Annotated in this window: 49 protein-coding genes; 21 read left to right on the forward strand and 28 right to left on the reverse strand. The window is 60.1% G+C overall.

The annotated features are described in order from the left end of the window. Positions 1–548, reverse strand: a 548-nt coding sequence (locus ABD997_RS01125; protein ID WP_345315222.1) for a helix-turn-helix domain-containing protein, incomplete at its 3' end; no start/stop codon positions are given. Positions 549–809: 261 nt separating this feature from the next. Between ABD997_RS01125 and panB the strand changes: the two genes are divergently transcribed. From panB to panD, 3 genes are all read left to right on the forward strand, one after another. Further along, the gene (gene panB, locus ABD997_RS01130; protein WP_345315177.1) at positions 810–1604 is read left to right on the forward strand and encodes a 3-methyl-2-oxobutanoate hydroxymethyltransferase; all 795 of its coding nucleotides are present in this window, start codon (positions 810–812) and stop codon (positions 1602–1604) included. Positions 1605–1641: 37 nt separating this feature from the next. Next, positions 1642–2472 carry a pantoate--beta-alanine ligase gene (gene panC / locus ABD997_RS01135; protein WP_345315223.1) on the forward strand — a complete coding sequence of 277 codons (831 nt, stop codon included), beginning with the start codon at positions 1642–1644 and terminating at the stop codon, positions 2470–2472. 81 nt (positions 2473–2553) lie between these two features. Beyond that, positions 2554–2934 carry an aspartate 1-decarboxylase gene (gene panD / locus ABD997_RS01140; protein ID WP_345315178.1) on the forward strand — a complete coding sequence of 127 codons (381 nt, stop codon included), beginning with the start codon at positions 2554–2556 and terminating at the stop codon, positions 2932–2934. A 70-nt stretch (positions 2935–3004) separates the two neighbouring features. Here panD and ABD997_RS01145 read toward each other — a convergent pair whose 3' ends face one another. The 3 genes from ABD997_RS01145 to ABD997_RS01155 form a co-directional block, all read right to left on the reverse strand. Beyond that, positions 3005–3571: a YceI family protein gene (locus ABD997_RS01145; RefSeq protein ID WP_345315179.1), complete on the reverse strand. Its 567-nt coding sequence runs from the start codon at positions 3569–3571 to the stop codon at positions 3005–3007. A 25-nt stretch (positions 3572–3596) separates the two neighbouring features. Beyond that, positions 3597–4163 (reverse strand): cytochrome b, encoded by a 567-nt coding sequence (locus tag ABD997_RS01150; RefSeq protein WP_345315180.1) that lies wholly within the window; start codon positions 4161–4163, stop codon positions 3597–3599. Between the two features lie 154 nt (positions 4164–4317). Beyond that, on the reverse strand, positions 4318–5127 hold the full coding sequence (locus tag ABD997_RS01155) for a CLCA_X family protein (RefSeq protein ID WP_345315181.1): 810 nt from the start codon (positions 5125–5127) through the stop codon (positions 4318–4320). A 203-nt stretch (positions 5128–5330) separates the two neighbouring features. Here ABD997_RS01155 and aspA point away from each other — a divergent pair, with 203 nt between their 5' ends. Continuing rightward, positions 5331–6791, forward strand: coding sequence for an aspartate ammonia-lyase (gene aspA, locus ABD997_RS01160; protein WP_345315182.1), 1461 nt, complete (start codon positions 5331–5333; stop codon positions 6789–6791). Between the two features lie 121 nt (positions 6792–6912). On the opposite strand, the gene ABD997_RS01165 is transcribed toward aspA, so the two are convergent. After that, positions 6913–9057: a DUF6351 family protein gene (locus ABD997_RS01165; RefSeq protein WP_345315183.1), complete on the reverse strand. Its 2145-nt coding sequence runs from the start codon at positions 9055–9057 to the stop codon at positions 6913–6915. 215 nt (positions 9058–9272) lie between these two features. On the opposite strand from ABD997_RS01165, the gene ABD997_RS01170 reads away from it, so the two are divergent. Next, positions 9273–11210: a RecQ family ATP-dependent DNA helicase gene (locus ABD997_RS01170; protein ID WP_345315184.1), complete on the forward strand. Its 1938-nt coding sequence runs from the start codon at positions 9273–9275 to the stop codon at positions 11208–11210. Here the strand turns inward: ABD997_RS01170 and ABD997_RS01175 are convergent. The 11 genes from ABD997_RS01175 to ABD997_RS01225 form a co-directional block, all read right to left on the reverse strand. Then, entirely contained in the window at positions 11207–12328 is a 1122-nt protein-coding gene (locus tag ABD997_RS01175) for a YibE/F family protein (protein ID WP_345315185.1), read from the reverse strand. The two genes, ABD997_RS01170 and ABD997_RS01175, sit on opposite strands and share 4 nt — an antisense overlap. Positions 12329–12402: 74 nt before the next feature. Next, complete coding sequence (locus tag ABD997_RS01180; RefSeq protein ID WP_345315186.1) at positions 12403–14649, reverse strand: bifunctional metallophosphatase/5'-nucleotidase; 2247 nt, start codon at positions 14647–14649, stop codon at positions 12403–12405. A gap of 589 nt (positions 14650–15238) precedes the next feature. Then, a complete protein-coding gene (locus ABD997_RS01185) occupies positions 15239–17389 on the reverse strand; it encodes an OmcA/MtrC family decaheme c-type cytochrome (protein WP_345315187.1) in 2151 nt (716 codons plus the stop codon). A 732-nt stretch (positions 17390–18121) separates the two neighbouring features. Further along, entirely contained in the window at positions 18122–19042 is a 921-nt protein-coding gene (locus ABD997_RS01190) for a Dyp-type peroxidase (RefSeq protein WP_345315224.1), read from the reverse strand. A 396-nt stretch (positions 19043–19438) separates the two neighbouring features. Then, positions 19439–20467, reverse strand: a complete 1029-nt coding sequence (locus ABD997_RS01195; protein WP_345315188.1) for an ABC transporter ATP-binding protein — start codon at positions 20465–20467, stop codon at positions 19439–19441. A gap of 18 nt (positions 20468–20485) precedes the next feature. Beyond that, on the reverse strand, positions 20486–22117 hold the full coding sequence (locus tag ABD997_RS01200; protein WP_345315189.1) for an ABC transporter permease: 1632 nt from the start codon (positions 22115–22117) through the stop codon (positions 20486–20488). Next, a complete protein-coding gene (locus ABD997_RS01205; protein WP_345315190.1) occupies positions 22114–23112 on the reverse strand; it encodes a Fe(3+) ABC transporter substrate-binding protein in 999 nt (332 codons plus the stop codon). The genes ABD997_RS01200 and ABD997_RS01205 overlap by 4 nt, the downstream gene beginning before the upstream one ends. Before the next feature lie 137 nt (positions 23113–23249). Further along, a complete protein-coding gene (locus ABD997_RS01210) occupies positions 23250–24500 on the reverse strand; it encodes an ammonium transporter (protein WP_345315191.1) in 1251 nt (416 codons plus the stop codon). A gap of 10 nt (positions 24501–24510) precedes the next feature. Continuing rightward, entirely contained in the window at positions 24511–24849 is a 339-nt protein-coding gene (gene glnK / locus ABD997_RS01215) for a P-II family nitrogen regulator (protein WP_345315192.1), read from the reverse strand. Positions 24850–25170: 321 nt separating this feature from the next. Next, the gene (gene nrfA, locus ABD997_RS01220; RefSeq protein WP_425557022.1) at positions 25171–26553 is read right to left on the reverse strand and encodes an ammonia-forming cytochrome c nitrite reductase; all 1383 of its coding nucleotides are present in this window, start codon (positions 26551–26553) and stop codon (positions 25171–25173) included. A gap of 216 nt (positions 26554–26769) precedes the next feature. Continuing rightward, positions 26770–27135, reverse strand: coding sequence for a YacL family protein (locus ABD997_RS01225; protein WP_345315193.1), 366 nt, complete (start codon positions 27133–27135; stop codon positions 26770–26772). Positions 27136–27317: 182 nt separating this feature from the next. Between ABD997_RS01225 and ABD997_RS01230 the strand changes: the two genes are divergently transcribed. From ABD997_RS01230 to lpoB, 4 genes are read left to right on the forward strand one after another with little or no spacing between them, the layout of a single operon-like run. After that, complete coding sequence (locus ABD997_RS01230; RefSeq protein ID WP_345315194.1) at positions 27318–27530, forward strand: SlyX family protein; 213 nt, start codon at positions 27318–27320, stop codon at positions 27528–27530. 21 nt (positions 27531–27551) lie between these two features. Next, entirely contained in the window at positions 27552–28073 is a 522-nt protein-coding gene (def, locus tag ABD997_RS01235; RefSeq protein WP_345315195.1) for a peptide deformylase, read from the forward strand. Continuing rightward, positions 28058–29401 (forward strand): COG3014 family protein, encoded by a 1344-nt coding sequence (locus ABD997_RS01240; RefSeq protein ID WP_345315196.1) that lies wholly within the window; start codon positions 28058–28060, stop codon positions 29399–29401. The genes def and ABD997_RS01240 overlap by 16 nt, the downstream gene beginning before the upstream one ends. A 22-nt stretch (positions 29402–29423) precedes the next feature. Further along, positions 29424–30017: a penicillin-binding protein activator LpoB gene (gene lpoB / locus ABD997_RS01245; RefSeq protein WP_345315197.1), complete on the forward strand. Its 594-nt coding sequence runs from the start codon at positions 29424–29426 to the stop codon at positions 30015–30017. A gap of 127 nt (positions 30018–30144) precedes the next feature. Here the strand turns inward: lpoB and ABD997_RS01250 are convergent, their stop codons facing one another. Next, a complete protein-coding gene (locus ABD997_RS01250) occupies positions 30145–30345 on the reverse strand; it encodes a YheV family putative zinc ribbon protein (RefSeq protein WP_345315198.1) in 201 nt (66 codons plus the stop codon). A gap of 72 nt (positions 30346–30417) precedes the next feature. On the opposite strand from ABD997_RS01250, the gene ABD997_RS01255 reads away from it, so the two are divergent. From ABD997_RS01255 to ABD997_RS01300, 10 genes are all read left to right on the forward strand, one after another. Next, complete coding sequence (locus ABD997_RS01255; RefSeq protein ID WP_345315199.1) at positions 30418–32313, forward strand: ATP-binding cassette domain-containing protein; 1896 nt, start codon at positions 30418–30420, stop codon at positions 32311–32313. Between the two features lie 2 nt (positions 32314–32315). After that, positions 32316–33017 (forward strand): TIGR02444 family protein, encoded by a 702-nt coding sequence (locus ABD997_RS01260; RefSeq protein ID WP_345315200.1) that lies wholly within the window; start codon positions 32316–32318, stop codon positions 33015–33017. A gap of 166 nt (positions 33018–33183) precedes the next feature. After that, entirely contained in the window at positions 33184–34215 is a 1032-nt protein-coding gene (locus tag ABD997_RS01265; protein ID WP_345315201.1) for a TRM11 family SAM-dependent methyltransferase, read from the forward strand. A gap of 84 nt (positions 34216–34299) precedes the next feature. Further along, entirely contained in the window at positions 34300–34902 is a 603-nt protein-coding gene (locus ABD997_RS01270) for a DUF2238 domain-containing protein (RefSeq protein ID WP_345315202.1), read from the forward strand. Positions 34903–34992: 90 nt separating this feature from the next. After that, on the forward strand, positions 34993–35574 hold the full coding sequence (locus tag ABD997_RS01275) for an anthranilate synthase component II (protein ID WP_345315203.1): 582 nt from the start codon (positions 34993–34995) through the stop codon (positions 35572–35574). Positions 35575–35692: 118 nt separating this feature from the next. After that, entirely contained in the window at positions 35693–38113 is a 2421-nt protein-coding gene (locus ABD997_RS01280; protein ID WP_345315204.1) for a S9 family peptidase, read from the forward strand. Positions 38114–38576: 463 nt separating this feature from the next. Continuing rightward, entirely contained in the window at positions 38577–39794 is a 1218-nt protein-coding gene (locus tag ABD997_RS01285; RefSeq protein ID WP_345315205.1) for an aspartate aminotransferase family protein, read from the forward strand. A 14-nt stretch (positions 39795–39808) separates the two neighbouring features. Continuing rightward, positions 39809–40822, forward strand: a complete 1014-nt coding sequence (astA, locus tag ABD997_RS01290) for an arginine N-succinyltransferase (protein WP_345315206.1) — start codon at positions 39809–39811, stop codon at positions 40820–40822. 179 nt (positions 40823–41001) lie between these two features. Next, positions 41002–42462: a succinylglutamate-semialdehyde dehydrogenase gene (gene astD, locus ABD997_RS01295; protein ID WP_345315207.1), complete on the forward strand. Its 1461-nt coding sequence runs from the start codon at positions 41002–41004 to the stop codon at positions 42460–42462. A 37-nt stretch (positions 42463–42499) separates the two neighbouring features. Beyond that, positions 42500–43297, forward strand: coding sequence for a DUF1338 domain-containing protein (locus tag ABD997_RS01300; RefSeq protein ID WP_345315208.1), 798 nt, complete (start codon positions 42500–42502; stop codon positions 43295–43297). Positions 43298–43388: 91 nt separating this feature from the next. On the opposite strand, the gene crp is transcribed toward ABD997_RS01300, so the two are convergent. The 5 genes from crp to ABD997_RS01325 all read right to left on the reverse strand — a co-directional run bounded on the left by crp (position 43389) and on the right by ABD997_RS01325 (position 47490). Next, complete coding sequence (gene crp / locus ABD997_RS01305) at positions 43389–44024, reverse strand: cAMP-activated global transcriptional regulator CRP (protein ID WP_345315209.1); 636 nt, start codon at positions 44022–44024, stop codon at positions 43389–43391. A 173-nt stretch (positions 44025–44197) separates the two neighbouring features. Next, positions 44198–45106: a phosphoribulokinase gene (locus ABD997_RS01310; protein ID WP_345315210.1), complete on the reverse strand. Its 909-nt coding sequence runs from the start codon at positions 45104–45106 to the stop codon at positions 44198–44200. Between the two features lie 52 nt (positions 45107–45158). After that, entirely contained in the window at positions 45159–45410 is a 252-nt protein-coding gene (locus ABD997_RS01315) for a YheU family protein (RefSeq protein ID WP_345315211.1), read from the reverse strand. 122 nt (positions 45411–45532) lie between these two features. Continuing rightward, entirely contained in the window at positions 45533–46492 is a 960-nt protein-coding gene (locus ABD997_RS01320) for a DUF3187 family protein (RefSeq protein WP_345315212.1), read from the reverse strand. A gap of 47 nt (positions 46493–46539) precedes the next feature. Then, positions 46540–47490: a hydrolase gene (locus ABD997_RS01325; protein WP_425557023.1), complete on the reverse strand. Its 951-nt coding sequence runs from the start codon at positions 47488–47490 to the stop codon at positions 46540–46542. A gap of 799 nt (positions 47491–48289) precedes the next feature. Here ABD997_RS01325 and ABD997_RS01330 point away from each other — a divergent pair. Together ABD997_RS01330 and ABD997_RS01335 are read left to right on the forward strand one after the other, a co-directional pair. Then, a complete protein-coding gene (locus tag ABD997_RS01330) occupies positions 48290–49216 on the forward strand; it encodes a M14 family metallopeptidase (protein WP_345315214.1) in 927 nt (308 codons plus the stop codon). A 201-nt stretch (positions 49217–49417) separates the two neighbouring features. Beyond that, the gene (locus ABD997_RS01335; RefSeq protein WP_345315215.1) at positions 49418–50797 is read left to right on the forward strand and encodes a YjiH family protein; all 1380 of its coding nucleotides are present in this window, start codon (positions 49418–49420) and stop codon (positions 50795–50797) included. 73 nt (positions 50798–50870) lie between these two features. Here the strand turns inward: ABD997_RS01335 and ABD997_RS01340 are convergent, their stop codons facing one another. From ABD997_RS01340 to ABD997_RS01365, 6 genes are all read right to left on the reverse strand, one after another. Then, positions 50871–51461, reverse strand: a complete 591-nt coding sequence (locus tag ABD997_RS01340; RefSeq protein WP_345315216.1) for an HD domain-containing protein — start codon at positions 51459–51461, stop codon at positions 50871–50873. Positions 51462–51555: 94 nt separating this feature from the next. Then, positions 51556–52146 carry a hypothetical protein gene (locus tag ABD997_RS01345; RefSeq protein ID WP_345315217.1) on the reverse strand — a complete coding sequence of 197 codons (591 nt, stop codon included), beginning with the start codon at positions 52144–52146 and terminating at the stop codon, positions 51556–51558. Between the two features lie 311 nt (positions 52147–52457). Further along, positions 52458–53387 carry an electron transfer flavoprotein subunit alpha/FixB family protein gene (locus tag ABD997_RS01350; protein ID WP_345315218.1) on the reverse strand — a complete coding sequence of 310 codons (930 nt, stop codon included), beginning with the start codon at positions 53385–53387 and terminating at the stop codon, positions 52458–52460. Positions 53388–53457: 70 nt separating this feature from the next. Continuing rightward, positions 53458–54207 (reverse strand): electron transfer flavoprotein subunit beta/FixA family protein, encoded by a 750-nt coding sequence (locus ABD997_RS01355; protein WP_345315219.1) that lies wholly within the window; start codon positions 54205–54207, stop codon positions 53458–53460. Positions 54208–54418: 211 nt separating this feature from the next. Next, complete coding sequence (locus tag ABD997_RS01360; RefSeq protein WP_345315220.1) at positions 54419–55471, reverse strand: AraC family transcriptional regulator; 1053 nt, start codon at positions 55469–55471, stop codon at positions 54419–54421. 133 nt (positions 55472–55604) lie between these two features. Then, positions 55605–56432 (reverse strand): SDR family oxidoreductase, encoded by an 828-nt coding sequence (locus ABD997_RS01365; protein WP_345315221.1) that lies wholly within the window; start codon positions 56430–56432, stop codon positions 55605–55607. Positions 56433–56718: the final 286 nt, after the last annotated feature.

The following is a 56718-nucleotide window of genomic DNA, read 5'->3' on the forward strand; positions in this document are numbered from 1 at the left end:
TTCATGAAGCCTGCCGCAGTCAGGCCTCTCTGGTCTTCCAACTGTTCAGCATGAGCAACCCGTGAGTGGTCATCGACGCACACATGCACATACTGATGGCCGGCATCTTTGGTCTTGATGCTGCGGTCGCCTGTGACTCGCCAGCCCGGTTCATCGAACTGTGCCACTCGCTTGATATCCAGGTGTACCAAGGAACCCGGCTCATCATGTTCATATCTCAGTACCGGCTCTCGTCGAGACTTCCAGCGTTTGCCGAGCATCCGGACAAGCACCCGAGATACGGTAGCTTCAGAGACGTTAAGCACCTCGGCGATACGCCATTGCGGCCAACCTCCCGCCGCCAGGACCTGGATTGAGAAGCAGGTGCCAAGAGCCAGAGCGTTGGGACTTTGTCGCGGTCGTGATGACCCTATCGCAAAGGCCTCATCGCCTCGGCTTTTGAACGCCCGCAGCAGTCGATATATCCAACTTTCAGACAAGCCGAACTGGCGGGCCAGTCGGCTGACCGGTTCGCCATTGAGATAACGGCGAACAAGTTGCTCTCGAATGNTCCTAGGCTCTAGATCCTAAAAGCCCAAAAGCGGGTGCTCGGTGCTCGGGGAAAACCTAGGTTCTAGGAAGAGCGCTAAGAGCCGGCCCCTCGTACTTTGCTCTGAGGAACTAGGAACGGCTCTTTGCTCTTAGAACCCAGAACCTAGGCTCTTTCCCTTGTTCTTAGGAACCAGGAACCGCTCCCCCCCTACGCCAAGATTGAAATTCACCCGCCGTTTGTTCTATAACGGGCGACCTGAGCAGGAGGCCTGACAAATATGGACACCATTACCACCACCACCCTGATGCGCTATAAGCGCGAGGGGCGTAAGTTCGCGGCCCTGACCGCCTACGACACCAGCTTCGCCGCAGCCTTCGAACGGCAGGGCGTGCCCGTGCTGCTGATTGGCGACAGCCTAGGGATGGTGCTGCAGGGGCACGACGACACCTTGAAGGTGACCGTGGCCGACATCGCCTACCATACCCGCTGCGTCCATAAAGGCGCGCCCAACGCCCTGATCGTCGCTGATATGCCCTTCATGAGCTATGCCACGCCGGAGCAGGCCTATGCCAACGCCGCCGAGCTGATGCGCGCTGGTGCCCGCATGGTGAAGCTGGAGGGGGGCGACTGGCTGCTTGAGACGGTCAAAGGGCTGACCGAACGCAGCGTGCCGGTGTGTGCCCACCTGGGGCTGACGCCCCAGTCGGTCCACGTCTTTGGCGGCTTTAAAGTGCAGGGGCGCAGCGAAGACGCCGCCAGGGCGATCGAGGAGCAGGCCCTGCGTCTGCAGTACGCCGGGGCCGCCATGCTGGTGCTGGAGTGCGTGCCCAGCGAACTCGCCCGGCGCATCAGCGAACGGCTGAGTATCCCAGTGATCGGTATCGGTGCCGGACGCCACACCGATGGCCAGATCCTGGTGATGCACGACCTGCTGGGGATCACCTCCGGCTATATCCCAAAGTTCGCCAAGAACTACCTCTCCGGAACCGGCAATATCCAAGGGGCGGTCGCCGCCTTCGTGGAAGAGGTGGAGCATGGCCGATTCCCCGGCCCAGAACACTGTTTCGAGTAAGGACACCAGCGTGCAGACCTTTTGCGATCCCGTTCTGATGCAGCGTCAGATCCGCCACTGGCACCGCGATGGCCTCACCGTGGCCTTTGTCCCCACCATGGGCAACCTGCACCGGGGCCATATCACCCTGATCGAGGCCGCCCGCCAGCGCGCGGATCGCGTGGTCGCCAGCATCTTCGTCAATCCGCTGCAGTTCGGTGCCGGTGAGGATCTGGATGCCTACCCCCGAACCCTCGAGGAGGATCAGCGCCAGCTGGCCAACGCCGGCTGCGATCTGCTGTTTACCCCCGAGGTCAGCCTGCTCTACCCCAAGGGTTTGGCCGCACAAACCACCGTCGAGGTGCCGGGGATCTCTGACCTGCACTGTGGCGCCAGTCGTCCCGGCCACTTTCGCGGTGTCGCTACCGTGGTGTGCAAGCTGTTCAACCTGGTCCGGCCTGACCTGGCCTGTTTCGGTGAGAAAGATTTCCAACAGCTGGCGGTGATCCGCGCCATGGTGCGGGATCTCAACATGGGGATCGAGGTGGTCGGTGTGCCCACGGTCCGGGAGGCCGACGGCCTCGCCATGAGCTCCCGAAACGGCTACCTGACCGCCGAACAGCGCGTCCAGGCACCGGCTCTGAAGCGGGCACTGGACGCCCTGGCCCACCGTCTCATCACGGAGGGGCTGGCACAACGGGAGGAGCTGGAGCGAAGCGCGATGGCGACCCTGGCCCAGGAGGGCTTTGTGCCGGACTTTATCCGGGTCTGCCAGGCCGACACGCTGGCCCCGGCCCAACCCGGCGATTGTCGACTGGTGATCCTCGCTGCAGCCCAACTCGGGCGGGCAAGGCTAATCGATAATCAGACAGTAGACTTACCCGGGTAATTTGGTAACCTACGGCGCCAAAACAGAAGATTAACATCACGCCAACAGGGCGTGGATGACGACTGAGAACAGGAGTTTTAGATGCAACGGACACTGTTGAGCGGCAAATTGCACCAGGCCCGGGTGACCCATGCCGAACTCGAATACGAGGGCTCCTGCGCCATCGATACCGAGTTGATGGAAGCTGCCGGGATCCTGCCCTTCGAGCAAATCGAGATCTACAACATCGACAACGGTGAGCGCTTCAGCACCTACGCCATCGCCGGTGAGCGTGGCTCGCGGATCATCTCTGTCAACGGCGCTGCCGCCCACAAGGCCAGCCCCGGCCATCGAGTGATCATCTGCGCCTACGTCGGCCTCACCGATGAACAGGCCCGCTGCCACCAGCCCAACCTGGTCTATCTGGATGCCAACAATGACATCAAAGGGGTGGGCGGCGCCATCCCGACCCAGGCCGCCTAAGCCCCCATCGGCCGTTTTACGGCAGCAAAAAGCCCCGCGATGCGGGGCTTTTTTCGTTCCGGAGGAAGGGTTACAGCTTGATCCCTTCGATGTGCAGGTCCAGCTGCACGGTGGCGGACTGTGGCCCCAGATCCATCGGGATACCAAACTCCTTCATCACCAGCTCGGTCTCGCCGGTAAAGCCGACCCGGTAGCCACCCCAGGGGTCTTCCCCTTCACCCACCTTGGAGACCGCGATGGTCACCGGCTTGGTCACCCCACGCAGGGTGAAATCACCGGTCAGCTCCCCTTTGCCCTCGCCCAAATCTCGGTAACCGGTGGAGACGAAGCGGGCCTCCTTGAAATCCTTCACCGCCAGGAAATCCTCACCGCGAATGTGCTTATCACGCTCGGCGTGGTTGGAGTTCACACTGGCAGGATCGATGTTCACCACCACCTCGCTGGGCTGACCCTCCTGATAGACAAAGCGGCCATCGAAGTTGTCAAAACGCCCCACAACCCAGCTGTATCCCAGGTGGTTCACCTTGAAGTTGATGGAGGCATGGGCCCCCTTGGTGTCGATCTGGTAATCGTCCGCGAAGGCGGAAGGGATCATGACAGCGGCGGCGAGGGCGGTAACTTGGGCAATGCGTTTCATGGTCAAACTCTCCTTTGATTGAGGCTCACGAAGTGGAACGGTTCGAGTGCAGCGGCGCTATCATGCGCCGCAACGTCGTGTCTTTGTCGATAAGATGGTGCTTGATGGCAGCCAGCCCGTGCAGACCCGCCAACAGGACCAGGGTCCAGGCCAGGTAGAAGTGGATCTCCCCGGCGATCTCCGCCTGCTCAGGCAAGCCGCTGACCAACGCCGGTACTTCCAGCAGGCCAAACAGACTGATCCCACGCCCATCGGCAGTCGAGATCAGATACCCGGAGATCAACACCCCCAGCATCAGGCCATAGAGAGCCAGATGGCCCAGGCGAGCCCCCAGACGCTCCGCGATGCTGTGGTTCCGGGGTGCCTCCGGTTTCGGATTGACGATGCGCCACAACAGGCGCAGCACCAGTGTCGCCGCCAGCAACAGGCCCACCGCCTTGTGCAGCGCCGGCGCCTGCTGGTACCAGGGGGAGTAGTAGGTCAGCTCCACCATCCAGAGGCCTACACCAAAAAGACCAAAGACGGTGAGCGCCGAAATCCAGTGCAAAGCGATGCTGATCCAACCATAACTCGAGGTGCTGTTGCGCCACATAGCGGAAACTCCTTCATTCCTATTGAGGGCCATAATAGCGCCAAAAAGCAGAAACAAAAGCGCAATAAGCTGAGTGAAATAATCGAAAAAATAGAACTCGAGGGGGAAAGTTTGCGCATTGATTGAGGGAACCGCCGACGCCCGCCACGGTGACTCAAGGGCGCTGACTCAACGCCTGGCCTAAAGGTTCGAAATAGCCCAACAGGGCGGTACGGATCCCCAGCTGGTGTTCGGCATCCGGGTAGCCTCCAGCGCGGGCCAATTCAGTTTGACGCGTACCGCTGACCAGGTAGGCATTTTTGATCCGGCTGTCACCCTGGATCACCGCCTCGAAGGCCCGAGCCATCATCTCCGTCGGCTGGCTGAAATAGCGACGGCCGAACGCTTTATCCAGGGCCACGCTGCGCCGAACATAATCGTGCGGCGCCGCCCCATCCGGGCTCAGCATCACCGTGGCCAGCAACGCTTCCAGACGCCGGTTGAGCGGATGAGGCACAGCAGGGTCCCCGGTAAGGAAACGGCTGCTGGCCATGACGAAATGATCGTTGGACAGAAGGACCTTTGGGTAGAGGTGTGCGGCGATGTAGTGATCGAAGGCGTGCCACCATTCGTGGGCCAGTGCTCCCGCTCCGGCGTTTTTAGCCAACGCCAGGGTACGGGAGCCCGGCGCGTAGTGGGCCTGCACCCCCTTGCGACCCCCGCTACCAAAAGCCAGGGCCAACCGGCCCCGTAACCCCAGCAGCGCCGGCGGCACATTGAGCAGAAATGCCAGGTCCGCCAGGGCGTCAAACACCAGGTTGGCAGCCCGCACCTGCTCCTCCTGGGTCACCCAGGCACCGACGGTGATGCCGCCGAAGCCGAACTGCTGGCGAACCTCCCGGAAGCTGACATCGTCACCGTGGCGGTAATCGGGGCCGCGTCGATAGTAGGGGCGCTGAAGGCCCTTAGTGGCAGGGGTAGTCATGCAGAAGATGATCCCCTGCCAAGGCAACGCTGGCAAGGGGGCGCTTCCAACCCAGGGGGTCGGGGCATGAGGGCGTACTCTTGCCTTTCATCGATACTGCTTTGTGATCCAGGTCACAGTCGAGAAGGCGCGCAACCCTATAATCCTGTCTGATTATTGAGCCGGGTTCACAGGCCCCCAAACCGAGTAAACGAGTACACCCCATGCCAGACGTTGCCCAGCGGACTCAAGAAGCCGTACGCCCCACCGACACCTACCGAATCGAACAGGATCTTCTGGGCAGTCGGGAGGTCAGTAACCAGCACTACTACGGGATCCATACCTTGCGGGCTCTGGACAACTTCCAGATCTCCGGCAGCAGCATCAATGATGTGCCCGAATTCATCCGTGGCATGGTCCAGGTGAAGAAGGCCGCTGCCATGGCTAACCGGGACCTGCTAGCGATCCCCACCGAGGTCGCCAGCCATATCATCGCCGCCTGCGATCGGATCCTGGATCAGGGCGCCTGCATGGACCAGTTCCCGACGGACCTGTTCCAGGGCGGGGCCGGAACCTCGGTTAACATGAACACCAACGAGGTGGTGGCCAACCTGGCACTGGAGCTCAGCGGTCGTGAAAAGGGCCAGTACCAGCACATCCACCCCAATGACCACGTCAACCACAGCCAGTCCACCAACTGTGCCTATCCCACCGGCTTTCGCATCGCCCTGCTGGAAGCCCTGGATACCCTGACGAGCGAGTTCAAGTACCTGGAACAGGCCTTTATGGCCAAGGGCAGCGAGTTCTCCGATGTGCTGAAGATGGGCCGCACCCAGCTTCAGGACGCCGTACCCATGACCCTGGGCCAGGAGTTCACCGCTTTCGGCGAGCTGGTCCGCGAGGAGATCCGTAACCTTAAACGCACCGGCCGTCTGTTGCTGGAGGTGAACCTGGGGGCCACCGCCATCGGCACCGGCCTCAACACCCCGGCGGGCTACAGCGAACTGGCGATCACCCACCTGGGCCGCATCACCGGTCGACCGCTGGTGAAAGCCCACAACATGATTGAAGCCACCTCCGACTGCGGTGCTTTCGTGATGTTGCAGGCGGCGTTGAAGCGCTCGGCGGTGAAGCTCTCCAAGATCTGTAACGACCTGCGTCTGCTCTCCTCCGGCCCCCGCACCGGCCTCAAGGAGATCAACCTGCCGGAGCGTCAGGCTGGCTCCTCCATCATGCCCGCCAAGGTCAACCCGGTGATCCCGGAGGTAGTGAACCAGGTCTGCTTCAAGGTGATCGGCAACGACATGACCGTCACCATGGCCGCCGAAGCGGGCCAGTTGCAGCTGAACGTGATGGAGCCGGTGATCGGCCAGGCCCTGTTTGAATCGATCAAGCTGCTGCGCAACGCCAGTGACGCCCTGCGCAGCAAGTGCGTGGTGGGGATCACCGCCAACGCCGATCGCTGTGCCGAGCACGTATTCAACTCCATCGGCATCATCACCTACCTCAACCCGATCATCGGCCACCATGAGGGGGACATTGTCGGCAAGATCTGCGCCGAGACCGGTCGCAGCGTCAGGGAGGTGGTGCTGGAGCGGGGCCTGCTCACCGAAGAGCAGCTCGAAGCGATTTTCTCGGTTGAGAACCTGATTGCCCCGGCCTACGCCGGCCGCCGCTACAGCTAAACCCCAGGACGCCTGCGCGTCCCTATGTCGAAACCGCCCCGCCCTCTCCGAGGCCGGGGCGTTTTTGACTGAGGTGCAACGCCTCCGCCAGCGGGGGCAAGCTCCCTGCAGCAGGAAGGAGTCAAAAAGCGCCAAGGGTCAGATCGGCTGGCCTGGCCTCATCCCCCTGACGATAGTCGCACACCCCATCTGGGAACACCGACGCCAGCGCCGCCTGCCGGGGCTTCATATCAATATCGCCATAGATCCCTGCCGCAATCGCCTCGTCAACGGGGATCCGCCGGCAGCGGAAAATCGAGCCGGCCCAGGGGCCGCCGGACTGGATCCGGGCGTTGCTGTAGCTGGTGAAACGCCGGGTGCAGGCGCCCTCCTCCCGCCCGTTCCAGCTGCCGTCCCATACGCCCTCCCCCTGGGCCAAGATCTGGCCATCCTCGCCGAAGCAGCGATCATCCAGCGTCCGCGGTCGTTCCTCTCCCCGCTGGTGTGCCGCCAACCAGATGTCCATCGCCTCAAAAGCTTCGTCCAAGGGGGTATAGCGATGGTCGGAAACCCAGATCAGCTGGTTATCGTGGTGTCCCTGCCACTGGTCAATCCGTGCGCGGGCCTCGAACGACGCCGAAAGATGGTGCATATCCAGTTGCTCATCCAGATAATGGCGCAGATCGATCACCGGCAACGGGTTGCGACCCAGAAACACCAGTCCACTGCGGTACGCCCGCTCGATTGCCTGGGGATCGCCCTGGGTGCGCGCCGCAGGCCAGCCGTCGCTAACGTTGTGATTGCCCCAGAGCGTCAGCCAAAGGGGCAATATCTTGCCCAGCGGCGCCCAGATCCGCTCCGCCTCCATCGCCTCCGGGTCAACCCAGCCGCCGATCCTCTGGTTGAGATGCAGAAACTCCCCCACCGACAGCGTCCCGGTTTTCAGTGCCTCCAGGCCATACTGAACCCCCACATTGTCCCAGGTGGTGCGGGCAAAACCGGCCGGGTCCCGGCCGTAGATTTGATGCAGGTCTTCCCAGTGACTCCAGTGCGTCTGCCGCTGTACTGCCTCGGAAAACATCGGCCGAAGATAGCCCTGACGAGGGTTATGGATCAGGGCGGACAAACCGAACCAGCCATTGATGCATTCACTCGACCCCTGCGGCCAGTGGGGCCACCGCCCCCGGATCAACTGATTCAATGGCTCCAGAAACGGCGCACGCTGGTCAAAGCCGGCCACCGCGTTGAGTCCCTCCAGCTCGGCCCGTTGATTGAAGTCCTGCCAGTCCTTGGGGTCCTGCGACCGAAAGGCGTAGTAGGTGTTGAGCAGGTCGCAGTCCAGGCCATATAGGGTTTGGCTAACCATATCCGGATAGGCGTACAGCGCCAGGGCGCCATCCAGTAGCCCGCTGTTGTTCTGCATCATCAGGTACTGGCTCAGGCCCCCACCGGAGCCGCCGATGCCCAGAGTGTAGCGCGGGGCACCATAGAGACTGACAAACTGCTTCTTGACCCGCCGGGCGGTGTCCTCCGCCAGCAGGATGTTGTAGGTGTAGGAGGTCTTGTTGGCGGTGGAGGTGATCACCGCCGCCCCCTCACGCAAAGGGTCCCGGAGCTTGGTGATTACCTTGGTGGCACTCAGCCGACCTTGGCGAAACCCGATGCCGCTGCCGCCATGCAACTGGTAGATCAGTCGCCGATCCCAATGGGGGGCGTACTCCCTAGGCTGATCCGGCGTCGCCAGCATCACGATGTAATAGGGATAACGGTTGATGGTGCCACTCTCCACCCGGTAGATCTCAGGTATCCTGCCGCTCGCCCCGGCGATCATCGCCACATCATCCGGCCAGGGAGCGCCGGGCTCCATCACCGGCAGTGGCCGAATCTCGCCATCTTGGCTCCCGTAGTAGTAGTGCAGACGGGTCGGCAGTAGGCAATCCCGGGAGTAACCGATCACCTCGTCGCTGATCTCACCGTTTTCTTCGCGGTAGACCGCCACCCCTTCCCCGGCCTGGTTATCCACCAGAGGCTGGCCCAGGCCGGAGAACAACGTCATGCAGAAGAAGGGATACTGGGGGGCCCCGGCGTAGAGTGGCGCCTTAGGGCCCACCTCCCCCAGCGGGATCGGGAATGGATAGCTATCCGCCGGCCTGGGGGTCAGTGCCAGGTGGCGCTCGATCGTCAGGATCTGGCCCGTCGGCGGCTCGGCCGGCAGCCGCTGCACCTGGTGTTTACGGTAGGGGTGAGTGTATTGATCGTACTGGCCATAACCCCACAACCCTACCAAAACTAGCCCTGTCAAAATGAATAAATACTTGAATGTTCGCCACATAGCCACACCCTCCAAATGCTGATTATAGCCCCGCTCCGATCAACCACCGGAAGAGTACTCAAGAGGTTCAGTGCACTGCCAACGCCCGGTCAACAGTCTCAAACGCTTTGACAGCGGCCACCGGCGCCGGTCAGACTCGATGCTACCCGAATCAACCGCACCCATCCGGCATGCCAACCCCCAAGACCCTGCTGCAACAACATTTCGGCTTCGATGCTTTTCGCCCCGGACAGGAGGCGGTGATCCGCCACCTGCTCAAGGGCCAAAGTGCCGCCGCCATCTTCCCCACCGGCTCCGGCAAGTCGCTCTGTTACCAGCTGCCAGCCTTGGCCCTGCCCCACCTCACCCTGGTGATCTCACCGCTGCTGGCGCTGATGCAGGATCAACTGGCCTTTCTCAAGGGCAAGGGGATCGCCGCCGCCACCATCGACTCGACCCAGGGCTACGACGAGTCCCAGGCGGTGATGCGGCAGGTTCGGGCGGGAGAGATCCGGGTGCTGATGATCTCGGTGGAGCGGCTGAAGAACGAGCGTTTCCGCCGCTTCCTGGCGCAGGTGCCGCTGTCACTGCTGGTGGTGGACGAGGCCCACTGCATCTCCGAATGGGGGCACAACTTCCGCCCGGATTACCTCAAGCTGCCGCACTACTGCCAGCAGTTTGCCATTCCGCAGGTGCTGCTGCTTACCGCCACGGCCACCCCCAAGGTGATCGCCGACATGGCGGGAAAATTCGGCATCGCGCCGGCACAGATCACCACCACCGGCTTCTACCGTCCCAACCTGGATCTGAGCGTCGCAGCAGTTGCGCCAGAGCAGCGCCTTCCCCAGCTGCTACGCCACCTGGACCGCCGTCGCGGTGAGCCCGGGATCGTCTACGTCACCCAGCAGCAAAGCGCCGAGGTGGTGGCCCAGGCGCTGATGGATGCGGGTCACGCCGCCAGTGCCTACCACGCGGGCATGGAACACCCGAAACGGATGCAGATCCAGATGGAGTTCATGGCCGGACGACTGTCAGTGATCGTCGCCACCATCGCCTTTGGCATGGGGGTGGACAAGGCCGATATCCGCCACGTCATCCACTACGACCTGCCCAAGTCGGTGGAGAACTACTCCCAGGAGGTCGGCCGCGCCGGCCGCGACGGCCAACGCAGCGAGTGCCTGGTGATGGCCAACCAGGCCAACCGCTCGGTGCTGGAGAACTTCGTCTTTGGTGACACTCCGGAGCGCAGCGGCATCGATGCTGTGCTCTTGGAGATCGCCCAGGCCGGGCCGCAGTGGGAACTGATGGGCAACGCCCTCTCCACCCGTGCCAACATCCGTCCCCTGCCCCTGCGCACCCTGCTGGTCTACCTGGAGATGGCCGGGGTGATCACCCCGCAGTACAGCTACTTTGCCGAGATCAAGTTCCGGCCACTCGTAGACAAGGTGCAGCTGCTGGCACGCTTCCAGGGGGAGCGCCGGGCCTTCCTCGACGCCCTGCTGGCCCATAGCCGCCAGGGGCGAAGCTGGTATCAGGCGGATTTCGAAGCCCTGCACCAGGGTTACGGCAGCGACCGCAGCCGCGCCATGGCGGCCCTGGAGTACCTGGCGGATCAAGGGTTGATTGAGCTGCAGAGCAAGCAGATGACCGAGGTGTTTGCCGTGGCCCAGCCCCTGCCGGACCTCGAACCGCTGGGGGCGCAACTGCTGGCCCAGTTCGAACAGAAGGAGGCCAGTGAGGTCGCCCGCATCGAGCAGATGTTGGCCCTGTTGCAGACCCCGGACTGCCTCAGCCAGGCACTGGCTCACTACTTCGGAGATGACCAGGCGCCGGCACACTGCGGACACTGTTCCGCCTGCCGGGGCGAGGCAGCACGCCTTCCTGCCCCCGAGGCTGTGCCGATGCCACCACCGGTAGCGTGTCAGCAGTGGCTGCAACCCCTGGCTGAGGCGCTGGATCAGAACCTGGGACAGCCCCTCACGCCCACTCTGGCGACACGCTTTCTTACCGGCCTGCCCAGCCCCTGGCTGACCAAGCTAAAAGCCCGTCAGATGGCAGGCTACGGGGCATTGGCCAACATCCCTTTCGCCCAGGTCCGGGCCGAGATCACCCCGCTGCTGGAGCCTTAACGCTCCCCACGGTAGATCAGGGTACAGGCCAACAGGGTGAAAGGGATCGCCAACACCAGGCCGATACTGCCCGCCAGGGCGTGGATCAGTGCCAGGGCGATGGCGGGAATATTCATGAACTGATCCGCCGGCATCTGGAAACCCCAGACCATCATCATCAGGGTCAAGCTGCTGCCGGCAAACGCCAACATCAGGGTGTTGGTCATGGTGCCCATCACGTCCCGACCAATATTGACGCATGCCATCAGCCGATCCCGCTCGGATTGCCCGGGGTTGGCCTCCCTCAGCTCGTGGTAAGAGGAGGCCATGGAGATCGCCACGTCCATGATCGCCCCGAGGGCACTGATCATGATGGCGACGAAAAGGAGCCACCGGATCTGCAGCTGGCCATCTCGGTTGAGGTTGATAAGGTCCTCCCCCTTGTCCAGGTAGATCCCGCTCAGCTGCGCCCACTCACCGAAACACTGGGCCGCGATCCCCGCAGCGACCACACCTGCGAGCGTCCCCGCCATGGAGGCGTAGGATTTGCGATTGCAGCCAGCGATGAGGGCAAAGCCCACCAGGATCTTGATCGCCATCAGGCCCACCGTCAGCCACACAGGGTGCCATCCGGCAAAGAGTCCTGGGATCAGCACTGAGAGCACCAGTGCTGCGGTGAAGTAGAGGGAGACGATGGAGTTGACCCCCTGCATCCCACCCAAAAGCACCACCAAAAACAGGAACAGGACGGCCATCCAGTAAACCGCGTTGCTGCGATCATGGTTGTACGGCCAGTAGATGGTTTTACGCGGTCCTTCGCGAACCAAGAGTACGAAGGTATCTCCGGCTTCAACAAAAACGTTGTGCAGTCGACTGAGGCTATTGTCGACCTCGCGCTGCTCACCCAGCTCGTCGCCCTCGAGAATCTCGATCTTCAGACGCTGAGTGCCGATGAGCAGGTCCGGCGCGAGATAATCCGGCTGCACAGATTGCTCCATTACCTCGACTACCCGGGCCTGAACGAAGGTCTGCCCGCCCATGGCAGCGGGACGAAAGGCTTCGCTCCAACTCGGGGAGCCGTAAAACAGCGCCGTTGAGATCAGGAAGATGATGGCGGGAAAGAGAAAGCGTGGATTCATGGCAGGGTTTCCTGGTGAACGAAAAACAAGGCGCCGAAGCGCCTTGTTTTTAAAGGTCTATCTTAATCAGAGACTTATTTTTGCTTGCAACCCGCAATCAGTTGGGCGAAGTAGGCTTCGTCCTTGATGTCCTTGTCGGCATCAAAGTTCGGGTTTTCGAAATAGCTGTCCGGGTTAGCCGGGTTCAGGGCAACGCCAATGGCATCCCCACTCTTGAAACCGTCGCCCAGGGCTACGCAGATCTCACCCTTTTGCAGGCGCTCCCAGAGGGCCTGCCCTTCACCGCCATCGGCACGGGAGGCCAGCAGGCTGCCAGGCTCAGACACCTGACCGTTATCATCAGACGGGCCGTACTGGACGATATGCCAGTTCTGGTTCACGAAGTCTGCGGCCTTAAGAGCACCACGGGTATCGCTATACTCGCCCACCAGCTCGGTCAGCATGTCGCGGATGGCAAACACGGTCTCATTGACAGAGTCGTAGATGACGTCCTCATCGGACACCCAGCCGCGCCGCACCATATCACCAAAGCGGTAGTTGTTGACCGCCAGGGTGTAGGTGGCGTCCGCATCAAACGGAGCACCGCCGATGGTATCGATGCTGATACGCTGACCTTCCCGGGTACGCTCTCCACGCTCATTTTCCTGACGGCTCGGTTGGCTCAGGTCCACGGTGTAGTAGAGAGCATCGCCGTCGAACAGGTCGTAGTTAAAGGCCGGAATATCGCCATTGAAGGAGACGGTGAGATCGCCCTCTTCGTAGCCGTTAAGGTAGTTGTAGGACCATTCCATGTAATCCTTGAGCTGGTCACCCTGGATCCGCACCACCATCAGATTGTTGTCATAGCGGTACAGCTCAGCGCTGTGGCGCTTCTCGTACCCCTGCCCGTCCAGAAGGTTGGACTGATCAGAAAACAGTGCAGCAGCGGAGATCTGAACCCGATGCTCAGAGTTCGACGCTTCCAGGCCCTCATTGGCCTTGGTGATTTGCACGTGCTGGATCAGGTCCACCAGAGGCATGTCCGCCACCTTGGCGTGGTGGATAGTGCTATAGAGCCGGCCATCGGTTATCGCCGTGTTAGTGGCTTCATCGGCCAGACCGTTTTCGGACAACGTGAAGTTACCCTCTACGATGCCGATGGGGGTGGTGGCATCTTCGATGGCACGCTCATGCTCTTCTATGAAGCGATCCACGATCTGGGTGTCTTCCTCGACCGCATCAACGCGTACGTTGGAGAGTGTCGTGTCGGCGATCTGCCACTGGCCTTGCTCGTCACGCTCCAGCTCGATCTCCGCCTTCGCCAGGGCCCAGCCGAAGCGGCCCGGCTCGATGATTTTCACCTTGGTGTGACGGTTGTCGGCGGTGTACTCACCGGATAGCAGCTTATCTTCGCTCACGGCACCATTGCTGGAGATGCTGGCACCAATCTGGGCTTCGCCATCAGCCACGGTGGTCTGCTCAATGAAAGTTGCGTGCTCGTGTCCCATGAACATGACGTCAAACTTGTCCACCAGCGCTTCGGATAGGCAGTGTACGCCACAATCCACGCCGCTTTCTTTGCGGCTCAGGTGGAAGGCACCGATCACCACGTCCGGGTTATGTTTCTCGATCACCTCATCCACGGTGTTGCGGATGCTAGTCAGCTCGTCACGGAACTCCAGGTTACGGAAATTATTCGGCTGAGAGGCCTGCCATTGGGGAACCAGGGAGGGGGTTACACCGATCACGGCAACCGTGGCACCGTTGACCTTGAAGATCTGATGGCCACGCATGAAGGGGTTACTGCCATGCTCCTCGTTCCAGAACACGTTGGAGGAGATCACCGCACCATCGAAGTTGACCAGGTTACGGTCAATAAAGCTGCGGTCGAAATCAAATTCGTGGTTGCCCGGAACCCAGACATCGTAGTCCATCTGGATCATCGCCTCGACGACCGGATGGGTGGGGTAATCGTTAAACAACTCGGCAGAGTTGCCCTGGACGGTATCTCCCAGGTCAATCAGGATCAGGTTCTCATCCTTCGCACGCGCCTCATGCAGCACGGACTGGATCTTGGCGAAACTGGTGTTCCTGGCTTTCGCATGCTGGGCATAATCCCAGGCACGGATATAGCCGTGCATGTCACCGGTAGCACCTAGGGTAATGGTCTGACGCTGCAGATCCGGGTTGTCCTCGCTTTTAACAATCACTTCCTCGGTATTGAGGATGGTTTCCCCTTCGGAAACCGGCGGCAGGTTTGGTGTCGTATTGTCGTCACTGGAGCAGCCGGAAAGTGCCACCATGGAAGCGGCCAGAAGGGCCGATGTATGAGTCAGTTTCACCTGATATCCACCTTATCGATTTAGAGTATCTGCAAGAACCTGCGAGGCTCCGTTGATCGCCCGATCACCTAACCCCAGAAAACCTGGAGAGGTTCGTCGGCGCGGATTCTAAAGCGCAACAAGGGGAAAAAGAAAGCCAGCCAGGAGACCGTTTCACACCCATGAAAAACGATCTATATACATGATATATATAGGAATAATAATCCCTCTTGCGATATCGAGATGCATCACTTCACAAAACGAACCGAACGCGTGTGAAACTTTGTGAGCGGGCGCACCTTTTATCGCTTTGGCTTTGTCATCAATGTGTTAGACGTTGGGGCAATAAAGGTTGTTGACCTCCTGCCTTTTGTCTCGGTAAGCAACTCTCACCTGCGAACAGGTGCAGTCAGTGATCAGCGGCGCCTAGGATGAAGCACCAAGCCAGGCGCTATCCGGTTCTATAAAAGCAGTGGCACGCAACCTTAACGTTGGAGGCTGAGGTGATGAGAGGAGGCCGCAGCGACCGGACAACCGCTCCGGGATTGAAGGGCCCAAAGACAAGAAAGGGGGGACCGAAGTCCCCCCTCACGCTCACCACGCAGGATAACTAGAAGCTGTGGACATCCCGGTGGCACACGGCGCAGCTTTCCACCGGCGGATTCGGCACCGCATTGGCCGGATCTACGATGGCGCCCTGAGAGGCCGCATGGGCTTTGACTGCCTCGTTTTCATGGCAAGCCATGCAGGTGTTGGCGATGGGAGAGAGTCGATCGTTCCCCCCTACCGCGACCTTAAAGCCACTCTTGCCGGACATCAGCGCACCGCTGCCATCGAACCACTGGTCACTAACGTGGCAAGCCGAGCAATCACTGATCAGGTTGGGGTAATGGATCTCACCATACTCGCTGTGGCCGGAGTGGAACTTGTGAACATTCAGCCCCAGCTCCCGGGAGGTGTTGGTCTTGGCCGGATCAAAGGGATAATCCGTGGCGTTCTCGTTATGACAGCTAACGCACTGTTCGATCTGATCCACCCCATGGTGAGCCCGTTTGGCATAGGCGATATCGCTGTGACAGTCATTGCACAGGGCGATGGAGGTGATCCCCCCCTCGTCGGTGGCAAAGCGGGATAGGGCCACATCGGTTCGGGCCGGATCCAGGCTGTCGAAGTAAACCGCCTCGGCCTTCATGGCCACGGACAGGGTGTCATCCACAGCGGCACCACAGGTAACCAGTGCACCATCCTCGGCGCAGAGGCGCACATCGGCGATGATCACGCCAGTGCCTTTCGCATCCGCCAGGGGCACGGCATGGGTCACCCAGTAGTAGCCATCCTGGTAGTCACTGCTGATAAAATCGGCGGCTCCTTTACCGTCAGTGAACAGGAAAGCCCAGGCATAACCGCTGTCGGCCTGGAAGTTCACCAGCCAGCTGCGGTTGTTTGAGATAAAGCCCAGGGTGCTCAGGTCGCCGGTGAACGCCTCACCATCCAGATAGGCCTTGTAGCCAAAGCGCAGCACGGCCGGGTCCGCACTCAAGTCCAGGCTAATGGTGGCCGGATCCACTTCGGTGTAAAACGCCTCCTTCAGGGTGTCACGGAAGCCGATATTGTGCGCCTCCATCACGCCCAGGGCACCACTGCCATGACAGCCGACACAGGTGGTGTCATCCGCCACCTCTATCCCCCGGTGACCTTCACCGGTGTAGGGATCGGTGTCGATGTGACAGGCCACACAGGCATCGCGATAGATGTTGTCTGTCCAGGCGGTATTGTCCTGGTGACAGGCTTGGCAGTTGTAGAGCTCGCCGGGATAATGAATATTCCCCATGAACTCCAGGGCTTCGCCACTCAGGCTGTCGGCGATGTGGGCACCGGCGTGGAGGCGGTGTACCAGCACGGTCAGGTCCCAACTGCCCTCGTTCCAGCCCTCGGCCACCTGCTCTTCGCTGGCAGCCAGGGAGCTGTTGTGACAGTTCACGCAGTTGCCCACGCTCTGGTAGTTATGGTGCGCTTCAATGGTGACGATGATCCCGCCCTCCTCGCCACCATGGCAGTTCTGGCAGGCGGTGTCGGCAACAAGGTTACGACCGGAGTCGTCCAGCACCTCCCCGGTGGCGGGGATGTAATCCAGGCGCTCGGACAGGACCTTTTCCGCCAGCCCGACGCCATTGCTGTCGACCAGGTTATAGGCCCGCAGCCATACCCTGTGGGTCAGGCTGTCATCATCCCCCTCCAGGTAGACCGGCGGTGCTGCATCGCTATGCTCCCAGGTTCCCACATAGAGGCCTGGTTCGGTCTCTTCCAGCGTACAGGCCTGGTAGGTGGTGCCGCGGACGGTGAGTTCACCCCCCCCGGGCTGGCAGTACATGGCGCTCTGGCCCACGCTGAGATAACTGTGGCTGGCCCAGGCCGTCGGAGCCCCGAAGTCGGTCTCGTTCAGGCTGAGGTGCGAGGCGTAGATCGCGACTCGATCCAGGCCGACAAAGGGGACATCCTCACCACGGACATTTTTGCCGGTCATCTGGAATTCGATGCGGAAATCTGCAGAAAGGTTCAGGTTTTCAGGCGCCAGCATGAAGTTCACATCATCAATGCTGTCGGCGGTGTTGGCAAAACTCCCCGCCGGCAAACCCGGACTGCCCACCTCTCCGGGAGGGCCAGCAGGGCCATCGGCACCATCTTTACCATCATCACACCCTGAGAGGAGCAAGCCCCCCATCAGGGCAATCAGGAGCAGTGTGTTATGTTGGGTGCTCATCATCCATCCTTAGAGCCGATTTAGCTCGACGTTATTTAACGGTAATACCGTTCATATCTATTTTCTTAACGTATTCATAACACTCTTATGCGTTTCAAAAACGGCTATTTGACACTCTCTTGCGCCAGATCAAACGCAGCCGTGATAACACTCGAAATCCCCACCTGTGAAACACAGACCAGGCCACACAACCGGCACGGCTCTGAAACGCCGGCACGCCAAAAAAGACCATATCTCCATGGGGGAAACGATGGCCTGGAGCCGCCGGTTAAGATGGCGAAACAGGATGCGAGCGCTAAGCGGGGACGGTGCAGCATCCGAGCCGACACCAGTGCCCTAAATGACTGTTTCTAAATATGCTCCGCCTTCTCTTTCCCTCCACAACCTTCGGTGCGCCATCGGCTCTTAGGAGCTCGGGCCTAAATTCGAGTTCCTAACGGCCCTGGCCCCCGAGCCTGGGTGGCTGAAGAGCGAGGCGGTTTGTAGCGCCATTCGGAACAGTGATTGAGTCCTACGCAACGCCCGTGAGGGGTCGGCGAATAGGGCGAGCGGGTCGCGCTTGAGCCAGAGGAGAGGGAGCATTACGCCCCGAGGCTGCCGCCGATCGCGCGGCAAGGCCAACTGTGGTGGGCAGGATCAATAAGCCACTGCGCCAACCCAACCGCCGCTAGGGACAGGATCATAAAAAAGCCCGCCCCGCTTTCACGGGACGGGCTTGTCATCACTGCCCCTTCAGAGCAAGGCTGCCTGCTCCATGAAGTCGATGGAGGGCGCGAAGTATGCGGCGCCGGTAACCGCCTGGGTGTACTTGAGCAGGTGGTCGAAATGGCCATCATGGCCCACCACCATGGATCTGAGCTGCTCGGAAAAGTAGCGAGGCGTGTGGCAGCAGCTGATGAAGAAGAGTCCCTGCTCCTGCATGTTGCCGTAGGGCATGCTCTGACGCAGGATCTCCATGCTACTGCCGTCCTCATTTTTGAGGTTGGTGCGCTTGATGTGAGCCGTCAGCGGCTTCGCCTCACCGGGGTACTCCATGTTCTCCAGTTTGGTCCTGCCCACAGTGTCCTCCTGAGTTTTGAGGGACTGCTGCTCCCACCGCTGCATGTTATGAACGTAACGCTGGGTGTGGATATAGCTGCCTCCCCGGAACTGGGGGTCCTGGTCCCCCACCAGCGCGACCTCTCGACGGTGCGGACCGATAGGGTTCTCGGTGCCATCGACAAAGCCGGTCAGATCCCGGTTGTCCAGGTAGCGGAAGCCTCGCACCTCCTCCACCAGCTCTGCCAGCCCCCGCAGACGCCGACACATCTCCGTTGCCGCCAGATGGTTGATATCGAGACGATCACTGCGAAGATGGATGAAGAGATCCACCGGCTGACTGGGAGCCAGACGATCGTCCGCTTCAAACTGGGGAAAGGGTGCCAGCTCCGCCGGACGCGCCTGGGGATAGAGCGTATCCCAGTAGTTGGCGCCCACCGCCACGAAACCATTAAAGGCGCAGTCGGCGTTACGATCCGCAGAGCCCTGTAGCCAGGCCGCGATCCCCGCCAACACCCGGGGCAGGGCCATCTCGGCACCTTCGGAGGCATTAAACATCAAATAAAGGCTGTGCAGATTGCCCTCCGCACAGATACCGCCCTGTTCCCTTGGCATCATTCCGTCCTTGTCGTGGTACTCGCTCGCCATAATAGGCCCTATCTCCGTATAAATCAGCCACAAGTGTGCAAAGTGCCCCCCGACGCTGACAAACATTCCGTGGTCAAAAAAGGCTCCTTATCCCACCCTGTGATCCCGATCCCATTTTTCGCCCCACCACCTGTGGTCAGCAAGAACCTCTACCCCTCGGAGCATTGCCCCGAGTCGCGGCAATAGGATCAATTTCATACTGGGATTAACGGTGGCTCATTGAGCCTGGACAAAAAGCAGCGGGATAGGTTGGCGATGTCTCATATCAGGTCATTATATCCGTTACATAGGCCATGCATCCGGAGCACAAAAACGGGGCGCCTTTGCGCCCCGTGTTGGATAAATGCCCCCTCAAAGGACGGCTTAGAACAGTACCAAGGCGTGCGGCAGCGCCGCCACCGCCACCCGCTGGCCCAGCGCCAGCCCCGTATGACCAGAGCGCACCGAAAGGGCCACCGGCCCCACCTTCACCTCGTAGTCACAATAGGTTCCGGCAAAACGACGCTCGGTCACCACGCCGCTGCCGTCATTGTCCGGCTCAATGGCCAGCTGTTGCGGACGCAGCAGCAAGGTCCCCTCGTACTTCGGCGGATAGCGCAACTCCGAGGCACTCTGGATCGCCCCCAGGGGGGTATGCACCTCGTTGGGGCTGGCGACTGTCGCATCCAGGTAGTTGCCACCGCCTAGGAAATCCGCCACGAAGCGATTGGCCGGCCGGTAGTAGAGCGCCTCCGCCGGCCCAGCCTGGGCAACCTTGCCGTCATGCAGGATCGCCATGCGGTCGGCAAAGGCAAACGCCTCCTCCTTGGCGTGGGTGACGAAGATGGCACTGATACCCTGGGAGCGCAGGATCTGTCGGATCTCCAGCATCAACTCCCCCCGCACCTGGCTATCGATGTTGGAGAAAGGCTCATCCAACAGCAGCAGGCGGGGCTTATAGGCCAGCGCCCGGGCGATGGCGACCCGCTGTTGCTGACCACCGGAGAGCTGATGGATATAACGATCCTCGAGGCCATCCAGCTTGACCAGCGCCATCATCTCGGCCACCCGAGCCCGGGCCTCCCCCTTGTCCCAGTGCCTGAGTCCAAAGGCCACATTCTCAGCCACCGTAAGGTGCGGGAAGAGGGCGTAATCCTGGAAGATCACACCGATACCACGCTGCTCGGTGGGCAGCAGGGTCTGTGCCGACGAGAGGATCTCCCCATCCAGCACAATATGACCCTCGGTGACGGGCAGCAGGCCCGCGATGGCCCGCAGCAGGGTGGTTTTGCCGCAGCCCGAGGGCCCCAACAGGGCGAGGATTTCGTTCTCCTGCAGCATCAGGTCGAGACCGGCAAGGATCGGCTTACCCTGATATTGGCAGGCCAGTTGTTGGATCTGTAGTTTTGACATCGTCTCTAATCTTAGCGCTTAGTGCGCCTGCTCCAGGCTCCGGTTGAGGAAGATCACCGGTACCAGTCCGACCAGAACGATCACCAGGGCCGGCAGGGCCCCAAGCTCCAGCATCTCATCGGACACAAACTGATAAACGTAGGTCGCCAGGGTCTCGAAGCCGATCGGTTTGAGCAGCAGCGCCGCCGGCAACTCTTTCATCGCTTCGATGAAAACGATCAACCCCGCCGCCAGCATCCCCCGGCGCACCAGGGGGAAATGGACTCGGCGCAGGATCCCGAAGGGCCCCTGCCCCATGGTGGCAGCCGCCATATCCAGCGAGGGACTGATCCGTTTGAAGCTGTTCTCCACCGCCCCAAGGGCCACCGCCAGGAAGCGCACCGTATAGCCAAAGGCCAGTGCCACCAGAGAGCCGGACAGCACCAATCCCGGCAGGGGCCGCTCCAACCACTGGTAGAGATCATTGATCGCAAAGTCGGCGGCGATCAGGGGGATCAGCACCCCAATGGCCAGCACCGTCCCCGGCAGGGCGTAGCCAAAGCCCGCCAACTGGCTGGGTAGCCGGTCCCATCGGCGTGGACTGATTCGGGCCAGGTACTGCAGTCCCAGGGCGATCATCACCGTTGCCACCGCCACCAGCGTTGAGATCAGCAGGCTGTTCCAACTGTACTGACCAAAGTGGCGCAGCGCCGAGGGGTCAAAGTAGTGCCAGGCATAATCCAGCAGGATCAACGCCGGCAGGACAAAGGAGAGCCCAAGCAGCAGGCTGCAGTAGCCGGTTGCCAGCCAGGCGCGCCAGCCACGCAGTTCGTAGGCGTAATCTTCACTCTTTCCTTCCGCCTTTTGAAACCGCTCCTGACGGGCCCGGGCGAAACGTTCCGCAAACATCAGCACGGCGATCACCAGCAGCATCAGGGTCGACAGGCGGGCCGCACTGGCCATGCTGCCAAAGCCCAGCCAGGTGTCGTACACCGCTGTGGTGAGGGTATTCACGGCGAAGTAATGGACAGTGGCGAAGTCCGCCAGTGTCTCCATCGCCACCAGGGAAAGGCCCACCACGATGGCCGGGCGGGCCAGGGGCAGGCTGAGGCGAAAGAAGCTTTGTGTCGGGGTGCAGCCCAGGGTTCGGCTGGCCTGGATCAGGTTACTGGCCTGCTCCAGGAAGGCGGTGCGCACCAGCATGAACACGTAGGGAAAAAGCACCAGCGCCAGCATCAGCGCCGCGCCGCCGAGGGAGCGGATCTCCGGGAAGAGGTAATCCGTCGGACCACTCCAACCCATGAACTCCCGCAACGCACGCTGCACCGGGCCGGCATAATCGAGCAGATCCGTGTAGACATAGGCGACGATGTAGGCGGGCATCGCCAACGGCAACAGCAGGGCCCACTGGAACACCCGCTGGCCCGGAAACCGGCACATCGCCACCAGCCAGGCTGCAGGCAACCCCAGGGCCAGGGCGCCGCAGGCCACCATCAGGATCAGGAGGACGGTGTTGATGACGTAATCCGCCAACACCGTTTGACGCAGGTGGTCAAAAACCGCCTGGTCAGGATCCAGAGATTGAAATATCAATGCCGCCAGGGGTAACAACAGGACGGCTACCGTGAGGTAACCGCCCAGGCTCCAGCGACGGGAGAGTGTTTGGATCAAAGATCAAACCTTACTTCGTCTAACAGTTTCATCGCGGCGGCGTGGTATACCGACAGTTGGTATACCGGCAACTCATCGGCCTTGAAGGCTCCCCAGGAAGCCACCATCTCCGAAGGTGCTACCGCCGGGTTTACCGGGTATTCAGCATTCAATTCGGCGTACACCGATTGGGCTTCCGGCTGGGTCAGGAACTCCAGCAGCGCCTTGGCGCCTTCGAGGTTCTTAGCGTGCTTGGCTACCACCGCGCCGGATACGTTGATGTGGGCACCACGATCCCCCTGATTGGGGAAGTTGATCACCACCTGCTCCGCAACGGGGCGTTGCTTGGGATCTTTGAGCATGGCGCCGTAGTAGTAGCTGTTGCCGATGGCATAATCGCATACTCCCTCTGCCACTGCTTTGATCTGGGCCCGATCATTGCCCTGCGGCTTGCGAGCCAAGTTCGCTTTGACCCCTTCCAGCCAGGTTTTAGCCTCCGCTTCGCCGTGGTGGGCGATCATGCTGGCGATCAGGGCCACGTTGTAGGCATTTTTACCGGAACGCATACAGATCTTGCCGGCGAACTCCGGCTTGGCGAGGTCTTCATAGCTCAGCGCAACCGGTCCGAGGCGATCTTTCGGGGTGTAAACCGTGCGGGCGCGCAGCGTCAAAGCAAACCACTGGTTATCCGGGGAGCGATACTGGCTGGGGATGTTGCGGGTCAGAACCTCGCTCTCCACCGGCTGGCTCAGCCCCATCTCCACCAGAGTGGCCAGGCGGGAGATGTCGGTAGTCAGTACCAGATCCGCCGGGGAGAGACGCCCCTCACGCTTAAGGCGCTCCTCCAGACCAGTCTGGGCAAACACCACCTGTGTCTGGATCCCGGTCTCCTCGGTAAACCGCTCCAGCATCGGCTCGATCAGAAACGGCTGACGGTAGGAGTAAACGGTGACAGTCTGGGCAAAAGTGGCGGTGCTGATCAGAAGCAGGACCGTGGCGAAAAGGGGTCGAAACATGATGTGTCTCCAGCAGATTCGAAAATGAGAATAATTCCTTTTAGCAGTTAAAGATTACTCAGTACGCCGCCAGCTGGCAATCTCCGAAGCACAAAAAAGGCCCCCGAAAAGGGGGCCTGGTTCAAACTTTTGGTTTTTTATCCGGCGGTTTTCACAGTGATGAATTCCGGATAGGCATCGACTCCACAATCCGACATATCCATCCCCTGGTACTCCTCCTCTTCGGAGACGCGGATTCCCATGACCGCCTTGAGAATTCCCCAGGTGATGAGGCTGGTAATGAACACCCAACCGAAGATCACCGCGGCGCCCAGCAGTTGAGCACCCAGGGTGGCCTCACCATTGGAGATGGGCACCAGTACGAGGCCCAGCAAACCGCAAACACCGTGCACTGAGATCGCGCCCACAGGGTCATCAATCTTGAGCTTATCCATCCCCACGATAGCGAAGACCACCACGCCACCGGCCACGACACCGATGACCGCCGCCAGGCCCAGGGAGGGGGAGAGAGGGTCGGCGGTTATCGCCACCAGGCCAGCCAACGCGCCGTTGAGGATCATGGTCAGATCCGCTTTGCCCCAGGTCATCTTGCATACCACCAGGGCCGCAAGCGCGCCGAAGGCGGCGGCGGAATTGGTGTTCACGAAGATCTTGGCCACAGCAGACGCGTTCTCTGCATCGGATACCAGCAGTTGGGAGCCGCCATTGAAGCCGAACCAACCCAACCAGAGGATAAAGGTCCCCAGGGTCGCCAAAGGCATGTTGGAGCCCGGAATGGGATTCACGCTGCCATCGGCGTTGTATTTGCCCTTACGGGCACCTAAAAGAAGCACTCCGGCAATTGCCGCGGCCGCACCCGCCATATGGACGATGCCGGAACCGGCAAAGTCGACAAATCCGAATTCAGAGACAAAGCCACCCCCCCAGGTCCAATATCCCTCCATCGGATAGATAAAGCCGGTGAGAACCACGGCAAATGCCAGGAATGCCCAAAGCTTCATGCGCTCAGCCACCGCCCCAGAGACGATGGACATCGCCGTCGCGACAAACACCACCTGGAAGAAGAAATCCGACTCCAGGGCGTGATCCGCGCCATCCGCCTGGGTACCGATCAAGGCACCAAAGCTTGGCAGCCAGCCCGCTTCTGCGTTGTCTACGTACATGATGTGGTAACCCACAAGCAGGTACATGGCACAGGCAATCGCGTACAAGCACATGTTTTTGGTCAGGATCTCCGTTGTGTTTTTAGATCGCACCAGGCCCGCTTCCAGCATGGCGAAGCCCGCCGCCATCCACATCACCAGTGCACCGGAGATCAAAAAGTAAAAGGTATCAAGGGCAAAACGCAGCTCAGTGACTGTCAGGCCCAATTTCGTTAACTCTTCCATGGTGTCCTCCTTAGAGCGCTTCCGCGTCCATTTCCCCGGTGCGGATCCGCACCACCCGGTCCAGGTCTGTCACAAAGATCTTGCCATCGCCAATTTTCCCGGTTCCCGCGGCCTGGGTGATCACCTCGATCAGGCGGTCCACCTGGTCGCTCTGAGTGGCGATCTCCAGTTTCACCTTCGGCAGGAAGTCGACCTGGTATTCGGCCCCGCGGTAAAGCTCCGTGTGACCCTTCTGACGACCGAAACCTTTGACCTCGGTGACCGTCAGTCCATCGACGCCCATCTCCGCCACGGCTTCGCGGACATCATCCAGTTTGAAAGGTTTAATGATTGCGCTGACCAGTTTCATCCCGTTCTCCTCGTTCACGCACTGCGCTCTTGCCTAGAACTTATCAACTCCCGTGCCATAAATTTTTACCCTATCATTTCAATTGCTTACAAAATAAACTGAGCGCAAAGAGAGGGATGTCGCACCGAAACTGACCAAGGTTCAGGCCGCAGGCACCAGTTTGGTGCACAGCCAGGCCCTGCCTTGGGGTGAATTCATCAGCGGGGGTTTGGAGCGCCCAGCGGTACCATGGTGATACCAGTAATGGGATGGGCCATGGCGAAATGGGCGGGAAGCAAAACGGCTCCCCGAAGGGAGCCGCATCGATCTCATGAGCCAGGATTATGGGGCATTGGCACCATACTTCTCCTGATACGCCTTGTCCCACTGAGGCACCTGCTCCTCCAGGAAGCGGGCCTTCTCCGCATTCATCTTATCCATATCCATCCCCAGCGCCGCCTGGGCCGCCGCCTTGGTGGAGATGTCTGGCACAGCTACGGCCTCCATGACACCATGCTTGGCCAGCACCCGCGCCAGCGAGGTTCGCGCATTGGCACTGCGCTCGAGTGAGGAAGCCAGCAGCCTGAGCGCCTCTTCCGGGTTGTGGGCATGGATCCCATGAGACGCAATAGCCATGTCCCAACGCCACTGAGCATGACGGATGGCGGTCAGCGCCTCGGCCATCTCCGCCTCAGTCGCCCCCGCATCCCAGGCTGCCTTGGCTTCAAAGTGGGCATGGACCAGCTGCGTCTCGGCCTGAATACGGGCATCGAGCACCATCTTCTTGTAATCCGCGATCACCCCCTGCAGGGTCTCCTTGCTCTGGGAGTGGCAGCGTGCACAGGTGAACTCGAACTGATCGAACGGGTTGCCCACGTTATGGTCGGTGTATTTCTTGCCTTCGGCATTGGTCACCCTGGGCATGTGACAATCGGTGCAGGAAACATCGTTGCGGCCATGGGTTCCGGTCAGACTGGTTTCAAAGCCGGGGTGCTGAGCCTTGAGCATCTTCGCCCGGGAGAGAGCGTGCGTCCAATCCGCAAACTCGATGGCGTCGTAGTAGACCTCCATCTCGTCGGCTTTGGTGCCGTTGTCCCAGGGAAACTTAACGAAGGTGCTCTCCTTGGTGAAGTAATACTCAACGTGGCACTGGCCACAGACCATGGATTGCTTCTGAGACTTGCTCGCTTCCTCCCACTTCCAACCTATGGTGTCCATCGCCCGCTGGGCAAAAGGCACCGATAGGCGCAACCGGGCATTATTGTCATGACAGTTGCCGCACCCGATCTCCTGAGTGATCTCCGGGCCACCCTTGGCCCACTTGCCGCTGAAGTACTCCGCTTCACCGTTGGTCTCGATATAGCGCGGGACATCGGGGGACTTACAGGACCAGCACGCCATCGGCATTGGCCCTTCGCTCGGCCCCATGGGACCGCCGGTGCGTAGGGTCTGACGCACATCCGTCACGGAATAATGATGGCCGCGGGCCTTGTTGTAGTCCTTGGCAAAGCCGTAGCCCGCCCACAGGATCACCAAATTGGGATCCTCCGCCAGGGCATCCACCACCTCACTGCTTTCGCTGGTCTTTTGCCAGGACTGATGCTGGCGCTTGAAACGTTCAAACTTGCTGTTATCCGCCTCGGTGATCGACTCTGCTGCCTGACTTGCTCCCATCACCAACACCGCGGCCATAAGCGCGACACAACGCCGTTTTACCCTGTCCATCTGTTTCTCCCAGTTTTGAATATGACTCACCTGCAGATGAAACTAGTTCACTTGCGAGTGCTTTACCACTGCTTTTGTAAGGTTATTACTGGGGTAGGATGACGTCGGGCGCTCTGCCCTATAAAGAACCTAACGTGATGATAGTTATTCTATTTTTCCCTTAAATTTTGACACTAAGCGATGCGTACCTCTGGCCTGTTTCGCTGGGGAGTGAGTTCAATGTCCCAGCAAAAACGCGTGCCAGCTCTCCAGCAGCATCAGGAAATCCTCCAGACCACAGCACGCTTCTGCCTCAGCATCGTAAAGGTTCAACTCCAGCGATTCAGCGGCGTCATCCTCCTGGTGAAGGCGGTGATCCTGGATCAACACCTCGTCCGCTTCCGCCACAAGACTCTGTTCCCGCCCCTCCTGTCGGTACTCGCTGCCCGAGCGCAAAGGCAGGGCCTTGAGCGCTTGCATCAGGGCGGCCACCGCCTCAGGTGTGGACAACTCCTCCTGGACAAAGCGCCCTATCGCCTCATGACCCATCGACATCACGACCATCGGTGGACCGCCCCACTCGCGGCGAAATTCATATTCCATGGTGCTCTTCATAATTGGTTGGCGTTTGTCACGATAGTGTAACCCAGCGGGTTGGCGGCCGGTTACAGGCCCCGCACCGAACGCTCAGGGTTCAGCCCGCTTTTGATGGGGGAATGGAGGGAGAGTTTGGTAAACTGACGCCCTCCGGGGCTTATCCCCACTTTAATGACTCAAGGAACCCCATGAACGACTATGGCCAACGCCTGCTGGATCTGGAGACCAAAGTGGCCTACCAGGAGAGCACCATCGATCAACTGAACGACACCCTGGTTCGTCTCAACGCCGAACTGGCCAAGCAGTCCGAGCAGATCCGACTGCTGGCGCAGCGACTAAGATCTATGCCCAATAGCCAGATCGCCGACAGCAGTGAAGAGACACCGCCACCCCACTATTAAGACCTGGAGGCCGCCAAGCTGATGACCGCTGCGATTGCACAACTGGGCGAACCCGTTTTGCGCCGCCGGGCCGAGCCGGTTGACCACTTCGATGATCGGCTGGGAGCGCTGCTGACCACCCTGACCGACACCATGCACGCCAGCAACGGGGTCGGTATTGCTGCCCCGCAGATCTTCGTTTCTCAACGGGTGATGATCATCGCCTCCCGTCCCAATCCCCGTTACCCGGATGCGCCCATAATGGAACCTCTGGCGATGATCAATCCGGAGCTGGGGGAACCCCAGGGTGAGTGGATAGAGGCCTGGGAGGGCTGCCTGTCGGTACCCGGGATCCGCGGCAAAGTGCGTCGCCGCAATGCGGTGAGCGCCCGTTTCCAGGATGCCGACGGTCGCTGGCATCAGCGTCACTTCGAGGGCTTCGTCGCCCGCATCGTGCAGCACGAATTTGATCACCTCGAGGGGCGAACCTTCCTCGACCATATCACCAACGGCAGCGATCTTATCGCCAGCAGCGTCTGGGAGCGGCAGTGCCAAGGCGACTGAAAGCCCTTCTCCTGGTCCTGCTGCTGGCTGGATGCGCCGGCAGCAGCCTGTTTCAGCCCTACCCCAACCGCATTGCCGCCGTGCAGGCGCAGATCCAGCGGGGCAACGGGGACGCCGCCCTGGCAAGCCTGGCGAACCACGTTGATGATGGGGATGGCCTCCTCTATGCCCAGGAGGCGGGACGAATCGCCGCCTTGCTCGGGGATACCCCGGCGAGTCTCGACTACTACCGCCAGGCGATGGCCGACTACGACCAGCTCGACTGGAGAGCGATCGTCTCCTTCACCGACATCAGTCAGCAGTTGGGCGCTGCCACGGTTTCGGAAAACCTTTTAGCTTACCGGGGCCAGGCGTTTGAGCGGGTCATGCTGCACCAGCAACAGGCCCTGAACTACCTGTGGCAATCGGATCTGGAAGCCGCGCTGGTGGAGGTACGTCGGGCGGACCAGGCCCAGATCCTGGCCCAGAAGACCTACCGGGAAAACCTCAAGTCTCAGAGGGCGATCAGCAATGCCAGCATCGACGCCGAGCTGACCCGGCTAGACCGCCAGGCGGGCAACGCTCCGGATTCCTTCATCAACCCCTACGTGTTGTTCAGCAACGCAGTCATCTATGAAGCTGCCGGGCAGCCCAACGATGCCCTGATCGATCTGCGTAAAGCGTTGCAGCTCAGACCTGAAAATACCCTGCTTCAGCGGGAGGTGGTACGCCTGGCGTGCCAGCTAAATATCGACTGCGACACTCTGGAGCGTCAGTTTGGTGCGCCGATACCCGCGCCCTCCCAGAGCGGTCGCCTGGTGATCCTTTATGAAACCGGCACGCTGCCCCCCCGCCAGCAGATCACCATCCCCTTCAGTTGGGACAGCTACTATCAGCAGATCGCCCTGCCCACCTACAGGGGGATCCAGGCCCCACCATCGCTCCTGACGGTGCAACTGGATGCCGACATCCTGACCACAGAGCCGCTGGCAGACCTGGACCAGATGGCCGCCCGTTCACTGCGGGAACAATACCCCTTTATCCTGCTCCGTCAGGGCATTAGACTGGCAACCAAGCACAACGCCAATGCCTGGGCTGAGCGCAAGGGCGGCGACTTTGGCGCCATCTCGATGCAGATATTCAACGCCCTGACGGAACAGGCCGACCGGCGCAGCTGGCTCACCCTGCCACGCCAGGCGCAAGCGGCGACCCGTCACCTTCATCCCGGCGACTACCGACTCACCGCTGCGGGTCTGCAGACGGAGGTCGCCATCGCCCCCGGTCGCACCACCCTCGTGTGGATCGCCGAGCAGGCGGGAACCCGGCAAATACAAACCATACTGATTTAATCGATTCGAGGAGGGACAAACCATGAAAGCACTGAAGTACCTGCTACCCCTGTCGCTGGCCCTGGTACTGGCCGGCTGTCAGTCCAAGGTGGAGTACCGCGACGCCACCGAAGTGGAAACCGTCGACATCAGCTTCGGCTCCACCGATCTGCAGGCGGTGGCCACCAAGATGGTGGACTCCATGCTCACCACCCCCTCAGTCACCGCGCTCACCGCCCAGGACCGCCCCATCCTGTTTGTCGACCGGATCACCAACAAAACATCGGAACATATCGACACCGAATCCATCACCGATACCATCAGCACCCGCTTACTGCGCTCCGGTCAGTTCCGTTTTATCGACATGACAAAGGTGGACGCCGTGCGCAAGCAGCTGGACTTCCAAAACAGTGCCGGCATGGTGGATCCCAGCCAGGCGATCCAGTTCGGTCGCCAGGTGGGGGCGCAATACATGCTCTATGGCAACCTCTCCTCCATCGTCAAACAGGATGGTTCCACCAAGGACGTCTACTACAAGATGACCATGCGCCTGATGGATCTTGAGTCCGGCCTGATCGAATGGGCGGACGAGAAGGAGCTGCGTAAGCAGAAATCCAAGTCCTTCCTGGGCCGCTAAATATCCTTCGTCCTAAACGCAGGAGGCCTGGGGTTGTCCGGGCCTCCTGCGTTTAAGGGCTTCATGACTCCAAAGCCCACAACAGCGGGCGATGACCCGAAGCCTCCTGGCCTGACTCACTGGCCCATTATTCGGGCTTGAACACGCCGATCACGTCACCGGCACCCGCCTGGCGCTCGGCCGGCTCGCTCCCCTGGCGCTTCTTGTAGCCACAGGCCACGCACTCCATCACTTCCACCCCCTGCTCGCCGTAGAGCATGATGCTGTCCGCTTCCTGGCACTTAGGACACTGGGCACCGGCGATAAAACGTTTCTTAAGGTTGGGCATAGGGCTGGGCTCCTGTTGAGCCGGAGAGGGAAATGGTATCATCCGGCCAATTTTTACAATTGAAGTTCCCCCATGATAACCCTGGATAAGGTCCAACTCATCCGTGGCGGCAAACGCCTTCTCGACAATGCCAGCCTAACCCTCTATCCCGGCCACAAGGTGGCTCTGGTGGGCGCCAATGGGGTCGGCAAGTCGAGTCTGCTCTCGTTGCTGCGTGGGGAGTTCGGCGTCGACGCCGGTGAGTGCCGGGTGCCGCCCCAGTGGCGCCAGGCCAGCGTGGCTCAGGAAACCCCGGCGCTGGATTGCAGCGCCCTGGATTACGTGCTGGATGGAGACCAGCGCTACCGCCAGCTCGAGCAGGAGCTGCACGACGCTCAGGCGGATGGCGAGGGCACCCGCATCGGGCATGCTCATGCCGCTTTCGAGGCTTACCATGGCTACCAGGTACCCGCCAGGGCAGCAGAGCTGTTAAGCGGGCTGGGGTTTGATAACGATGCCCAGGGGCGGCCGGTAAAAGCCTTTTCCGGCGGCTGGCGGATGCGCCTCAACCTCGCCCGTGCGCTACTTATCCCTTCGGACCTACTGCTGCTGGATGAACCCACCAACCACCTGGACCTGGATACTCTGATCTGGCTCGAAGGCTGGCTCAAGCGCTACGACGGTACCCTGATCCTGATCAGCCACGACCGCGACTTTCTCGATGCGGTGGTGGGGGAGGTGGTCCACGTGGAGCAGCTGCAACTGCATCACTACAAAGGCAACTACAGCCAGTTCGAACGGATCCGGGCGGAGCGTCAGGCACAGCAACAGGCCCAGTTCGAGAAGCAGGAGCGGCAACGGGCCCATATGCAGGCCTATGTCGATCGTTTCCGCGCCCAGGCCACCAAGGCACGCCAGGCCCAGTCCCGCCTTAAAGCCCTGGAGAAACTGACCCTCTCCGCCCCGGCCCATGCCGACTCCCAGTTCCAGATGGCTTTTCGGGCACCGGAAGCCCTGCCCTCTCCCCTGCTGAGACTGGACCAGGTCCAGGGCGGCTACGGAGCCGTTACCATCCTGGAGAAGATCAAACTCAACCTGGTCCCCGGCAGCCGCATTGGCCTGTTGGGACGCAACGGGGCAGGGAAGTCAACACTGATCAAGCTGCTCTCAGGCGAGCTGCCCCCTCAGGCCGGTGAGCTGGTGATGAGTCAGGGGGTCAAAATTGGCTATTTTGCCCAGCACCAGCTCGAAGCGCTGCGGCTGGATGACTCCCCGCGAGACCACTTGGCACGGCTGGCCCCGGAGGCACGGGAACAGGATCTGCGCAACTTCCTCGGTGGCTTCGGCTTTGCCGGCGACACGGCCCTGGCCCCGGTACGCCCCTTCTCCGGCGGCGAGAAGGCTCGGCTGGTGCTGGCTCTGCTGGTATGGCAACGGCCCAACCTGCTGTTGCTGGATGAACCCACCAACCACCTGGACCTGGAGATGCGCCACGCCCTCACTCTGGCCCTGCAGGGCTTCGAAGGGGCGATGGTGGTGGTGTCCCACGATCGCCACCTGCTGCGGGCCACCTGCGAAGATTTCTACCTGGTGGATGCTGGCCGGGTGGAGCCTTTCCAGGGGGATCTCGAGGACTACCATCAGTGGCTGCTGAAACGGGAGCCGGCCACGGATTCAGCCCCCCCGGAGCCCAAAACCGATCGCCGGGCCCAGAAACGTCAAGAAGCGGAGCTGCGTCAGCGCCTCTCCCCCTTCCGGAAGCGCCAAACCCAGCTGGATAAGCAGCTGGCAGCGGCCCAGCAGCGCTTGGAGGCGCTGGAAGCGCGGCTGGCGGACAGCGACATCTACCAGGATGACAACAAGGCGGAACTGACCCAACTGCTCAAGGAGCGCGGGGAACTGCAGGAGCAGCAGGAAACGCTGGAGATGGAGTGGCTCGAGCTGCAGGAGCAGATAGAGACCCTGACCCAGGAGCTGGCTCCGGAGTGACCATGACCCAAACGCCTTCCGCCGACACCTTCTGGCAGTTCTCGCTTGACCTCTGGGAGACCGGGGCGGTCAGTGAGATCGCTCTGACCCTGCAGGAGCGCCACGGCTTGGAGCCGAACCTGCTGCTGCTGGCCCTTTGGCTGCAACAAAGCGGCCAGTTTCTCAACGCGGGACAGTTCCGGCAGTTGGAGCAGGGGCATCGGGCCTGGTGCGACCAGGTGCTGATCCCCTATCGCCAGCTGCGTCGGCGGGCCAAGGCCGACCTGGATAAGGTGGGTTACCAACGGCTACTGGAGGGTGAGCTCGTGCTGGAGCGGCGCAGCCAGGCGCTGCTGCTCAAGGCACTGGCGCCGATGAAGACCGCCCTCAGTGGTGACAACCTGGACGCCTGCCTAGACGCCCTCGACCTTCCCCTGCACCGGATGGATCTCCCCCTCTCCAGTCAGCTGCACTCGCTGTTTCATGACCGTCAGGGCAATACACCGGACCTCGATGGTGGCACGCCTACCGACCCCTCCACGATTGCCCCCATTGCGAAATGCTGTCCCCGCTGCGGCGCCCGTTTCGACTGCCGAGCCGGTGCCGACTGCTGGTGTTTCAGCGCCCTGCCTCAGGGCACACCACGCCTGCCCCTGGACGGGGCCGCCAAAGAGGAAGGCTGCCTCTGTCCAGCCTGCCTGCGCGACGCTGCCGCGCGACGCTGAACACCCCGCCAACTTAACCTCCCAGCTTTCCATGATCGCAACGGGTCCTGTTGAACCGGGGCAGGCGGGTGTGGCCTGTGCGACCGAGGAAATTGCCAATATCCCTTGATACTGGTACTTTTAGCGCCCATTTTTACCCTGTTCAACGAAATTAAAGGCTTGCGTCATGCACCACTACGCCATCCTTGCCCATCCGGGTCATCAGCGGATCTACCTCGACAACGCTAGGGCGATCGCCCTGTTGGAACTGGCCGCAGTTTGCCAGGGCACCGGCGTTACCATCCTCCCCGATGACCAGATGATCCCGGGCCTGCCCGCCAGCCTGAGTTTTACCACCGAACAGCCGCTGAACCACAAGACCCTGGCCGCCTTGGCCGCCAGTTCACCCTTCTTTGCCCTGTTTGAACAGCTGCCCGGCCCCCTGCTTCGTCCCATTGCCGTACCTGAGATCCACCGCTTCCCCCAGAGCCTGAGCCAGATCCTTAAGTACACCGGCAAGACCAACGAGCAGTTTACCCGCCTGATGATCAACCTGGCCCAGAGCGCCTGCCAGACCGACAGCGCGAAACCCCGGCTGCTGGATCCCATGTGTGGCAAAGGCACCACCCTCTATGAGGGGATGATGCGCGGCTTTGATGTGGAAGGGATAGAGATCAACAGCAAATGGACCCTGGAGATCCAGGCCTACATCGCCCGCTTCCTGAAAACCGGTCGCTATAAACACAAGATCACCAAGGAGAAGCGCACTGGCAGCGATGGCAAGAAGCTGGCGGATCTCTACTGCGTCGAAACCGCCGCCGACAAGGCGGACTATGCCGCCGGTCGAACCCAACAGTTCCGTCTGTTCCCCGCCGACACTCGCCTGGCCGATCGCCTGTTGAAGAAAAATCACTGCGACCTGCTGGTGTCCGACCTGCCCTACGGGGTCCAGCATGGCAACAAGAGCGCCATGGACAGCAAGCTGGATCGTAGCGCCCTGACCCTGCTCAGCGAAGCCCTGCCCGCCTGGTTCAAGGTGCTCAAACCCGGAGGCGCCATGGTGCTCTCCTTCAACGAGTTCACCATGAAGTACCGCGAGGTGGCTCCGCTGCTGGAGCAGAACGGCTTCACCGTGCTGGACCAAGCCCCCTATAACGGCTACCTGCACCGGGTGGACCAGTCCATCAACCGCAACCTGATCGTCGCGGTGAAGGCGTAAGACTTCGCGATAAACAACTCAGCCCTTGCCATTCGCGGTGTCAGCGACGAAGTTAGCCTTTGAGGCCGACAACGGGAGCAAAGGATGGCAAGGGTTCTTTGGATAGCAACATTCGCTTCGGTACTGATCTGGTCAGCTATCGAGCCTAAAGATGGCTTCACCTGGTTTCTCGAAGTGCTGCCGGCCCTGTTCGCAGGGCTTCTGCTGGCGCTGACCTACAAACCCTTCCCTCTCACCCCTCTGCTCTATGGCCTGATCCTCCTGCACTGCGTCATCCTGATGGTCGGTGGCCACTATACGTATGCCGAGGTCCCGCTGTTTGACGGGATCCGGGACCTCACCGGCGGTACGCGCAACAACTATGACAAGCTCGGACACTTTGCCCAGGGGTTTGTGCCGGCGATCCTGGCACGGGAGATCCTGATCCGGCATCAGGTGGTTCGAACCCGGGGTTGGATGAACCTCTTCGCGATCAGCGTCTGCCTCGCCTTCAGCGCCTTTTACGAGTTGATCGAATGGTGGGTGGCCCTGCTCTCTGGACAGGATGCAGAAGCCTTTCTTGGCACCCAGGGCGACCCCTGGGACACCCAGTCCGACATGGCGATGGCGCTGCTCGGTGCCCTTCTCGCCCTGTGGTTGCTACGACACTGGCACGACCGACAGTTACGCGCGCTGAATCCTAAGTGAGGCTCCCTTGGGAGCGGCTACTCCCGAGTGAAGCAGCAGACCCAAAAACCTGATAGGATCCGCCCGCCGTTTCATGCCGGAGCCCCATCCATGCTGTTGATGCTCGATAACTACGACTCCTTTACCTACAACCTGGTGCAGTACTTTCAGCAGCTGGGCCAGGAGGTGGTGGTGCGGCGCAACGACGAGACCTCCCTGGAGGAGATCGCCACCCTCAATCCGGATCATATCGTCATCTCCCCTGGGCCCAAATCGCCGGATCAGGCCGGACTCAGTCTGGCGGTGATCCAGCGCTTCGCCGGACAGGTTCCCATCCTCGGCGTCTGCCTGGGACACCAGAGCCTGGCCCAGCACTTCGGCGCCAAAGTGGTCAGGGCAGAACGGGTAATGCACGGCAAAACCAGCGCCATCGAGCACCTTGGCCAGGGCGTCTTTGCTGGCCTGCCCAACCCCCTGACCGTCACCCGTTACCACTCCCTGGTGGTGGACCCCGCCTCGCTACCCGAAGAGCTGATCGTCACCGCCTGGACCTACAGTGACAGCGGCGCCCTGGAGATCATGGGGCTCAAACATCGTCACCTGCCCATCGAAGGGGTGCAGTTTCATCCCGAATCCGTGCTCACGGAGCAGGGGTTGGCCCTGCTGGCCAACTTCCTCAAGCCTTCCGCCTGATCACCGCCCATGCTGGTAATCAAGCTGTAACCAACTGTTACCAGTGCGTTTATAAGCATCCGCCAGCGTGGTATAACGACCGCCGAAGACCCCTAACCACAGCACGGAAGTCGCCATCATGAAAACCAGGATGTTGGTGCTGGGCTTAAGCTCGGTACTCTTTGGCTGTGCCCAGCTGGCACCGCAAACGCCCCCCTCTCCCTCAGAACCCCTCTCACCGCCGTCTCAACCCCAGATCACCACCCCGCTGACGCTCAAGCAGATCATGGCGGATCCAGACTGGATTGGGCGCGGCGCTAAGAACGCCTTCTGGGCCATTGATGGTGATGCCATCCTTTATGACCGCAAACGGGCGGGCAGCCCCATCAGCGATCGCTACCATCACCCAATCGATGGGGATGCCGAACTCCTGCCGCTGCCCCAATACGGCTGGCACAGCGACAAGGTACAGGCCAATGTCGACCACAGCGCCTGGATCTGGCTCTACGAGGGCCAGTTGATGGTTCGCCAGGGCGACAAGATCAAGCAGCTGACCCAGGATCCCGAACCGATCACCGGTCTGCGCTGGCTCAATGATGGTCGCATCGCTTTCTGGCGCTCGGACCGCATCGAGTCCATCGCCGCCGATGGCGGTCAGCGCCGCATGCTGGCCCAACTGGCAATGGAAGCGGCACCCGACGCCGACGAACCCAAGACCTACCTGGCCCGGGAACAGCGTAAACTGAGCCAGTTCGTGGATATGAACTACCGCCATGCCAAGGCGAAAGAGGCGCACCGCCTGGCCCGCATCGCGGCGGATCCGCGACTGCTGCCCGATCCCTTCTACCTCGGCAGCAGCGAGCAGGTGGCGGAGTTGTCGCTCTCCCCCTCCGGCCGATACCTCCTGGTCGCGCTGATCGACAAGGAGAACAGCTGGCGCGGTGAGCAGGACATCATGCCGGACTACCTGGATAAGCGCGGCTACGTCAACGCCGTAAAAGTCCGGGCCCGGGTGGCGGAGGCCAACCCAGCCGGTCAACGCCTGGTGATACTGGATCTTGAGCAACGCACCACCACGCCTATCACCTGGGAGGGGCTCTCGGGCTTTGACGAGGATGTCCTGGCGCCCATCAAGCAGGAGAATGGCACACAGGCGCCGGCCACTGTCCGGGCCATTCGCCTGATCCAGGACTGGGAATGGCAGCAGAGCGCGGCGCAGTGGCACGACGCCGAGGACCGCCTGGCCCTGATGCTGGAGGCGATCGACAACAAGGACCGCTGGCTTGCCACCGTGGATCTGGCCAAGGGTCGACTGACCACCCAGCACCGGCTACACGACCCCGAATGGGTCAACTATACCCACAACGAGTTTGGCTGGCTGGATACCCAAACCCTCTACCTGCTCTCCGAGCACAGCGGCTATTCGCACCTCTACCTCAAGCCGCTCGATGGCAAGCTCAAGGCCCTGACCGACGGCACCCAGGTGGTCTCCAACCTGACGCTCTCCCGCGACAAGCGCCATCTCTACTACACCGCTAACCCCAACCATCCGGGCCAGTACGAGGTGTTTCGCGTCGCCGTTAGCGATGGGCGTATCGAGCAACTGACGGATCTCAAGGGGATGCTGAGCTACCAACTTAGCCCGGATGAGACCCAGCTCCTGCTGGATTACTCCAGCCGCACCCGCCCCGAGGAGCTCTACATTCAGTCCATCGGTGGCACCGCCCGCCAGCTCACCCACACCACCGAAGCCGCCTATCTAAACTATCCCTGGCAGGCGCCGCAGGTGATCGCCGTCCCCTCCAGCCACCAGGAACAACCGATCTACGCCCGGCTCTACCTGCCGACGGATTATGACCCCGCCAAGCAGTATCCGGCGGTGATCTTCAACCACGGTGCCGGCTACCTGCAGAATGCCCACTACGGCTTCTCCAAGTATTTCCGCGAGTACATGTTCCATAATCTGCTGGCGCAGCAGGGTTACGTGGTCATGGACATGGATTACCGCGGTTCCAAGGGGTATGGACGCGACTGGCGAACCGCCATCTACCGCAATATGGGCCACCCGGAAGTGGACGACCTGCGCGATGGCATCGACTGGATGGTGGCTAACGTTTCTGTTGACCGCCAGCGTGTGGGCACTTACGGCGGCAGCTACGGCGGCTTCCTCACCTTCATGGCCCTGTTTACCCAGCCGGATCTGTTCCAGGCCGGCGCCGCATTGCGACCGGTGACCGACTGGGCCCACTACAACTACGGCTACACCAGCAATATCCTCAACACGCCAGAGTTGGATCCCATCGCTTACCGCCGCAGCTCCCCCATCTACCATGCCGAGGGGCTGCAAAAGCCGCTGCTGATCATGGCCGGTGTGCTGGATGACAACGTCTTCTTTCAAGACAGTGTGCGACTGGTCCAGCGCCTGATTGAGCTGGAGAAGCCGATGTTTGAGACCGCCATCTACCCGGTCGAGCCCCATGGCTTCCGCCAGCCCTACAGTTGGCTGGATGAATACCGACGTATCTTCCGCCTGTTCGAGGAGAACCTGAAAGCGGAGTAAACCAAAGGCCGTCCTCTGGACCTTTGATTAAAGGCCCAGAGGACCCACGCCTAGCTTCGCCAACCCTCAGCGGGGCCAACCTGCTGCTGCCTTAGTCGTTTTTCACTCTGTCGATGACACTCGGCCCGGATGGCGGGCGAACGACACCAACCCACTTGCGCTGCATACTCCCTCACCCAAAAAGCATAACTGTGGTGACTCGGTGTTTATCCGACTCGGTCCCAGCGGGGTGTTTTTCGACACCCTCCAAATAAAAACCTCTCCAACAGGGCCTTTTGGAACAGGTAAGCCTCAACCACGAAGCCCCGCAGCCCCTTTCTGGCGCTGCATAAATACTCAAAACATATAAAAATACGCACTAGAGTCCAATTTTGACTGTTGATGTTTATTTTTATAAGGTTTTGTTAAAGGAACCCAGTTTTGCCGGCGACCTCAGGGAACGCTGGCCCAAAGGAGAACCGCAATGACCGCTCAACAAGCCCCGACCCGCGCCCAGTTCGATGACGTCATGGTGCCCAACTACAACCCGGCCAACATCGTGCCGGTTCGGGGAGAAGGCAGCCATGTCTGGGATCAGCAGGGCCGCGAGTTCATCGACTTTGCCGGCGGCATCGCCGTTAACAGCCTTGGACACTGCCATCCCGCGCTGGTACGTGCACTGACCGAGCAGGGCAACAAGCTCTGGCACCTCTCCAACGTATTCACCAACGAACCTGCCCTCAAACTGGCCCAAACCCTGGTGGATCACACCTTTGCCGAGCGGGTTTATTTTGCCAACTCCGGCGCAGAAGCGAACGAAGCGGCGCTGAAGCTGGTGCGTCGCTACGCACTGGACCACTTCGGCCCGGATAAGGATCAGATCCTGGCGTTCCACCAAGGCTTCCATGGCCGCACCTTCTTTACCGTCAGCGTCGGTGGCCAGCCCGCCTACTCCGAAGGGTTCGGGCCCAAGCCCGGTGCCATCGACCACCTGCCCTTCAACGATATCCAGGCCCTGGAAGCCGCCATCAGCGATCGCACCTGTGCGGTGATGATGGAGCCGATGCAGGGTGAGGGCGGGATCGTCCCCGCCAACCCGGAATTTATCCAGCGTGTTCGCGAACTGTGCGATCAGCACAACGCCCTGTTGATCTTCGATGAAGTGCAGACGGGTGCTGGCCGTACCGGCACCCTCTATGCCTACGAACAGTTTGGCGTGACCCCGGACGTACTTACCTCCGCCAAGGGACTGGGGGGCGGCTTCCCGGTCGCCGCCATGCTAACCACCGCCAAGATCGCCGCCAGCCTGAAGCCCGGCACCCATGGTTCAACCTATGGTGGTAACCCGCTGGCCTGTGCCGTGGCCCAGGCGGTGATCGATGAGATCCGCAAGCCGGAGGTGCTGGAAAATGTCGCAGCGCGTCATCAGCAGTTCCGCGACGGCCTCAATGCGATCAACGACCGTTACAAGGTGTTCTCCGAAGTCCGTGGCATGGGCCTGCTGATAGGCGCCGCCCTCAACGAGGATTACCAGGGTCGGGCACGGGATTTCCTGGTGGCCAGTGCCGATGCCGGCCTGATGTGCCTGATCGCCGGTGCGAACGTGGTGCGCTTTGCGCCCAGTCTGGTGATTACCGAAGCCGAAGTCGCCGAGGGGCTGGCCCGGTTTGAGCGTGCGGTTGCCGCCGTCACTGCGGCCTGAGCGGAGAGCTTAAGATGCTGATTGTCCGCCCGATCCGACACAGTGATTACAACGCCCTGCGAGCCATCGCCGAGGCCTCGGGACATGGCTTCACCTCCCTGCCGGTGGATGAGGCGCTGCTCAAGCGCAAGATTGCCCGCAGCGAAGCCAGCTTCGCCAAGTCGGTCACGCAACCCAATGATGAAGGCTACCTGATGGTGCTGGAGGATCAGGGACGGGTGGTAGGCACCTGCGGCATCGAGGCGGCGGTGGGCAGTACCGACGCCTTTTATCACTACCGCTTGGGTACCGATGTGCATGTGTCGGAAAAACTCGGGATCCGTCGTGAGGTGCAAACCCTGACCCTATGCAACGACTACACCGGGGCTTCGGAGCTGTGCACCCTGTTCCTGCTGCCCCAGTGGCGCCGCGACCAGATAGGCCGAATGCTCTCCCGCAGTCGATTTGTGCTGCTCGCCGCCTTCGCCGAACGCTTTGCGGACCGGGTGATCGCGGAGATGCGCGGAGTCTCGGATGAAGAGGGGCGCTCCCCCTTCTGGCAGTGGCTCGAAGAGCATTTCTTCGGCATCGATTTCCCCACCGCCGACTACCTGACGGGGATCGGCGACAAGGTGTTCGTGGCAGAGCTGATGCCCCGCCACCCGATCTACGTGAACCTGCTCAGTGACGAGGCGCAGGCGGTGGTCGGCAAAGTTCACGAGAGCACCGAGCCGGCCCTGGCTCTGTTGGAGGCAGAAGGGTTCCGCTTCAATAACTACGTGGATATCTTCGACGCCGGCCCGACCGTTGAGTGCCAGCGGGACGCGATCCGGGCGGTCAAGGCTTGCCAGAAGCGCCGCAGTCTGCTGGTTGAACCGGACCAGCTCAATGGCGATTACCTGATCGGTAACGGCCGTCTGCCGGATCACCGGGTGATCCGCTCAGGAGCGATGATGGGCGAAGGCGCCGACCGTGTTGGCCTGAGCCAAGCGGTCCTCAGCGCCCTGAAGATCGAGGCCGGCGATCCGGTCTGGATCCTGCCGATGTAATGACACGAATAAGAGAGTTCAGCTTCCATGCAGTGACATATCCGAGCGTCGCCGTTGGTGCCCAAACCGGTGTATTGTGCTGGGTTCGGTATCTTACTGCGATGCTTGAAAGCTGGAGCCCCCGATAAAGACGGCATCACCACAGTAGGGTGCCGCAAACGCAGATAAGGAAATACGGCATGACCCATTTGATCAACGACCAATGGTGTGCGGGCAAAGGCGACCCGATGCGATCCGAGAACCCAGCCAACGGCGCACTTCTCTGGGAGGGCAATGCGGCCACACCGACGCAAGTCGACGATGCCGTCGCCGCCGCCCGCGCCGCTCAGCTAGAGTGGTCTCTTGGTGGCCTCTCTCGTCGTATCTCGGTGATCCAGGCATTCAAAACGCAGCTTGAGCAGAACCGGGAGGCCCTGGCTCGGGTGATTGCCGAGGAGACCGGCAAACCCCTGTGGGAGACCCGGACCGAAGTTGGGGCGATGATCGGTAAAGTCGATCTCTCCATCCGGGCCCAGGCCGAGCGCAGCGGAGACAGCCAAAACGATCTTCCCGGTGGCCGTGCGATGCTGCGCCATAAACCCCACGGTGTGGTGGCGGTATTTGGCCCCTATAACTTCCCCGGCCATCTGCCCAATGGCCATATCATTCCCGCCCTGCTGGCCGGCAACACCGTGGTGCTCAAACCCTCTGAGCTGACCCCCATGGTCTCCCAAGAGGTGCTCAAGCTATGGCAGCAGGCCGGGCTGCCCGCCGGCGTGGTCAACCTGGTCCAGGGAGAGCTGGAAACCGGCAAGGCGCTCTCTGCCCACCCCGGCATCGACGGCCTCTTCTTCACCGGCAGCTCCCGCACCGGCCATCTGCTGCATCAGCAGTATGCCGGCCAGCCCGGCAAGATCCTGGCCCTGGAGATGGGCGGTAACAATCCGTTGATCGTGCGCGCGGTGGAGGATGAGCGCGCGGCGGTGCACGACATCATCCAGTCCGCTTTCATCTCCAGCGGCCAGCGCTGCACCTGTGCCCGTCGCCTGTACCTGCCCAACACCCCCCAAGGAGATGCCCTGCTGACCCGCCTGCTTGAGGCCACGGCGAAGATCCGGGTGGCCGAACAGGATGCCGAGCCTGCCCCCTTCATCGCCAGCATGATCTCCGCCACGGCGGCCGAGGGGATGTTGGACGCCCAGCGCACGCTGGAGAACCTGGGCGGCAAGGTCCTGGAGCCCCTGCGGCTGCTCAAGCCCGGTACCGGCCTGATCCGTCCCGGGGTCATCGATGTCACTGCCATCGACGAGCTGCCGGACGAGGAGTATTTTGGCCCGCTGCTTCAGGTGATCCGCTACGATCACTTCGACGAGGCGATCACCCTGGCCAATCACACCCGCTACGGCCTATCCGCCGGACTGCTGTCTGACGATGCCGCCGACTGGGAGTACTTCCTGCCCCGCAGCCGTGCCGGGATCGTCAACTGGAATAAGCAGATCACCGGCGCGGCGGGATCCGCCCCATTCGGTGGCATAGGCGCCAGTGGCAACCACCGTGCCAGTGCCTATTACGCCGCCGACTACTGTGCCTACCCGGTGGCCTCCATGGAAGCGGACAAGGTGAGCCTGCCCGACAACCTGGCCCCGGGACTGGAGCTGTAGCGGCACCCGTTTGACGCAACTGACAAGGAGAGGTGGCATGAAACACAGTATCGACAGCCTGTTTACAGCCCTGTGGCAGGACTACCTGACGCAATGCCCGTCGGCGAAACCGATCCACCAACTGTTGGGAGATGGGGCTCCGCTGGTCAATGACCATGTGGCATTTCGCACTTTCAACCTGCCCGAGGTGGGGCTGGATCGCCTGGCCGCCCACTTCCTGGCCCTGGGCTATGAAGCCAAGGGGGAGTACCGGTTCGAAAAGAAGAAACTGTTTGCCCGCCATTTCGAACATCCGGATGGGAAGGCGCCGCTGGTCTTTATCTCAGAGCTACTGCTGGAGCAGTGCTCAGAGTCACTGCAGCAAACGGCCCGGGCGCTGGTTTCACAGCTGCCGGAGGGGGCTGCTGAGCAGCCGGACTTTCTCTACAGCGGCGCCCGGTGGCAGGTAGACCAAGCCGCTTACCACCAGTTGCGTCAGGAGAGCGAGTATGCCGCCTGGTTGGCAGCGTTTGGCTACCGGGCCAACCACTTCACGGTGCGGGTCAACGACCTGAGTCGGTATGACAGCCTGGAGGCGGTCAACACGGCCCTGGTCAAAGCAGGCTTTGACCTCAACCAGAGCGGCGGCGAGATCAAGGGTGACCCCAGCGTGTTGCTGGAACAATCCTCGACCTTGGCGGATCGCGTGGAGGTCAACTTCCGTGACGGAGCTTTGACCATCCCCGCCTGTTTCTACGAGTTTGCCCGCCGCTACCCTCAGCCCAACGGTCAGCTCTACACCGGCTTCGTGGCCGCCTCGGCGGACAAGATTTTCGAGTCCACCGACGCACGCTGATCCAGCGATTTATCGTCCCGTAGGGACCCAACTATCTGGCATCAAAAAAGGCATCCCTGGGGATGCCTTTTTGTTTGGCTTTGGCGATGATTTAACGGGTGCCGTACACCACGATAGTCTTGCCGTGGGCCTGGATCAGGTTCTGCTCCTCGAGCATCTTCAGGATCCGCCCTACGGTCTCCCGTGAGCAACCCACGATCTGACCGATCTCCTGGCGGGTAATCTTGATCTGCATCCCATCGGGATGGGTCATCGCATCCGGCTGGCGCGCCAGATTCAAGAGAGTCTGCGCGATTCGGCCTGCCACATCCAGGAAGGCGAGATCACCTACCTTCTGCGAGGTATCCTGCAGGCGATGGGCCATCTGTGCTGACAACTTCATCAGGATATCGGGGTTCACCTGGATCAGCTGACGGAACTTCTTGTAGGAGATCTCGGCGATCTCGCAGGGCGACTTTGCCCGTACCCAGGCGGTCCGCTCGGGCTGATCCTCGAACAAGCCCAACTCACCGATGAAATCGCCCTGATTGAGGTAGGAGAGGATCATCTCCTTGCCCTCTTCATCTTTGATTAGCACCGCAACGGAGCCCTTAACGATGTAGTACAGCGTGTCGGACTCTTCACCGGCATGGATCAGAGTGCTTTTGGCCGGGTACTTATGGATATGACAGTGGGACAGGAACCACTCCAAAGTCGGATCGGGCTTCGGCTTGCCAATCAACGCCATAGTCTTTATTCCCTTCAGTAGGATAAATCGCTTGAAACTTAATTCAGAATTCTAGGAGCAAATGTTAATAGCGTAAAGTGAGCAACACTTTGACGCCGATCCAACTTTTACGAAGAAGATCGTCGCCCGGCGCACATTTTTTTCCGAAATGCTTCATCCCATCAGCAACTGCGTTAACGGCCGGTTTGCAGTTTCTTCGCCTGCTCCGCCAACAGGCACTGCTGGCGTGTCTCCTTAATTTTGCGAATAAGCGGCGTCAGAATGAGTTCCATCGCCAGAGCCATCTTTCCACCAGGAACGACTAACGTATTGATACGTGACATAAAGCTTCCCTCGATCATACGTAGGTAATAGGGGAAGTTGGCGTCTTCGATGCCCCGAAAGCGGATCACCACGAAACTCTCATCCAGGGACGGGATATCTTTGGCGGAAAAGGGGTTGGAGGTATCGACCGTTGGCACCCGCTGAAAATTGATATGGGTGCGGGAAAACTGAGGCGTCATGTGAGCAACGTAGTCATCCATGGAGCGGACAATGGAGTCCATCACCTTTTCCCGACTGTGACCCCGCTCGCTGGTGTCACGGATGATCTTCTGGATCCACTCCAGATTGACGATGGGCACCATGCCGATCAAAAGGTCGGCGTGTTGTGCCACGTCCACCTCGTCCGTGACCACCGCACCATGAAGCCCCTCGTAGTAGAGCAGTTCACTGTCCGCAGTGAGTGGCTGAAAGGGGGTAAAGGTACCGGGCATCTGGTTGAAGGGGACGGCTTCATCAAAGGTGTGGAGATAGCGTCGGATCTGCCCCGCCCCAGTTTCGCCATATTCGGCAAAGAAGCGTTCCAGCGCCTCGAAGTCATTCGCCTCGGGGCCGAAGTAGCTGATCGCCCTGCCCTCCTCCCTGGCCTTGCGGATCGCCAGCTCCATCTCTCCCCGGGTGTAACGGTGGAAGCTGTCTCCCTCCACCAGGGCCGCACTGATCCCCAGCTGGCGAAAAATATGCTTAAACGCCTTGGTCGTGGTGGTGGTACCCGCACCGGAGGAGCCGGTCACGGCAATAATGGGGTGCTTTGCCGACATAGATGATTCAATCCTTGGTAAACATACTGTGGTTAGGGGAGAGGAACGAGGGTCAATTTTCCAGCGCTGCGGCCACCTCATCGGCCCGGCGGATCGCCACGCTCTCCTCCTGCTCAGAAAATTCCACCACCAACTCGCCGAGCCTCAGCGCATGATGCGCCCTGGCCGCCGAGTCGGCGAGACGCTCTGGGGTGAGCTCATCAAAGCCCTCGTCCCCCACCTGACCGAGCAGGTACTCACGGATCAGGTTCTCCAGGGTTTCCGGCGGCAGAGCCTCTTTCAGGGTGGCGTAGTCGATCAGCATGGGCGATCCGATTAGGGAGTAGCCGTTCATTGTCGCCCCCGCTGCCCACCCCGTCAATTCTGGGCGTTCAATGCCTTGCCACAAAGCCCCTCCCGTAGGTGACAATGTCGGTTTCTGTTGGGTTAAAACAGGTAACGCAGCGCAGTCTGAAAGGCGACATCCGCACTGTTATCCGCATGCACGCTGTTTTGCAGTACGCCCAGTTGCCAGCACAGGCGCTGGTATCGAAAGCGGTAGGCCAGGGCGATCTCGTGGGTAGATTTGGACAGCTCGGCGGCCCGTTTCAGCCCCCCCTGGCTGACCAGGTACTGCAGCTCCATGCTGTGCCTGGGGTGCCACTGAAATCGGTACCCCAACGCCAGGTGCCACTGGTAGGGGCGGACCGGTGCCGCCAGGACCCGCTGCGCACCGCTGTGACTCAGTGCCGCCATGGCATTAAAGCGGTGCCGTTGAGTGTGGTACCCGTAATCCCACTGCAGTGCCTGGTCCCAGCGCCCTCCCCCTCGCCATAGGGTTGGCCCCTGATGGTATTGAACCGTGACGCGGCTGCTCATCTGGTGCCGCTCTCGCTGCCACCACCGAAAGCCAACGCCCAGCTCGGTTTGCCGACTCAGCGTCCGGGAAGAAAAATCGTCCTGGGCCAGGCCGTACTCTGGGAAGCGGGACATAAAACGGTGCTTGGGAACCTGATCTCGACCGTTCTGGCCGATGCCAAAGAGGTCGTGGAATGTGAGGGAAAGTTGATCCAGGTGAGCATCATCGCTGCGCCCAAGGGTATGGCCGAGTGACAGCTGCCAACGCTCGTTGGGGCTGAATTCGAGGAGCAGGCCGTAATCCATCCGGTAGTAGTCCAGCTCATACGTCTCGTTAAGCGCGTAGATACTGGCGCCCTGGACCAGGACGGAGAGTGACCATCCCGAATCATAACTCGTCGCCGCTGGGACAGGACTCAGCCTTAGGCTTTTGGCTGGCGCCGGGGAGCGCATCGCCAAAGGGGCATCCTCGAAATAGGTGGCGTGTGCTGAGGGCTCGCACCCCAACCACATCAGGAGAGCGATCCCGCTTCGATACCATGGGCTCATAAACCCCTCGAGTAGCGGATCGGATCTCTCAGTCTAGATTAAAAACCTTAAGTCGCAGCGAGGTAGCCGAGAATACGCCGCTCCAGATAATACCGTGGCGACCAGGGCCAACCCCCTTCGATAAAACCGACGTGGCCCCCGTTAGGACAGAGCTCCAACTCCACCGATGGACTCAGCTCATCGGGAGCCGGGATCACCGCTTCAGTCATGAAAGGGTCATCCACCGCATGGAGCAGCAGGGTCGGCACGGCGATATGGGCCAAGAAAGCCTTACCGCTGGCTTGTTGATAGTAATCCTCGGCACCGGAAAAACCGTTGAGCGGTGCCGTGACTCGGTCATCAAACTGGTAAAAGGTCTTAAGCCGGCTCAGTTCCTGCTCAGTCAGGGGTAACTGATCCAACTTATCCCGGGTCTTCTGCTGCAACCGACCGATCAGATGCGTCTGATAGACGCGTGAGAACCCCCTCTCCATGCGCCGCGCACAGGCTGCCAAATCCAGAGGCGCCGACACCACGACGGCCCGTTCGACCCTGGCATACTCTCGCTGCTCGCCCAGGTACTTCACCAGTTGGTTTCCCCCCAGCGAATAGCCCACCACCCAGAGAGGGCTCTCTGGATACTGTCGTTTAAGCTCCGTGATCACCGCCATCAGGTCATCACTGGCGCCACTGTGGTAACTGCGAGTCAACCGGTTGGGCTCACCTGAGCAGGAGCGTTGATGCATCGCCACCGCAGCCAGAGATTGGTTTTCCGCATCGCTGAGCAAGCGACGCATGTAGTGGGAATCGGCGCTGCCTTCCAGGCCGTGCACCAGCAACAAAAGGGGCGCGTTGTGGTCGGGCCGGCGCTGCCAATCCAGATCGATAAAATCCCCGTCTGTCAGCTCCAACCGCTGCCGGTTCAATGCCTGGGGATGGGAGGGCTTAGTGAGCACCGGCCAGATGGTTTGAAGGTGTGCGTTGCGCCACCAGCGCGATGGTCGAAATCCGGGTTTGATGGTCATAACAGCCGCTCGGGAGTCGGAATGCAATCTCAAGCGACTCACTTTACCCGCACCTCCCTGCTCTTGCCACTGGCACAGCCGATGAATATCGGCGCTGGTATTAGCATTTGAAAACTCGGAGCAAGAGGGGCCAGGAGGGACAGAGTTTACAGAGCCGCCACAATCTTTGTCAGGCAGGATATTCGAGGCAAAAAAATGCCCACAACAACAGGTTGCGGGCCGGTTTTTTTGGGTCTCATCTCAACGGCGCTAGCGGTTGATAAGACCAATTTTTGCAGGGAGGATGATGAGTCCGTAAGAGTAGACGCCTCGAAAAATAAAAAGTTCACCGGTCCGAGGAAAATTTTCACAGGCTATCCGGTGGACAGATAAGCGTCGGCATCACCGCTGGGTGCCTGGCTGGCAAAAGATCGCCGCTCACCGGGCCAACATGCTTGCTGGAGCCAAGGTTCGTCACGGCATAAGGGAGAAGTTCGAAACAAAAAAAAGCCCACAGTGACAGGCTGTGGGCGGGTTCTTGAGTCTCATCTCAACGGCGCTAGCGGTTGATAAGACCAATCTTTTTGCAGGGAGGATGATGAGTCCGTAATAGTAGACGCCCCGCGGGGGGAAAAGTTCGCGTCCCGTTGAAGGGGAGCAAAATAAAAAATGCATCACCCTGTTTTTAATAGTAAAAATTTTTGAAAAAATTATCGCCGTCTCGTCCAGAAGCCTGGCGTATGCGACACGACTGGCCTTTCATTGGCAGAATGAGGGCGCTACCCTAGCGGCGCAGCCTAATAAAGGAGTCATTATGAATCGCACATTGGAGCGTTACCCCATCGGCACACCAGGCCAACCTTGGGGCGATGCAGAACGAGCACAGTGGAGAGCACAGGCACAGATCCAGCGCAGTTACGCCGAGGAGGTGCTCACCAAGATCACCGCACTGGGCGACCGCTTTGACCTCTGCCAATATGGCGCACTCTCCTACGATCCTGATCGCTACCCTCTCTATGCCCTGCAAAGCCGCGACTGGCACCCTGACCGCCCCAAAGTGCTGATCACCGGTGGTGTTCACGGCTATGAAACCAGTGGCGTCCAGGGGGCCCTGGCGTTTATGGACCAAGTCGCCGAACGCTACGAGGACCAGATCGATCTGCTGGCTCTGCCCTGCATCAGTCCCTGGGGCTACGAAACGATTAACCGATGGAATCCCCTCTGTGTCGATCCCAATCGCAGCTTCATGGAGAACAGTCCCTCGGAGGAAGCCGCCGCAGCCATGGCCTATGTTGCGTCTCAAGGCGTGAATTTCCTTGCCCATCTGGACCTGCACGAAACTACCGACAGCGATAAAACCGAATTTCGGCCAGCCCTGATGGCTCGGGATGGCAAACCCTTCGATGCCGCCAGCGAGCATATACCCGACGGGTTCTACACCGTAGATGACAGTGATCGGGCTCAGCCCGCGTTTCAGCGCGCCATCATCGAAGCGGTCAGTGCTGTCACCCACATCGCCCCGGCAGACGAGAAGGGCGAGATCATCGGCGCGCCGGTGCAGCAAGAGGGGGTGATCCACTACCCGAAGAAGCAGCTGTTTCTCTGCGGCGGCATGACCGATGCCCCCTACGTCACCACCACCGAGGTTTACCCCGACAGCCCCAATGCCTCCCCGGCGCAATGCAATGCTGCCCAGGTCGCCGCCGTGGTGGGTGCCCTGGACTTCCTGCTGGCACGCTGAGCCGACGCGTTTCATGCGGGGCTCATCGGCTTACGATGAGCCCACCCAGCTGCTCACCTTTCCTCACCAACGCATACTTATACAAAAATACTGCATCGGAAAGCACCGAGTGCTTGACCGCCAACTCCTGCCTGTTATTATCCAGCCAAATCATTTGATATTCACTTTATAAGAATAAAAATTCATCGAGGACGTTGTACGATGACAGAACAGATCCTAGCTCCCGCGCCGCCCAAGGGGCTGAATACGACCCGGAACATCCTGCTGTTTGCCATCCCCTCCCTGCTGGGGCTGATCTTCTTCCTGGCACCTCTGACAGTCGATGGCCAGTTCACCTTTCCCCTGGCCCTGATGGCTAAGGGCCTTAAGGGGCTTCTGGGGGACGCCATCCTGCCGACGGTGACCTCCGTCATCTGTGCCACCGCGCTGATCTCCTGCCTGGCCACCCTGATCCAGCCGAAGTGGGTTTCAGGCTCAGCGCTGATGACCCGCCTGTTCGTGGTCACCAAGCCATGGTTGCTGATCCGGATTTTTGGGGCGGTCTTTACCCTGATGGCCCTCAACCAATGGGGCCCGGAGATCATCTGGAGCGGAGATACCGGTGGTCTAGTACTGAACGACCTTTTGCCGTCGCTCTTTGTCACCTTCTTCTTCGCCGGCCTGCTGCTGCCTCTGCTTCTGAACTTTGGCCTGCTTGAACTGCTTGGCACCCTCTTGAGCAAAGTGATGCGGCCCCTGTTCAGACTCCCGGGTCGCTCCGCTATCGACTGCCTCTCCTCCTGGCTCGGCGATGGCACCGTCGGGATCATGCTGACCTCCCAACAGTACGAAGAGAAAAAGTACACCGAGCGGGAGGCGGCTGTCGTTGCGACCATGTTCTCCATCGTCGGGATCTCCTTCTCACTGGTCGTACTGACCCAGGTGGGGCTGGAGAACTACTTCGTGCCCTTCTATGGCGCCATCTGTCTGTCCGGTGTGGTCGCCGCCATGGTGCTCCAGCATCTGCCGCCACTCTCCTACAAGAAAGACCGCTACATCGATGGCAGCACCCCCAACCGGGACGATGAGCTGGTGCCGGCAGGTATGTCCGCCAGTCAATATGGCTTCCAGCTGGCGCTGCAGCGGGTCAATAAGATCGACAACCTGGGCGGTGTCGCCAAGCAGGGGCTGCATAATGCTCTGGACATGGTTATCGGGATCCTGCCGGTCGTCATGGCGGTCGGTACCATCGGCCTGGTCATTGCCGAAGCCACGCCACTGTTCAGCTGGCTTGGTGCCCCCTTCGTCCCCGTTCTAGAGCTACTCCAGGTTCCCCTGGCGGATCAGGCGGCACAGGCAGTGATGGTGGGCTTTACCGATATGTATGTCCCCTCCATCCTGGTGACCGGGCTGGAAAGTGAGATGACCCGCTTCATCATCGCGGCCCTGTCCGTAACCCAGCTGATCTTCATGTCAGAGACCGGCTCCGTTATCCTGAGTTCCAAGCTGCCGTTGAACATCTTTGAACTGATGGCGATCTTTATCCTGCGGACGCTGATCACCCTCCCCATCATCGTGCTGGTGGCCCACTGGGTGTTCTGACACAAGGCTCTTCTCCCCAGAACGCACAACGCCACCCGAGTCGGGTGGCGTTTTTCTTACAAACCCTTGGTACTCATTCGCGACGCAACAGACCATCGGCTTCCGCCTTATCCAGCTTCTGCTCCAGCACCTCCCACAAGGGGGCGACTCCCCGGCCGATACGACGGTTGATCTGAAGCACCTGGTTCTTGCTGATGCCATGCTTTTGCCAGCTGTGCCCCCCTCCGTTGAGGTTCTGCATCAGCGGTGGAACCCGATCCATCGCCTTGGCAAACCTTGCATCTGCACTCTCTCCCGCCTCGAACTCCAGCCACAGCGCCAAATACTCCCGTTGTTGCTGCTCATCGGGCAACAAGGCCAACAAGCGGCGAACCCCCTGTTCCTCGGCCGCTTTGTTCTCTGGCGTCTCACTGGCGTAGATGATGGTGTCACCGGCATCAATCTCGCCCAGGTCATGGATCAGCAGCATCCGGATCACCCGGTCAATATCGACCGGCTCATTGGCATAATCCTTGAACATCAGTGCCGTCAGGCAAACGTGCCAACTGTGCTCGGCGGAGTTCTCGAAGCGGGTGAGGCCCACGGGGCGTGTCTGGCGATGAACATCTTTGAGCTTTTCAATCTCAACCATAAAGTCGAGGATCTGGCAGATCTGGCTGTGCATGACGGGCTCCTAAGGTTGGGCCCGCCATTCTAACCGTCCCGGGTCCGGGCCCGCGAGCGCAGTGGTCACTTAAAGCCGCAGGGGGGCGCAGTAATCAACGATAACCCCAGGGAGCCGGCGGCGCCTCCACCGGTTTGGTCAGGTCGAAATCAATGCGAAACTCCCGGGCATCCCGGGTGAGGTGGTAGGTGAAGCGGTCCGGATAGACCTGCATATGCCAGACGTTGCCATTGGACTGGGGGAACCCCAGGCGGGTGAAAAGATCCTTGGAATAGTCATCCGCAGGGAAACGCTGGTAATTCCCATAACCACGCTCCAGGGTATGGCCACCGTACATGGTGGACTCATCGTCACTGCCATCGGGCTGGCGGTGATCATGCTTGAGCAGGATACCGGCACCGGTCTGAGTCAGGATCCAGGTCCGAGAGGCATTCTCGCCAACATGGAAGGGGATCTGGATCTGGTCCTCCTCACACACCCGCACATGCATAACCAATCGCTGACTGGTGAAGCCATCCCCCTCACGGCCACCGGCGACGAGCTTGCCCTCGTAAGCTTTGCCACAGTGCGCCCGAAGCTGATCAAAGAAGGCCACCTGTTCCGGCACCTTGGTGGTAAATGCGGCCTGGGCCGAAAGGCTGAGCAGGCAGGCGCCCCCCAAAGACAGCAGTGTGAATTTATGCATTCTGTTCTCCTTTTTGCCACCGCACTATAGGAGGGAGCCAAGTGGGGAGGCAAACCGGGCCCACCAACCAAAACACTACCAGTGCGAACCTGAATAGGAGATCCATCCAAGTTTATGCTTACAGCGTGTCAATATGAGGCGCAGGGGCAATAAGCGCCAGCATAATTATGGATATACAACTTACACCATTAAAATCATACATTTAACAACAGAGCCCAGAAGATCACTCTGCTTAACCGGCGCCTCTGTGACGGGTAGCCATAAAAAACGGCCCCCAGGGAGGCCGTTGATCTGACAGAGTAGAGTTGGGCTTACAGTGCCGCTTCAAGCTCCGGCAACACGTCAAACAGGTCCGCCACCAAGCCGTAGTCGGCCACCTGGAAGATGGGTGCCTCCTCATCCTTGTTGATGGCGACGATCACCTTGGAGTCCTTCATTCCCGCCAGATGCTGAATGGCACCGGAGATCCCGACGGCAATGTAGAGTTGCGGCGCGACGACTTTACCGGTCTGTCCCACCTGCATGTCATTGGGCACGAAACCGGCGTCGACTGCGGCACGGGAAGCGCCGACGGCGGCGCCCAGCTTGTCGGCAATACCATCCAGCAGCTTAAAGTTCTCACCATTGGCCATGCCACGGCCACCGGAGATCACCACTGAGGCAGCCGTCAGCTCGGGACGGTCCGAAACGGCCAGCTTGTCTTCAATATGCGCACTGGTCGCGGCGTCATGGACGGCACCTATGCTGTCCTGCGGCGCGTTGCCCCCCTCGGCGGCCACGGCATCGAAGCCGGTACCCCGGACAGTGATCACCTTGACCGGATCCTCTGACTGAACGGTAGCGATAGCATTGCCGGCATAAATGGGACGAGTAAAGGTATCGGCGCTTTCCACGCTGATGATCTCGGAGATCTGGTTTACATCCAGCCCAGCGGCGACCCGCGGCGCAATGTTCTTACCTGTGGTCGTCGCCGCAAACAGGAGATGGCTGAAACCGGTACCCAGTTCCGTCACCAGGGCGGCCACGTTTTCCGCCAGTTGATGTTCATAGGCAACGTTATCCGCCACCAGAACTTTATCGACAGCCTCGATGCGGCTGGCCTGATCGGCAACCGCCTGACAGCCACTCCCCGCCACCAGTAGGGTGATCTCCTGACCGATCGCCTTGGCCGCGGCCAGGGTATTCAGCGTTACCGGCTTCAGCTCGCTGTTGTCATGCTCTGCAATAACCAAAGTGGTCATAACCTAATCCTTTTCGCTGTCGCCTCGCCGCCTGGGCACCGAGGCACAATTCCATAGTCAACCGGGCGCTTCACAGCACCTTGGCTTCGTTCTTCAGTTTATCTACCAACTGCGCCACACTGTCGACCTTGACGCCGGCCTGGCGTACTGGTGGGTTTTCTACCTTCAGTGTCTTCAGCTTGCAGGTCACCGCCACGCCAAGATCATCCGCGGTGACCACTTCGAGCGGTTTACGCTTGGCCTTCATGATGTTGGGCAAAGAGGCATAGCGGGGTTCATTCAGACGCAGATCCGTGGTGACCACGGCGGGCAACGACAGTTTCAGGGTTTGCAACCCGCCGTCGATCTCCCGGGTCACGATGGCGTGTTCGCCTTCGATCACCAACTCAGACGCGAAGGTGGCCTGGGGCAGGCCAGTCAGTGCAGCCAGCATCTGGCCGGTCTGGTTGTTATCGGAATCGATCGCCTGTTTACCCAGCAGCACCAGGCCGGGCTGCTCCTGCTCCACAACCTTGCTCAACAGCTTGGCGATGGTCAGTGGATCCATCGCCTCACTGACGTCGACCTGGATCGCTCTGTCGGCACCCAATGCCAAGGCGGTACGCAACTGCTCCTGACAGGCTTTATCACCAATGGAGACCACCACGATCTCATCGGCAACCCCCTTCTCCTTGAGTCGTACCGCCTCTTCGACGGCGATCTCACAAAAGGGGTTGATGGCCATCTTAGTGTTGGCCAGGTCCACATCGGAGTTATCGGATTTCACCCGAACCCGTACGTTGTAATCGATTACGCGTTTTACCGCGACCAGTACTTTCATCGCTTCTACCTGATTTGACTGAGCGTCCTGTGTGGCACAAGGGGTGCGCATCCTTGACGCAGGAAAGAGGATCCCATTGTGTGTATGACGCTTCACTTTGCCAATGACCAATTCGGCCAAAGCCACCGACACAACCGGCCAGCCAAGTTTACACCCTTACCCAGATAGACACTTCCCACCCTTCACCATGATGAAGAATGCGAGCACACACTTACACCATTGAGCCTTTCAAAAGCGACTTTCGATAATCTCCAGGTGTCACCCCTTCCCACTGGCGAAAGGCACGAATGAAGGGGCTGGGATCATCAAATCCGACCAGTCTTGCGACATCAAAAATAGACAGATCCGGACAGCTGAGGTAATCCAGCGCGGCCTCCTTCCGACAGGCATGCTTTAACCGGGTGTAGCTGGTTCCCTCCTCCGCCAAGTGTCTTCGCAGCGTGCGATCGGACATCCCTAACTGGCTGGCGACAGTCGAAAGGCTGGGGAGCGGGCGGCTGAAATCCCGACCGAAAAGTGCCCGGATACGAGCACTGACGGAGCTATCACCATTGACCATCACCATCAGCTGATAGGGAGCGGTTTTCAGGAAACCACGCCAGGCCGCTTCTCCCTGGACCAAGGGTTGTTTCAACCAACGAGCGTCAAACTCAAGTCGGTTATCCGCCATCGCAAACCGCAAATCAGACTGGAACAGCCACTCGTAATCCTGACGGTTAGGCTGCTCGGCAAAGGTAAAACAGGCACGCTGCAGAGGCAGCCGCCGACCGATCATCCAGCTCATGAAATGGTGCCAGATGGAGAGCGTTGTGCGGATCAGTGTCGGTGACTCGTTGGATACCACATTTTTTAGCGTCCCCGCCGGCAGCGTTTTCAGGGCGACAAAATGAAAGTGGGCAGTCTCACCCGAAACAGAGAGGTGGGGTTTGATGGTGGGGCCTTTGCATATCTCGTAAAACTCACTGCACCGATGCAGGGCATCTTCCAATGTGGCACAGTGCGCGATGCAATAGCACATCATCCGGAACATCCCGTTGGGGGTTTTCCCACCGGTCAACAGGCCGAAGGAGTCATCTTGCGCCAGGTTCACAAGACGTTGGTAAAGTCGACCAAACTGGCGAACCGGAAGATCATTTTGCTGCGTCAGCATGGATTCCGTGATGCCACTGGCACTGAGCAGGGACACCACGTCATAACCTTGTTGACGGGCGTGACTCAGCAACACCTCGATATAGTCCATGGAGACCCCTTCCCGCTTACTCACCACTCCTTTCTCCCCGCTCTCCGTTCACCTGGCTGTATCCTGCCACGATTGGATCGAGAGAGAAAAATCAAACCGGAAAACAGCGGCGCCCACACTCAGGTGGGCGCCGGTAGATAACAGAAAACGCGCATCGTCAGCGATCCAGATAGAGGTCCCGCATCAGGTGCTCGCACGCCGGGTCCACTTTGTAAGGTTCGAAATCGACCACTCCGCTATCGCGCAGAACCTGCTCATCAGTAAGGCACTGACCGGTCAACGATGCTTCCTCCGAGGTTAGGATCGCCATCGCCGCATCCGCCATGATTGCCGGTGTCCGTGAGCGCTTCAGCAAAGCCGCATCGATGGCATATTCAACTGCCGCAGTCGCTATCGTGGTCTGAGGCCAAAGGCAGTTGCAGCGGACCCCATCTCCCTTAAGCTCCTCTGCTAGGCCCAGAGTCAACAAAGTCATGCCATATTTGGTGACGGTGTAGGGGCCGTAGGGCCCAAGCCAGTGTGGCGCCAAATTAATTGGGGGGGAGAGCGTTAGGATCTGTGCGTTTTCAGTCTGTTTGAGGTAGGGGATAGCAGCCTTACTGCACACCAGGGTACCCCGTGTGTTGACGCTATGAATAAGGTCAAAACGATCGATATCCGTATGCTGTACCGGAGTCAGCGCAATGGCGCTGGCGTTGTTGACCAGAACGTCCAGACCGCCAAAACGATCCACGGCCTGGGCCATGGCACTTTGAACTTCCTTCTCATCCCGGACGTCCAGTTTCACGGCCATCGCCTGGCCTCCAGCCTCCTCAACCTCTCGCGCAACACTGTGGATGGTACCGGACAGTTTAGGGTGGGGCGTATCGGATTTGGCCGCGATCACCACGTTTGCGCCCTGTTTTGCGCATGCAATGGCAATCTCTCTGCCGATCCCTCGGCTGGATCCGGTAATGAAAACGGTTTTACCTGCTAACTTGCTCATTGAGTGCATCCTGGCTGGCTGAAAAATCAGATAATCAGTCATAAACCTAAGGGCAAGAGAACAAAAAGCAAACAAGAAACGGTCAATACCAGCAAAACCCGTCAATACGCGGTCGGCTATCAGTCAGGTCTGGCTTGCCAGATCAAGGGGCTCGCTCTTCGTGCAATACAGGAGGGGTAGAGGTGGCGCGCAGATACGAAAAAGGCCCTGTCCGAAGACAGGGCCTTGATCTGAATAAGCGTCTGGCGATGACCTACTCTCACATGGGAACTCCCACACTACCATC

It is taken from the genome of Ferrimonas gelatinilytica (assembly GCF_039544205.1).
Lineage (GTDB): Bacteria > Pseudomonadota > Gammaproteobacteria > Enterobacterales > Shewanellaceae > Ferrimonas > Ferrimonas gelatinilytica.

Excerpts from the sequence above, each read along its gene's own strand:
- def (WP_345315195.1), top strand. The coding sequence starts at position 27,552 with ATGACCGCTGCGATTGCACAACTGGGCGAACCCGTTTTGCGCCGCCGG.
- ABD997_RS01230 (WP_345315194.1), top strand. The coding sequence starts at position 27,318 with ATGAACGACTATGGCCAACGCCTGCTGGATCTGGAGACCAAAGTGGCC.
- ABD997_RS01195 (WP_345315188.1), bottom strand. The coding sequence starts at position 20,467 with ATGTCAAAACTACAGATCCAACAACTGGCCTGCCAATATCAGGGTAAG.
- glnK (WP_345315192.1), bottom strand. The coding sequence starts at position 24,849 with ATGAAACTGGTCAGCGCAATCATTAAACCTTTCAAACTGGATGATGTC.
- ABD997_RS01300 (WP_345315208.1), top strand. The coding sequence starts at position 42,500 with ATGAAACACAGTATCGACAGCCTGTTTACAGCCCTGTGGCAGGACTAC.
- ABD997_RS01225 (WP_345315193.1), bottom strand. The coding sequence starts at position 27,135 with ATGGAATATGAATTTCGCCGCGAGTGGGGCGGTCCACCGATGGTCGTG.
- ABD997_RS01255 (WP_345315199.1), top strand. The coding sequence starts at position 30,418 with ATGATAACCCTGGATAAGGTCCAACTCATCCGTGGCGGCAAACGCCTT.
- ABD997_RS01155 (WP_345315181.1), bottom strand. The coding sequence starts at position 5,127 with ATGACTACCCCTGCCACTAAGGGCCTTCAGCGCCCCTACTATCGACGC.
- ABD997_RS01285 (WP_345315205.1), top strand. The coding sequence starts at position 38,577 with ATGACCGCTCAACAAGCCCCGACCCGCGCCCAGTTCGATGACGTCATG.
- ABD997_RS01150 (WP_345315180.1), bottom strand. The coding sequence starts at position 4,163 with ATGTGGCGCAACAGCACCTCGAGTTATGGTTGGATCAGCATCGCTTTG.
- ABD997_RS01260 (WP_345315200.1), top strand. The coding sequence starts at position 32,316 with ATGACCCAAACGCCTTCCGCCGACACCTTCTGGCAGTTCTCGCTTGAC.
- ABD997_RS01350 (WP_345315218.1), bottom strand. The coding sequence starts at position 53,387 with ATGACCACTTTGGTTATTGCAGAGCATGACAACAGCGAGCTGAAGCCG.
- ABD997_RS01335 (WP_345315215.1), top strand. The coding sequence starts at position 49,418 with ATGACAGAACAGATCCTAGCTCCCGCGCCGCCCAAGGGGCTGAATACG.
- ABD997_RS01345 (WP_345315217.1), bottom strand. The coding sequence starts at position 52,146 with ATGCATAAATTCACACTGCTGTCTTTGGGGGGCGCCTGCCTGCTCAGC.
- ABD997_RS01330 (WP_345315214.1), top strand. The coding sequence starts at position 48,290 with ATGAATCGCACATTGGAGCGTTACCCCATCGGCACACCAGGCCAACCT.
- ABD997_RS01175 (WP_345315185.1), bottom strand. The coding sequence starts at position 12,328 with ATGAATCCACGCTTTCTCTTTCCCGCCATCATCTTCCTGATCTCAACG.
- crp (WP_345315209.1), bottom strand. The coding sequence starts at position 44,024 with ATGGCGTTGATTGGCAAGCCGAAGCCCGATCCGACTTTGGAGTGGTTC.
- ABD997_RS01275 (WP_345315203.1), top strand. The coding sequence starts at position 34,993 with ATGCTGTTGATGCTCGATAACTACGACTCCTTTACCTACAACCTGGTG.
- ABD997_RS01265 (WP_345315201.1), top strand. The coding sequence starts at position 33,184 with ATGCACCACTACGCCATCCTTGCCCATCCGGGTCATCAGCGGATCTAC.
- ABD997_RS01185 (WP_345315187.1), bottom strand. The coding sequence starts at position 17,389 with ATGAGCACCCAACATAACACACTGCTCCTGATTGCCCTGATGGGGGGC.
- ABD997_RS01310 (WP_345315210.1), bottom strand. The coding sequence starts at position 45,106 with ATGTCGGCAAAGCACCCCATTATTGCCGTGACCGGCTCCTCCGGTGCG.
- aspA (WP_345315182.1), top strand. The coding sequence starts at position 5,331 with ATGCCAGACGTTGCCCAGCGGACTCAAGAAGCCGTACGCCCCACCGAC.
- ABD997_RS01320 (WP_345315212.1), bottom strand. The coding sequence starts at position 46,492 with ATGAGCCCATGGTATCGAAGCGGGATCGCTCTCCTGATGTGGTTGGGG.
- ABD997_RS01190 (WP_345315224.1), bottom strand. The coding sequence starts at position 19,042 with ATGCCAAGGGAACAGGGCGGTATCTGTGCGGAGGGCAATCTGCACAGC.
- lpoB (WP_345315197.1), top strand. The coding sequence starts at position 29,424 with ATGAAAGCACTGAAGTACCTGCTACCCCTGTCGCTGGCCCTGGTACTG.
- panC (WP_345315223.1), top strand. The coding sequence starts at position 1,642 with ATGCAGCGTCAGATCCGCCACTGGCACCGCGATGGCCTCACCGTGGCC.
- ABD997_RS01365 (WP_345315221.1), bottom strand. The coding sequence starts at position 56,432 with ATGAGCAAGTTAGCAGGTAAAACCGTTTTCATTACCGGATCCAGCCGA.
- ABD997_RS01280 (WP_345315204.1), top strand. The coding sequence starts at position 35,693 with ATGAAAACCAGGATGTTGGTGCTGGGCTTAAGCTCGGTACTCTTTGGC.
- astD (WP_345315207.1), top strand. The coding sequence starts at position 41,002 with ATGACCCATTTGATCAACGACCAATGGTGTGCGGGCAAAGGCGACCCG.
- ABD997_RS01205 (WP_345315190.1), bottom strand. The coding sequence starts at position 23,112 with ATGTTTCGACCCCTTTTCGCCACGGTCCTGCTTCTGATCAGCACCGCC.
- ABD997_RS01250 (WP_345315198.1), bottom strand. The coding sequence starts at position 30,345 with ATGCCCAACCTTAAGAAACGTTTTATCGCCGGTGCCCAGTGTCCTAAG.
- ABD997_RS01210 (WP_345315191.1), bottom strand. The coding sequence starts at position 24,500 with ATGGAAGAGTTAACGAAATTGGGCCTGACAGTCACTGAGCTGCGTTTT.
- panB (WP_345315177.1), top strand. The coding sequence starts at position 810 with ATGGACACCATTACCACCACCACCCTGATGCGCTATAAGCGCGAGGGG.
- nrfA (WP_425557022.1), bottom strand. The coding sequence starts at position 26,553 with ATGGACAGGGTAAAACGGCGTTGTGTCGCGCTTATGGCCGCGGTGTTG.
- panD (WP_345315178.1), top strand. The coding sequence starts at position 2,554 with ATGCAACGGACACTGTTGAGCGGCAAATTGCACCAGGCCCGGGTGACC.
- ABD997_RS01340 (WP_345315216.1), bottom strand. The coding sequence starts at position 51,461 with ATGCACAGCCAGATCTGCCAGATCCTCGACTTTATGGTTGAGATTGAA.
- astA (WP_345315206.1), top strand. The coding sequence starts at position 39,809 with ATGCTGATTGTCCGCCCGATCCGACACAGTGATTACAACGCCCTGCGA.
- ABD997_RS01315 (WP_345315211.1), bottom strand. The coding sequence starts at position 45,410 with ATGCTGATCGACTACGCCACCCTGAAAGAGGCTCTGCCGCCGGAAACC.
- ABD997_RS01270 (WP_345315202.1), top strand. The coding sequence starts at position 34,300 with ATGGCAAGGGTTCTTTGGATAGCAACATTCGCTTCGGTACTGATCTGG.
- ABD997_RS01145 (WP_345315179.1), bottom strand. The coding sequence starts at position 3,571 with ATGAAACGCATTGCCCAAGTTACCGCCCTCGCCGCCGCTGTCATGATC.
- ABD997_RS01355 (WP_345315219.1), bottom strand. The coding sequence starts at position 54,207 with ATGAAAGTACTGGTCGCGGTAAAACGCGTAATCGATTACAACGTACGG.
- ABD997_RS01170 (WP_345315184.1), top strand. The coding sequence starts at position 9,273 with ATGCCAACCCCCAAGACCCTGCTGCAACAACATTTCGGCTTCGATGCT.